The organism is Providencia sp. PROV268, from assembly GCF_028477805.1.
Taxonomy (GTDB): domain Bacteria; phylum Pseudomonadota; class Gammaproteobacteria; order Enterobacterales; family Enterobacteriaceae; genus Providencia; species Providencia stuartii.
Genome location: NZ_JAMPLW010000005.1, coordinates 1 through 57,671 on the forward strand (window position 1 = coordinate 1; position 57,671 = coordinate 57,671).

The window sequence follows — 57,671 nt, forward strand, 5'->3', positions numbered from 1 at the left end:
ATTGGAATGGTTTAACGCCATAGGTAAGCGTGTTGATGAGTGGTTGATGTACTTGACGCAGCGTGGTGTCGCGGAGTGGGATGCGGCGCTATCTTACCCAAAAACGGCCATCGTTCAGTGGAATGGGGTTATCTATGTTTCCAATAAAGAAACGAAAGGGGAGCAACCGGATAAATCGCAAGCTGCATGGTCTACGCTGGGTGTGTTTTTGGGGTTGGGTAATTATTACACTAAAACAGATACGGACACTAAATTTCAACTTAAAGGTAATTATGCACTAAAAGGGGAAAGCTACACTAAAGTTGAATCGGATACTCGATTCCAACCTAAAGGTAATTACCTCCCGTCAGGCTACAGTTATTCAAAATTAGAGTCTGATACTAAGTATCAACCAAAGGGGAATTATGCCCCAGCGGGAGATTATGCAACAAATACGGCGCTAAAAAATGGGTTAAATGGAAAGTTTGATAAAACTGGGGGCGACATAGCGGGTCAAGTATCAATAGGTAATCGACTAACCGTTAATAACTCAACAATTAAAATTGTTGCTACAGATAACTGGCCTGGTATTTCTATTTATAGAAAAAATGGAAAATCAATACGTGCGGAATCATCAAGTAATGAATCTGTAATGTTGGATATTTCATATCGAAATGTAAATAACGAAAGAGAAAATACATTTATCATACCAAAAAAATCTGGAACAGCGATGGTGGTTGGTGATTATGGTATTGGTACAACAGGAAAGATATACTCAGACGCAAACGACATTCCACTTGAGAGTGGGTTTTATGCAGGTGGAGGAGGAAATACAACGGCGGGTAATAATTTTCACAGCTACTCCCCGCTAATCCATGCATGCAGATCTGGCGGCTCAAGTGGCGCTGGAATGACATTACAAATTCAAGGTAACACATCAAAGTTGCTTGCGTACAGACAAAGAAACGAGGGCTCGTGGAGTAGTTGGTTCGAAATTTACTCAACCGGAAACACAACAAAAGACCACAACGGAAATTTAAAAGTTTCAGGTTCATCATCTGAATTAAGTGATTACCCCGTGGGAGCACCTATCCCTTGGCCTCAAGCCACGGCTCCTAGCGGATATTTAATCTGCAATGGTCAGACATTTAATAAAACGACTTACCCCTTGCTTGCTAAAGCTTATCCATCTGGCGTATTACCTGATTTACGCGGTGAGTTTATTCGCGGCCTTGACGCTGGGCGGAATATTGATAACGGGCGAGTAGTTTTATCTGCTCAAACTGATGCAATTCAAAATATTAAAGGAGAAATTTCAATTTCTTCTGAAAAAACACCATCAAGTGGTTCGAGCGGAGCTTTTACATCAATAACAGCAAATGGAACAGTTGTCACATCATCATTTGTAACACGACAAATTCAAAAATTCAGCTTTGACGCTTCAAATAGCGCAAGAACAGCAAATGAAACTCGCCCCCGTAACATTGCATTTTTATATATCGTGAGAGCAGCATAATGAGCAAATATAATTTAGATATTATTACTGGTGTAATTGGCCAAGATGGTTACGTGTCAAACAATGGCTGGGTAAAAACGTATTACATCAATGAAGCAACGCGCGAGTATATCGGCGCGACAATGGAGTATGTCACGATTGGCGGTGGTTTACCTGCCGGCGCTTATTTAGACGCACCGGAATTACCCGAAAAGCCTGACGTTGCAATTATACGAAGTGCTGATGAACAATCGTGGTTGCATGTTGCTGACCATCGAGGGAAAACGGCTTACAACACAGAGACCCGTCAGCCTGTTGAAGTCGATTTTATCGGCGATTTACCTGAAACACTCACACTTTTAGAGCCAAAAACGGAATTCGATGCATGGAACGGTAAAAAATGGGTCACTGACACTGAAGCCCAAAAAGCCGCATTAATCGAGCAGGCTGAACAGGAGAAATCACAACGACTGGATGAAGCAAATAATATGCTGACTTATCTGCAAGACTCCATCGATACAGGACTGGCAACCGATGAAGAAGCCGCAGCGCTGCAAGCGTGGAAAAAATACCGCGTTTTACTAAATCGTGTTGATACTTCTTTAGCACCTAATATTGAGTGGCCGGAAAAACCGTAATTTTTACTTATCCATAGCCGCTTTATGAAAAGCGGCTATTTTAAAATGCATCGGCTATTCTATTTCATAAAAAGCCTTATTATGTCCTTTTAGTCACATTGAGAGAAGCAGCTTTATTCCTAATATAGGCATTCCGATAAATTATTTTTTATTTATGCGGAGTGTAATGACATGGTAGTGAAAGCCACTGATAAGCCCTTTAAACAAGAATAAACTGGACTTTTTATCAAATACACACTAAATATTTTTATATGTCCACCATACTAGTATTACGCGTATCATTTTCCAGTGATTACCAATTAACAGAGTATTGCTAGTTATTCAATTCATAAAATGGCTGATATATTAATTGATAAGCTGGCCTATTTTATAAATATAGCCTTTCTACATCATTAGGCCAGTCATCATATAGATGGTCAGTATAAAGTAAAAAGCATTCTGTGATGACCCTATTAAGTACCTTATGGTGACAATATCCCCTTCCGTTGAACGTACCTCCCAAATATTGCTTTTATAAAGTTTTGTGACTGTCATTGAACAACCGCCCATCACACTCATCGCTTTTTGAGTATCGTTAATAAGATCAAATAGCTCCCCCATTGAGTCGTAAACCTTCATTGTATCGATATGATAATAGTATTCAGGGCTGTTACGTCGAAATCCGCAAGCCACATTAATTTGAAGATCAGTGTAATGGCTATATTTATTGGTTAATTGCTCAAAATCATCCTGATAAGGTCTTTATTGTTATTTGGGCATTGTGTTGCGCTGCTTGGATATAAGGAGCCTCATCGAACTCAAGTAATGTTGCAGCTATCTCTAGGGTTGAGTTCACAATAAAAGCGTATAAAACTGTACCGTAATATTCGCCTTGAGCTGTTTGTACCGTTGCATTTTCTTCTATTTGAAAAGCTTGTTTAAGGGTCAAAAGATGCTTTATCGGGGAAAACAGCGCCTATACTTTCTGTTATTTTTATGAGCTGAGCGCCTGTAAGTTGTATCGATGCCCTTAAAGGATCCTTTAAAAAATACGTATATTGATTATAAAGTTAAGAAGTGATCAGCGATACGTATCACCGTATTTATTCTCCACTGAAAAATAGTGTATTGCGGTAGGAAATAAGTAAATCATCAGATAATTCCTGAAAATATTTCTAATGATATTCAAAAATAATTATCGGCTAATAAAGTTAGGCCTAGTTATTGCTATATCACTTTGAGATTGCTAGAGTCATTTCGCTTAAGCATTTTTATATAAAAGGATATTTTATGGCAAACCGTTCTTACCTTTACAGTATATCTAATCAACCAAGCTCTTATTATGACCGACCAGATATTGCGAATGGACTTTCTGAATGGTCATATGCAATACCAATGACCTATCGTATATTGATGTCTGGAAACCCAAAATTATGTGAGTCACTGCTATATCATGGGTACGATCATGAAGAAGAAGGGGAAAAAACACCTTTTTATGCGTTGATAAGTGATTTTGATATCGGGTTTGCAAGATTAAAGAAATTTTTTACCTCAATTGAACCGTTATTTTTAGAAAATGGTTATGATGCGAGTAAAGAAATCAAAGAAGCCCTTGAATTTTTAGAGCAGCATAAACAGCCATTTTTGCTATTAGAAACGATTGAATTAGATATGATGCTGACGGAAGGAGCGGATAATTTACGTCAAGCAGTTGAAGATGAAATACAAAGATGTTTACTGGTGGGGCGGGGCATTGATGCAATACCAGATGATAAAGAAACGGCAATTGAGGTAATTAAATGGGCAGCATCTGACCCAGAAAATTTATTTTCTGCTATCAATTTTAATAGCGAATGTGACTATGTTGATGCAGGTTATCCGATGGGCTTATCTTATTGGGAATCTAGCCTATATTATAGGATCTTGAATAAAAAAGAGTTCGAAGAAGAGTCATAATACTATTGAAATATCATGCTATTGGGGGATTAATATAGATATTTTCGATACAATCCCCCTATTGTCTGCGATTAACGCCGCGTAGCATAGCGTTTTTTATGCTTAACGAAAGATAATTGATAGTGAGTTAACTTTACGATAAAGAGAGCAAATAGGCTCAGTCAAATAGCGTTATTGCCTTTGTTTCAATTTCCGATAGATGAATGGGCTATATAAAACGATAGCTAGAATGATATAGCCTAATACCCATTTGAGTTGAAACCCATGAAAATATAGGCCAATAAAAGCAATGAGTAATATTGTAATTCTAATACCGAAAAGTTGAAAAAGATTTAACAAGAGTTCAATACAAAAAGCAAAAAACCTAGCGACGGCCTCGAAAAGAGCATCCATATTTTATCCCTATTCTCCACTGTTTTTATTGGCACTCATGGTACAGCATTAAGTTAAATTATCGTAGTGATAAATTGACACAAAATAATTTATCGGAAAAATGCCAATACCCATAACCTATTATCGGCACTTCTCCTGCGCTGACTTTCTCGCCTTGGTCTTGTATCTATTATTCCCCTTTAATCAGGCGTATCGCTAAATCAGGGCTAAAAACCCCTGCTTTAGGGCCGCCATGGCAATTAGCTGTTGGAGAAAAGTCGCCATCTGATTCCCCCGGTGGCTTTATCCAAGCGGTTTTAACGGTTGCTGAAATATCTTTTGGGCCTTCACCTATCTTACGGCCAAGTGGATTGCACCATTGATTTGGCAATGCTGGTGCACCATGACCATTGCGTGAGGTATCAATAATCATATTGGATTTTATCCCTATCAGCGCCATTAAAAATCGATTAATGTCTTCACCATATTTTATAGTGGGCTCGGTCGCATAGTAATTAGAAATATTGAGTGAAAAACCTGAGGCATCTTTTATTCCCGCTGCAATAAGTTGTTCTGCCATTGTTTTTGCGGGTTGCCACTTCATATTGCCAGCATCAAGGTATACATGCGCATTAGGACTTTTTATTTTAAATTGAGTCACAGCATATTTGAGTAAATCTGTTCTATCTTTGCGCTGCAATGGCGTTAGGCAACTCATATCCGCTAAGGCGTCAGGCTCTAAAATAATGGTAAGCTTAGTGTTTGAAATTGTTTTTGTTAATTGATTAATCCATGTTCGATATTTTTGGCTATTAGTAGTGTTGCTGGCGGAGGCTTGGCCTGAGCAATCGCGGTTAGGTAGAGCGTATAACACAAACATAAGCTGAGTTTTTTGCTTATCAGCTTGTGAAATATAACTTGTTATTTGCTGGGCTAATTCAGTCTCATTTTCATGGATTTTAGAAAGCCAAATAGCCGTAGGCACAGACGCTATTTTAGCCCGAATAGCCAGTGCTCTGGGATCGCTCTTGTTTTTTTCTACCCACAATGCGGCAGACGAGGTGGGATCAACGAAATACTCAGTTGCCATTAGGTTTCCGGTATAGCAAGCTGTAATTAAGCTTAAGAAAAGTATTTTATACATAAAATCGACTCCGGATTTAATAAGAAAAAATGGCTATTAATTATTAATATTGGTAAATAGCTTAAATTAATTTCTGCCACAGTTAAAACGATATAAATAGATCGTTATTTAACGTGCCATACTAAACCGGATTGAATAATTCAAATTAACAGCGATATGTTAATAAAAAAGTAAGTTAGAAAACAAATAATAGAATATATTTATATTATAATTTGAATAAGCTGATTTTTTAACATGCCTAGTTAGTAAAGTAAATATACTTACTCGCTGTTATTAAAAATTGTGTTGTTTATCACGGTTTTACATTAATAATCTAAGATGAAATTTAATCAATATATTAATAAGATCTCAATCGATGTTAGATTATAATTTTTAGGAAATAGATAAAAACACACCGAGTCGTTGCTCGGTGTGTGGAAAGGGATTGTGGATTATCAACCGTTAAAAGGTTTGCTCATATTCACGTGCTTTTTCTTCATCATAATTATGTTCCCACTTGGCAATTACCAAGGCTGCGAGGGCATTACCGACAACGTTTAGTGCAGTTCGAGCCATATCGAGAATACGGTCAACCCCAGCAATAAAGGCTAAGCCCTCCAGTGGAATACCGACACTGCCTAAAGTGGCTAAGAGAACGACGAAGGAGACACCAGGTACGCCTGCAATACCTTTAGAGGTGATCATTAAGGTAAATACAAGGATAAGCTCCTGGCCAATAGACAGTTCAATTCCATAGAGCTGAGCAATAAAGATGGCGGCAATACTTTGGTAGAGTGTTGAGCCATCAAGGTTAAATGAGTAGCCAATTGGTATAACGAAACTGGTTACTGATTTAGGTGCACCGTATTTTTCCATTTTATCCATGATACGTGGAAGCACGGTTTCAGAGCTTGCGGTGGAGTAGGCTAAAAGTAGCTCGTCTTTTAAAATTTTCATTAAGGTAAAAATATTAATTTTGCAATAACGAGCGACAATGCCAAGTACCACAATGGCAAAGAACAAAATTGCACAGTGAACCAGAATCACTAATTTTAGTAGTGGTACTAAAGAGGTAAAACCAAAGTTGGCGACAGTCACGGAGATCAGTGCAAAAACCCCGATAGGGGCATACAACATGATCATATTAGTGACGCGGAACATGGTTTCAGAAAAGGTTTGCAAAACGTCTAATAATGGTTGCTTCTTCTCTTTAGGTAATGAGGAGAGGCCCAAACCAAACAGGACGGCAAAGAAAATGACGGGTAGCATTTCCCCACTGGCCATAGAGGCAAAAATATTGCTCGGCACCATGGTTAAAATGGTATTGATAATACCCGAAGGGTGGCTTTCAACTTCTTGGGTGGTTTTTTCATATTGGGAGATATCAACTTGTGTCAACTGTGACATGTCAATACCAACACCAGGTTGGAAGATATTGGCGAAGCTTATCCCGACAACGATTGCAATAGTGGTGATAATTTCAAAATAGAGGATGGTTTTAAACCCGAGCGACCCAAGTTGTTTCGTATTTCCTACCCCCGCGATACCGACAATTAATGTTGAAATAACAATCGGAACAACGATCATTTTAATTAATTGTATAAATATTTTACCCGCGGGTGATAGAACATTAACGATTAACCAATCTTTATATTCTACGCTTTCATGCAAAAAAGCGCCTACGATAACACCTAAAATCAGTGCGACTAAAATTTGCCATCCTAGGCCAAATTTAAATGGTTTTTTTGTCGAAATGTGGTTTGAAGTCATAATGAAATCTCAAATATATTAATAATTTTTATGTTTGTACTTTTTCTATCGCAATTTTTATAGCGAATATTCGTTAAAACTACAACTGTTAGATCGTAAATATTGAGTTGTTTAGTCGATTAATTGAGCATGGCAATCATTATTTATCGTTGATTTGTATTAAATTGTAATAATTCTTTTCATAATTGATTTGCCACGGTGGAGTAAGAATGGGCTTGGTAGTTAAATGCTTAACCATCAATATTAATTAATTGTTTTCGTGGTGTAACTAAAATGTTAAATACTGAGTGAGGATCATTCTAAATAAAACGAATGAATAGATTGTTTCTATTTATCTATTTAATGGATAAGGAAAATAAGTTATAGGCAGAAAAAGGCAATTATAAAAAACTAATTTTTTAAAATGATGTAAAATCTAAGTCAAGGAATTGTGTGATAGAGGCACTTGATCAACAGGGGAGGATGGAGTACCTATTGTATGAGAAAGAAACATAATAGATTATTGATTGAGCTTTGATTAGCCCTGATATGGGTTGACAACTTTTCGGGTGCTGTTTAGAACTTCATTGGGCATTTAGCACCACTGAGATTATGTGTATTTTATTCATTGAGAAATTTTAAGATTAATTGGTGATGGTACTTGGTATGTTTAATCGAATTAACATTTTTATCTTCTCGATAGTATTACTTCCACTAATAGGCATAGCTAATGGGCATGTTAACGACAATTCTAGGACAAATAATGTTTCATCAACTGCAAGTTCAGGGTTATCTCCCGAAGAAGTTGTTGTGAATTTTTATGAAGGCTATCTCAAAAATATAAATGAAGAAAGTCTAGTGGAGAACTATGTAACCCCTGAATTAGCATTAAAATTATACTATTCGTCAATATGTCACTATGATTCGGATGTAGATGAAAAAGAGTTGGAAAAAATTTGTAAAAAAGAACAAGAGTGCAGAAAAAATAGAGGGAATATTGTTTGTAACTGGGATGGAACTTGGATTGAGACAGATGTTAATTATTTTATAAAATCTCAGGATAATTATCCCTCTTGGGAAAAAAGTATAAAGATATTGAAAATTAAGCAAACTGATGCTTACTCAAAAATAAGTTTAATTTTAGGTGACGGCACTGAGCCAAAATTAAATTTACAGATTATCTTAGTTAAACAAGGAAATAACTGGAAAATAAATCGAGTTACGAAAGTTTAAAGAAAAGAAAGGAGAAGTTATACATGGAAAAACAAAAGCAATCTAGAAATAAAAATAAATCATGATATGGAAGAAATAATATATACATTAAAGCCAAGTGAGGGTAGTATGGTACTCTCATCGGTATATGAGACGGGCTATTAATAAAATGAATTATAAATTGTCAATTTTATTTTTATTCAGCAGCATGACATTTGCAATGGATAACAATATCTTAAGTGCTGGCTTCTTATCCTATTTTCCTAATGAAATCATACTGTATTCAACTGAAAGTAATTTAAACAACAAAACGGTCACGGTTTGTATAAATAATGAACGCAATAATAAAGTCAAGTGTTACCATATGAATGGGCGTGACTTTCAAAAGACTGAAAAAGGTAATGATGGATATAACTCGATAAATAGCGATTTATTACTTAAATATAGTTACAAAAAAGAATTGCATGATAACAATAATGGTCTGTTTTTTGCTTTTATTTATGACGAAAACAATAAGATGAATATTCATTTTACAGCCCAAGATGCATCAAATTTCACTGTAAGTTACAGTCATCACACTTTAAATCTTGCGACTTGTTTAAGTACTGAAGGGCTTTATTTTTATGATAAAATAAACTTTAAAGCTCTTAAACTATATTACTCTCTCGGTTATGGCGTTGAAAGTAACTGTCCTGAATACTTATATTCAGAACAATAAAATAAGACGCTGAATATCCAAATTTTACTTCGTCCTAGTAAGGTATCTATACGAGCAAAAAGTAAAAGCAGCAAGCGATATCTCATTAGCGTTATAGATAAAATTAATTTATCTTCTTTTATGCTGCTTGATGTAGCTAAAATTATGTACAAGAGGAAATACAGATTAAAAGTCAATTTAACTTGTTATTTTAGGTGCATGAGATGGTGAGCCCTCTAATAACCTGTGCTTCTATTTTTTAAGTACTATTCGATTGTTAATCATACAAAGTTTGTAGGGATAGTATACTTTATTTAACGGATTATTAGAACAATTTAATAACTAAAAAGAACTTGAAATATAATAATATCATTGGATATGCATACAATTTATTTTGTGTGACTATATATTGAATGCTTAACCTAATTTTAAAATCACATAATTTCAAAATATGACATGTAAAAGATTGAGTTTAATATTATAGGTAAGCTCACCCATCTGATCTCATTCGTGCGAATGTAAGAATACATGAAATCAGGATCAGTATGATGCTTACACCATACTGATAAATCATGATTTGCAACCAAATGATGATTTTTTTCTTTATAAATCGTTAACCTCCGCTTGGCTCCTCGCCTTCAGTGTCTTGCCAATCTATTTGTTTTTTTTGCTGTATTGAAAGAGGAAGAGCTTCTCCAGCTGTTTTAGTCAGCTTTGCTCCTTGCATATTAGCTAAGGTAAATATGCAATTATTAAATTCAGCTAGCCTTAAGTCGGAACTGGATAAGTTACACTCTGTAAAATTTGTATTTTCATAAATAGACGCACGAAGATCCGCACCTGCTAGATTAGCGCGTGTAAAATTGACGCTTATAAAATCATTCCAACACATATTTGACTCAGCTAAGTCAGTGTCTGTGAAGTTACAGCCGACTATTTCTGAACGAGAAAAAAATGTCCTTCTCATGTCTAAGGCGCTTAGGTCTAGGTCTTCTATGCCCATTCGAAAAATACTGAATCCACATGGATCAGGATCATCAAACTTGGGCATAGCCTCAGGAAGTCGTGGAGATTGGTCATCATAAATTAAGCCTAATTCCCGCAAGGTATTTATAGTTTCATCGAATGTTTTCTTCATGTAATTTTTCCTTGAAAACAAAGTTAAACAAATAAGAATTAGAAAGAGCGTAGTCTCAAGAACAATTCGTTCAACTAACATCACTAGAACTATTCAGCGAATTGAAGATAATAAAGTCCCAAATATAGAGACAATTAGTGCATTGGCTTCTGTTTTTAATCAGTGTATCTGAACTTGCTTCTATGTCGCTAGTAGAAAATATAGAGTTAGATAACCAAATAGCAGAAACTAGAAAACGGGTAAAGATGAAACTAAGTTACTAAAAAATATAATAGTCGCCGTCATAGTATACTCAACAATATATCATTGTAATTACCCTATTTAGGTTATTACTATCTAGGGAAGTCTTCTGCTCGTAAAATCATTCAAGCTATTCCTTTTAGATAAGTTTTTCTTTAAATCGCAAAAAATAGATTAATGCCTCTTACCAGAAAGAATTAGCACTGAGTTATTGAAATCTTGCTCCTATTTACCAATATAGTTGATAACAGAAAAGCAGGGGATCCTATTTGCGTAAACAGGCTCTGAATTCCTCAGGATTGACCAGTACTAGATTGATGGCTTTCACACTTTATTAATAAAGAGAATTAATAGCCGGCTTGTTTTCGTTTAAAGGCGGCGAGCAAGGTTCGCTCTGATAAATCTAAATAACGGCTCAATGTATCAGCCGCTTCAAGGTTACGCCCGGCGTCTAATAACTCTAATATCGATTGGTTTTTATCGATATAAGGGGCATATAGAATCTTAGGATCATTAAGATGACCAAAAGCTAGCCGTAACTCAGCGGCGATATTACGGTAAAGCTTAATTAGCCTTTCGCTATCAGACAACTCAACAATGGCAGTGTGAAATTTCATATTGGCTGTTCCCACACCAATCCAATTTTCCATCTTTTCTTGTTCGCGAGCTTCGTTGACGGCTTGCTTCATTTTCTGTACGGCAGGATGCATGGCATAGGCTTGCTTCAATGCATCACATTCAATTAATCGGCGTACTTGGTAAATGTCGATGATAGCCGCCATATCGGGTACTGAAACAAATACGCCCTTATTTGGTGCATAAGTAAGTAACCCTTCTTGTGTCAAAACACGAAATACTTCGCGCAGAGTATTACGAGAAATATCTAACTCTTCACTAAGAGCGGCTTCCGACAAACGTTGGCCTGGCGTAAGTTCCCCAACCGTGATTTTGTAGCGGATCGTTTCGGCGATAGTAACAGCTAAGGTCTGAACAACAGGTTGTTTAGTCATATCAATAGGTTTTAGGTATGAGCCAATGAGGAACAGTGTAAGAGTTTATCTTCACATATTCCCTAGTCGGCTTCAAGGCTCCTTTTGGTGCATGCTCAGCACAAATCTATCGTTTTTTGCACTCATATGGTGCATTTCGCCGTAATTAGCATTCAAAAAATGTTAATTATTTATGTGTTTTGTTAAAAAAGTGATCGGTCTTTGATTTTTAAATCGCAAACCACGATTTTGATTGCTTGTTAATTCGCCATTCACTATTAATTGTTCAACAATATATTAAAGATAGATTAACAATAATGTGTATTGGTAGAACAATGGCATGATTATTGCCTTTATAACTAACACAACATCGATAACGACAAAAACAATCCGAAAGGAGTATGCACATGGCAGCTCAAGAAAGTACCAGCACAGCAGAGTTCATAAAAAATAGGCGTACCTCATTGATTGGGGCAATATTTTTAATGGCGACATCTGCAATAGGGCCAGGTTTTATTACTCAAACAGCAACCTTTACTGTCACCTTAGGAGCCGCGTTTGCTTTTGGGATCTTGGCATCCATTATTATTGACTTTGTGGTGCAACAGAATATTTGGCGAGTGGTTACTCTAACCAAAATGCATTCATCGGATATCGCTAATGCCACCATCCCCGGAAGTGGCTATCTGCTTGCAGTATTGGTGATTTTTGGTGGTTTGATTTTTAATATCGGTAATATCGCAGGGGCTGGATTAGGGTTAAATGCCCTTGTCGGGTTAGATCCCAAATGGGGCGGGCTGCTCAGTGCCCTGTTAGCGATATATATCTTCTCTTCCCGTAAAGCGAGTACCTTCATTGACCGCGTGATCATTTTGTTAGGCCTAGTCATGATCGGTTTAACGCTGTTTGTGGCCTTTGCTTCCAATCCACCCGTTGGTGAAGCATTACGCCAAAGCGTGCTACCAGATACCGTTGATTTTGCGATGATTACTACCATTGTTGGCGGTACGGTAGGGGGCTATATCTGCTATGCTGGTGCCCATCGTTTACTAGATAAAGGGGCTGTTGGAGTTGAAAACATCCATGTTGTTTCAAGCGCTGCAACTAAAGGGATCTTAGTTGTCGGATTAATGCGCTATATTTTATTTCTTGCCATTCTTGGTGTGGTGGCAAGTGGCGTGACAATTGATATATCAGGCCAAGCTGCTAACCCTGCCTCTCAAGCTTTCCAAGCGGCAGCTGGGAATTTTGGCTTACGCATTTTCGGGTTGATTTTATGGGCGGCTGCATTAACGAGTGTTATCGGTGCTGCTTATACCTCCATGAGTTTCATTACCGCGTTTAAAAAATCCATCACAGAAAGGCAACGTAATATTGCCACCATCTTATTTATCGCAATATCGCTGGCGGTCTACTTAATGATGGGAACCGCACCTGCCGCATTATTAGTTTTTGCTGGTGGGTTTAATGGTCTGATCTTACCGATTGGTTTAACCATCTTTGTTTATATCGGGTGGAAACGTGCCGATTTGATGTCCGGCTATCACTATCCACGTTGGTTGTTATGGTCCGGTATCATTGTCTGTGCATTAACATGGTATATGGGGGCTATGTCGGTTGAAGCAATTTTTAACTACTTGAAATAGAGGTCAAATAGAACAATGAAAAAAATCATCGATTTAAACAGTGATCTCGGGGAAAGCTTTGGTCAATGGAAAATGGGCAATGATACAGCCATGCTGAAAATTGTCAGTAGTGCAAATATCGCCTGTGGCTTTCATGCAGGCTCGCCAGAAGGTATTTTGCGAACATTAAAAGCGGCGAAATTGAACCATGTTACGGTAGGGGCACATGTAGGCTATCCAGACTTAGTGGGCTTTGGGCGGCGCAATATGGATATCGCCTCGGATGAACTGAGCGCTGATGTTATTTATCAAATAGGTGCACTTAAAGGGCTTGCATCTGCGGTTGGTTGCCAAGTCAGCTATGTTAAGCCTCATGGGGCACTGTATAACACCATCGCCCATGATAAGCGTCAAGCAATGGCTGTTATTGATGCGATATGCGCTATCGATTCACAGTTAGTTTTGGTTGCACTTGCAGGCTCTCCACTGATTGGATGGGCCAAAGAGCGAGGGCTAACCGTTGTTGCAGAAGCATTTGCGGATAGGGCTTATCACTCTAATGGTGCTTTGGTTTCCCGTCGGGAATCCGGTTCGGTATTACATGATCCTGAGCAAGTTGCACAGCGCATGCTGCAATTAGTGAATGAAGGGGGAGTAATATCAATTGAAGGGGATTTTACGCCGATCGAAGCGGGCTCTATTTGTGTTCATGGTGATAGCCCCGGGGCATTAGCGATGGCGCAAAATGTGCGTGAGTTATTACAACAGCATGGTGTTGAAATCAGAGCTTTTTCGGGAGGGGCCCTATGACAAGTTTATTTAAGGCGTCAGAAAAAGCGATTATGGCAGCAAGAGCCGCAAGAGAAGCTATTCGACAAGGTTTTGATAAACCGACGGCGGGCTTGGCTGCTGGATTGACTCAAGCCAATATGATTGCGTTGCCCCGAGATTGGGCCTTTGATTTTTTATTGTATGCACAACGCAATCCGAAAAGCTGCCCTGTACTGGATGTATGCGAAGCGGGGAGTTGGCAAACCATTTTGGCTGAAGGGGCCGATTTGCGAACGGATATCCCTCGTTATCGCGTTTGGCAACAGGGGAAACTGGTGGATGAGATCACGGATGCCAGCAAGATTTATCATCAACACACTGACTTAGTGACTTTTTTAATCGGTTGCAGCTTTACTTTTGAAACTTCATTGATAGAAGCGGGTATTGATGTACGGCATATCACGGATAAAACCAATGTGCCAATGTATAAAACCAATCGGTTATGCCGTCCAGCAGGGCGATTACATGGAGAGCTCGTGGTTTCAATGCGGCCTATCGCTGCGGATCGTGTAGCGGATGCGGTCAGTATTACAGGGCGTTTTCCATCGGTTCATGGAACCCCTGTTCATATTGGCGCCCCTGAACAATTAGGGATTGTCGATATTATGCAACCTGATTTTGGCGATCCAGTTCGCATTGAAGAGGGAGAAATACCTGTGTTTTGGGCTTGCGGTGTAACGCCACAAGCAGCCGTGATGAAATCAGGCGTCCCATTTGCCTTAAGCCATGCGCCGGGGCATATGTTTATAACGGATATTCCTGATGCAGCCTATCATGTATAAGGGGGTTTAATGCGATTTTTACCTGTCAATTTAAGCACTTTTATGATTGAGCTACAAAGTCTTGAAGAGACAATGGCTCTGACGGATGTGCTGCGTAACATGTCACGTCAGCTTGCGATTGAAGAAATTACACCAGCAGCAAGAACCGTTTTAGTTCGCTTTAATCCTGTTATTACGAATGCCAATATCATCATTGATGAAATTGAAAGGTTAGATATTTCGAAGGCGGATCTTAAATTAGGCCAGTTGGTGACTATCCCTGTTCACTATAACGGTGAAGATCTTGCTGATGTTGCTGAACACCTAGGGGTGTCAATTGATGAAGTAATAAGAAGACACACTAACAATGAATACCAAGTGGCTTTTTGTGGCTTTGCACCAGGGTTTGCTTATATGGTTGCAAAAAATGTCCAATTAAATGTACCACGTCGGCCATCACCACGGATCCGAATTCCGGCTGGCTCTGTTGCTTTAGCTGGCGAGTTCAGTAGCGTCTATCCTCAAGCAAGTCCAGGGGGATGGCAATTAATTGGCGTTACACCAACGGCTGTATGGGATTTACATCGCACAGAGCCTGCACTGTTAAAACCGGGGTATCGTGTCAATTTTGTTGATGCTGCGAAAACGGGGATCACCTATAGCCTACCTCAGCCAACAGTTGCGCATCATAAGGATAGCCAACGTAGTGATATCACTGTCCTTGCCACAGGATTACAAACGTTATTACAGGATATTGGGCGAATAGGGCAGGCTGCATTGGGAATTTCTGAATCCGGAGCTATGGATAAAGGCGCGCTACGAAGCGCAAATCGGTTGGTAGGAAATGCAATCCATGAAGCAGTGCTGGAAATTACCCAAGGGGGTTTTAAAGCACAGGCAAATAAACCGTTATTGGTAGCAGTCACAGGGGCATGTTGTGATATCGAAATTACGACAGCCGAAGGTGTTACCTATTGCGCACAGCAATATCAAGCGATTCATTTAGCCTCGGGGGATATTATTCGCTTAGGAACGGCAACAAAAGGCGTGCGTAGCTATTTTGCGATACGCGGTGGCATCCAAAGTACGCCTGTTCTTGGTAGCTGTTCTTTTGACACATTAGCACAGGTAGGGCCTGCACCATTAACGGTAGGGCAGACATTAGCGGTTAAATCACTTAAACAACCAACGGCTATTTCACTTGATGAACAACCTGCATTTAACTACCCAAGTACGAGTGATGTGGTGGTGCTAGATATCATTTTAGGGCCTCGAACTGATTGGTTTACTCCACAGGCGGTACAACGGTTAACGTCACAATTATGGCAGGTTACGGCAGCATCCAATCGTATCGGGTTACGCTTGGCGGGCGATGCGGCTATTGAGCGTGCAATACATCAAGAGTTACCCAGTGAGGGGACGTGTATTGGGGCAATTCAAATCCCTGCGAATGGACAACCGGTCTTATTTTTGAATGACCATCCGTTAACTGGTGGTTATCCGGTTATTGGTGCGGTATGTGAATATCACTTGGATTTAGCGGGGCAGCTACCCGTTAATGCCCAAATACAATTTAACCCAATCGGGGTATTTAAAGAATATGAAGGGAGTCGGGATACTTATGCCTACAATGAATAATCAAACTAAACATAAAGTATTGATCGCAAACCGTGGCGAAATAGCAGTTCGCATTATTCGTGCGTGTCGGGATATTGGCTTCGATTCAGTCGCGGTTTACGCGGATCCCGATATTAACGCATTGCATGTTCAGATGGCGGATGAAGCATATGGATTATCGGGAAGTACACCCGCCGAAAGCTATCTGGATATGGATAAATTACTTGAGGTAGCGAAAAAATCAGGGGCAACCATGGTACACCCTGGTTATGGTTTTCTATCAGAACGTGCAGAGTTTGCTCGTGCGGTACAAGGGTTGGGCTTGATTTGGGTTGGCCCAGAACCTGAAACCATAGACATATTGGGTGATAAAGTCAAAGCTCGTCAAATTGCGATGCAGGTCGGCGCACCTTTAGTGGCAGGAACCAAAGAGCCTGTCAAAGAGGCCAAAGAAGTCGTTGAATTTGCCCATACCAATGGTTTGCCGATTGCGATTAAAGCGGCCTATGGCGGTGGCGGTCGAGGCTTAAAGGTAGCATGGCACATGGAAGAGGTAGAGGAGCTATATCACTCTGCGGTGCGAGAGGCGACAGCGGCTTTTGGGCGAGGCGAGTGTTTCCTAGAGCAGTTTTTACATAATCCTCGGCATATTGAAGCGCAAGTTATTGCGGATAAATTTGGCAACGTGGTTGTCGTGGGAACGCGTGATTGTTCTTTACAACGACGAAATCAAAAATTAGTGGAGGAGTCACCAGCGCCATTTTTATCAGAACAATTACAACAACAAGTGATTAAAGCGTCTGTCGATATTTGTAGTCACGCCAATTATGTGGGGGCGGGAACCGTCGAATTTTTGTTAAGCCAAGATGGCAAATTGTCATTTCTTGAGGTGAATACGCGTTTACAAGTTGAACACCCTATTACCGAAGAGACCGCGGGGATTGACTTAGTCATTGAGCAATTACGGATAGCACAAGGTTTACCATTAAGTATCCGCGAAACCCCTAAACCACGAGGGCATGCTTTTGAGTTTCGTATTAACGCAGAAGATGCAGGAAATGGTTTTTTACCCACACCGGGGGTTATCCTTAAATTTGATCCTCCATCCGGCCCGGGTATCCGTTTAGACAGTGGTGTTGTGGCAGGGGCGACTATCCCAAGTACGTTTGATTCTTTAATGGCAAAACTGATTGTCATTGGCAATACACGCGAACAGGCTATCCAGCGCGCTCGCCGTGCTTTAGGCGAATTTTCGATTGAAGGCGTGGCATCCGTACTGCCTTTCCATCGCGCGGTGATGGAGCATGCTGACTTTTGTGAAAGGTTTAATGTGCATACTCGCTGGATTGAAACTGAATTTTCTGTTGAGCTTGCACCAGCAAAACGGCAATTACCACAAAATAACCCACAAATAACGCGTACCTTTATTGAAATCGATGGGAAGCGCTGTGAGCTTGGTTTACCGACACAATGGTTAGCTGGGTTAGCGATGCCATCGACAGAGCAGGTTTCAATAACGAATCATCAAGCGGTCGCACAAGATCAGCAAGTGAATGCCCCTATTTCAGGCGTACTGTTTAGTTGGTTAGTTGAAGAAGGCGACACGGTTGCTCAAGGAGAGGTTATTGGTGTCATGGAAGCGATGAAAATGGAAGTACAGGTAATCGCTCACCGTGCCGGTACGCTGAAATATATTGTCAATAAGGGTGATTATATTGATGCAGATAGCGTAATTGCAGAAATAAATGACTAGTTCACTCTGGAGCAAGTGTTTACTTGCTCCCGTTTAAATAACCATTATCGCGAAATACGTTCAGGGAGTGCACGCAATGGTGGGTTAGGGGCGGGCACACTGTGCTTATCGTCTTTTTTGATTTCTTCGCTATCGCGATAGACTTCACCACACATAAAATAGAGGTTAGGGCGCTTTGATTCGAGATAAGATTTACGGGTGATACACTGATCTTGTGTAAAAATGGTCTCAGTCACAGGCAATGCATCACAGGCATCTGTGCCACAAGGACTTACCCATAATGCCCAGCCAATGAGTACCATATGTCCTGCCATTTCGAGCCGCTCCTCCAACGAGTATTGGGTTAATACCATGCCACAGTGTGGTGGCTGAATTGACTGTTGATGATCTAAATAATGCAATGACAATTGTTAACCCGATAAATGTTGATATAAACGAGCATTAATTGGGTTTACGCGGATCTTACCATTGCATTTATCAAATGTATGTAATTGCGTGAAAAATCATTTTAAATTGGCATTAAATAGCAAATCAATAAAATTATTGGAATGGCAACCGTAAAAAGGGTTAAATCGAACGTATTTTATTTTTAACAATTTGGTTCTACAGCGAATTAGCTAACGTGTATAGGTGTATCGGCCGCGACAGCATAGTGAATAAAATGCTTGATCAAACTATCATAATACATATTGCTTCTATTATAGAACAGTGGTGTACATTGACTAGACGTCAGCGAAGGGCGAATAGTGTAAAGGGTGGATTATTCCAAAATTACGCCACACAGTTGTATTTTTTGTGGGTGAACTCAGCGAAAATAATAGGTCTAAGCCAAAATCCGGTTAAGCTAAATTTTAATGTCACTAGGTGGTAATATATCACTTATGCTATTCCCCCTGAAATATATAATAATGTTATTTCAAGGGGGTATCTTGTTTTGCTTACTGTGGTATTGCTATTTTAATCATCATAAAAAGATGGGTTAAGCACCCGATAAACCATTGCCAGTCATATCGATTGGATTCACATATTTATTAAAGTCTTCTTCACTTATTTTTCCTGAAGCAATAGCGGATTCTTTTAAAGTGATATTTTTGGCTATGGCATTTTCTGCAATATGCGCCGCATTTTGATAACCAATAATAGGTGACAAAGCGGTAACTAACATCACACTGTTATCGACATACTCAGTGATTTTAGCGGTATTTAATTGCGTACCTTCAACAGAAAACTCTCTAAATTTATGGCAACCATCAGCTAAAATACGAATTGAATGTAGCAAGTTATTGATAATAACAGGGCGCATCGCATTTAATTCAAAGTTACCTTGGCTGCCTGACATGGCGATTGCAGTATCATTGCCCATCACTTGAATACCTATCATCACAATTGCTTCGCATTGAGTTGGGTTAACCTTACCTGGCATGATTGAAGAGCCTGGTTCATTAGAAGGTAAAATTAACTCACTAAAGCCACAGCGAGGACCCGAAGCTAACCAGCGCATGTCGTTGGCGATCTTAATGAGTGCGACAGCTAATCCACGAATAGATGCGTGTGTGCGAACTAACGCATCCAGAGAGCCTTGCGCAGTAAATTTATTGGGTGCAGTAATAAAGGGTTTTTGAGTCAACTCAGCTATTTTATCGGCAACATCTTTTGAAAAACCGGCTGGTGCATTGAGACCTGTACCAACCGCGGTGCCGCCAACCGCGAGCTTATAAAGATCTAATTTACTACGTTTAATATCTTCGAGAGCATCTCTGAGTTGACCTGCCCAACCATACCACTCTTGACCAACAGTTAAAGGCACGGCATCTTCCAGATGAGTACGGCCAATTTTCACTACATTCATCCAAGTGCTGGCTTTTTTCTCAATAACATCAATTAAACTTTCAATACTTGGGATTAATTGCTCATCAAGTGCAAAAATGGCAGCAATATGCATCGCGGTTGGGAAGGTATCATTAGATGACTGCCCCATATTGACATCATCATTTGGCCCTATGGGCGATTGACTTCCTAACGTTCCACCAAGCAATTGAATTGCACGATTGGAAATAACTTCATTCACATTCATATTCGATTGTGTGCCAGAGCCAGTCTGCCAAACATAAAGAGGATAATGCTCATCCAATTGACCATTAATAGTTTCATCCGCAGCGATAACAATCGCCTCTTTTTTCCACTCAGGAAGTCGGTTAGCAGCACAGTTAACTAACGCACAAGCTTTTTTGATATAACCATAAGCGTGATACACTTCTTTTGGCATTAAATCGTTGCCAATATTAAAATGCTGTAATGAACGCTGAGTTTGTGCTCCCCAATAACGGTCGGCAGGAACATTTATTTTCCCCATACTATCGAATTCTTCACGAAAACCTGTCTCATTAATACCGATTGGTAATGTCTTATTTAGACTGTATTTATTTTCCATTATAAATTCCTAAATGATGAGAGGATGTATATCTAGGGAATATTATTTAGGATATATATTTTTTGTTCAAATCATTTATAAAAAATAAATAAAAAATCAATTAATGATGATTTGATTTCGATTTCACTTGTAAATTAACAGAAATTAACTGTGAAAAAATTCTATGCAACAAAAATAAATATTAAAAAGAAAAATAAATAGAGGAAAAAGGAGAAATAAATTTATTTAATATTAAGTCAAATAGTTTAAATGGCAAAAGTAGACTTACTTATGTTCTCCTCAAAACATTGTCTAGATAACCCATATTGGTTGTATTAATAGTGAGAATCGTATCAGTGAAGTAAAAAATCATTGAGCGTGTAACAATGCCGCGATGAATACGTTATTCATAAGGGGGATAAACGGTGTCTAGTAACATTCCTTTAGTCTCAAGATTATTGGATTATTAATAATACCTATCAGAATAAGTTAGCACATGGGATCTGATTATTTTTTATCAGCTTTTTAATGGACTATCTATCTTTGATGATTAATTTATATGCACTATTACTCGCTGATTTTGGAAGCGCTTCGCAAAAATACAAAATATTTATCTGAAGATTGCAGTTTTAAGAAGTAGCTCATAACAATACTACAAGGTTTTATTTACGATAAAAAATAACTTATCACTAACAAATTTAGGCTTATAACGATTATGAATACCATGGAAAACGTTTTAACATTTTGGTTTGAGGAGTCAACCTCAAAACAGTGGTTTGAAAAAAATGAAAAGTTTGATGCTCTTATTATGCAGCGTTTCGGCGGAACACTAGAGCGTGCAGCAAAAGGAGAGTTAGCTTATTGGCGTATTTCTATTCGTGGGCGCTTAGCTGAGATTATCGTTTTAGATCAGTTCTCTCGCAATGTGTGGCGTGATACACCGAAAGCTTTTGCCCAAGACCAAATGGCACTGGCATTGGCTCAAGAAGCGATAAAACAAGCAGATTATAATCTGCTGCCACTATCTCAACGCAAATTTATTTTAATGCCGTTTATGCACTCTGAATCAAGCTTTATTCATCAGCAAGCGGTTGAGCTATTTCGTGGCTTAGGGGATGACAATACGCTAAATTATGAAATGCAACATAAGGCGATTATTGATCGTTTTGGTCGTTATCCACATCGAAACCAGATATTGGGGCGTCCTTCTACTAAAGAGGAAATTGCCTTTTTACAGCAACCAAATTCCGCTTTTTAGATAGTTTCTAAACGCTGGGGTAGCTAGGTTTGCCGTGAATGGAAACACTGCAAACCCCTGTTGACAAAATGAAGAAGATTTAGTGGTATCACTTATTGATTATTGTGAGAAAAAAGGCGAATGTATTGCTGCATTCTTTCGCTTTATTAAAAGATTTATTACTAAGGTTATTTTAAACAGGTGAAAAGGACCTCTCTAATGCCTTCTAATAACCATAATGCGTTGATATCATGTCTATCACTTTGTTTTGGTATAATTTGTTATTATCTTCAAGCTGTACAGCAGCTATTTTTTCCTTTTTATAGAGAAGGGGCAAATACTTATCTGCTATTGCTAGCGTACTACAAATCAATGAGTTTATATTTACTCGGTTATTGGCTCTTTCTAATACCTGTATTTTACTTTTATCTCAAAAACAGTTTGAATCATTTTCACCGCTACTTATTGTACTTTTTGATCCCAGGCCTTTTTTCTATACTCCTTTGGTTCATAGAACTTCTACCACGCAGCCATCAAATAGAGGGTCTAATAATTGAAATTATAGTAGCGGATATCCTCTTCGCTTATATTATAGGGGGGACATTTATTATCGCGCTAGTTGCGGTAATGTGTGATTTTTTAATACAGAAAATTGCCTTAAAATGGAATACTGTATTGAGAAGGTCGCAGTGATGCTGGTGGCTTTAATTATTACTTTTGTGTTTATACGCTATTAAAAAAAGAGCCTACATTCGCAGGCTCTTAACGTGATTATTAAATTGATACTCGTGGAACTACATGGTGATTTGCCATAAGTTATAAAAGGCAATACGTCCTGCAAGTTCAGCCAGTAAAACAGCACCCGCACATGTCGCTAATGTCGCTTTTGGTGCACGTTGTTTTAATGCCATACCGATAAATCCTGCCAAAGCAATAACTAAGACAACGACTTGGAAACCCCAGAAGCCAGTTTGCTCAGCGCTCAATGCTGGACCGGTTTCGGATAAGAACGCTTGATACCCCGCACGGCTAGCGAAAATAACCAACGCACCGATAAGGAAAGAGGCGATCCCTAATCCACGAGCGCCAATAGCTATTGCTAAAGCACCACCGCCAACTAACATGGTCATCCACATTTGCAGCGTAGTATAGCCCGTATTCCAGTTTGCGATTGAAGCAATGTTATAAACCTGTGGAATTGACCAAACAAACGCCACACCTGAAATAACCGCGGCAATATTCGCTAATTCACGTAGCAATGCTTGTTTATAAAAGAGTGTAAAAAACAAGGTTGCAGCGGCAAAAGTGACGAAGACACCACTTAAAAAGGCTTCGTTACTCATCGGTGAGCGACCAACACCTAGCAACATATTGAAAAAGCGCAGTGGTTGGCCCACATGTAGGCCACCAATACCTAACCCAATAATCATCACAACAAAGGCGAGGATATTGGCATTTTTCAGTTGCTTTTCATCAATTGAACCTATTTTTTTACTTAAATAAGCTAATAAAAATAGCCCAGCAGCAGACTGCCCCAACACGGTGAAAAAGACTAGTGGTAATTCATGCATTTTACACCTCCGCAGGGTTTTTTAGTTCACCACTTTTATCGCCAGAAGGTTTGGCATCTTTATGTGGTTTAATAACGATGTTTGGATTGGTAAGGCTAGGGTCTGGCATAGGCGCAATACCACACTCTGTACCGTGAAGCTCACGTAGGACATTGATATCATCAAAGTCCAATGCACGTTGTGGGCATGACTCAACGCAAACGGGTTTCATACCTTTAGCAACGCGCTCGTAGCAGCCATCACATTTGCTCATCAGTTTTTTCTTCTCGTCATATTGCGGCGCACCGTATGGGCAGCGTAATTCGCAGTAACGACAACCGACACAAACGGTTTGGTCAACAACGACAAGACCATCTTCGGCACGTTTGTGCATCGCCCCTGTTGGGCAACCTTCCACACAAGTTGGATTAGAGCAATGGTTACAAGAGATAGATAAATAGTAGCTATAGACATTTTGCTGCCAAATACCATCTTGTTTTTGCCAACTACCACCACCAAATTCGTATACACGGCGGAATTTAGGGCCTAAATCGAGATCTTTTTCGTCCTTACAACTGACTTGACACGTTTTACAGCCAGTACATTTTGTGGAGTCAAAATAAAAGCCATACTGTTTCATCAATTAACTCCTTAAGCGCGTTTCACTTCAACAAGATTAGTATGTTGTGGTGTTCCTTTCGCTAGTGGTGAAGGAACTTGTGAGGTGAGGGTATTGATACAGCCTCCTGTATCTAATCCTGCTTGATCCAAAGTGCGCCATGCGCCTTGTGGAACGGCAATAACCCCCGGTAATACGCGCTCAGTCACTTTAACTCTAATCTGAATGCGACCACGGTCGTTGAAAATTTCTGCAATATCACCATTGCTTAAACCACGCTCTTGCGCGTCGATTGGGTTAAGCCAGAATTGATGAGGGATCGCTTCACGTAACATTTCAACATTAAAATAGCTTGAATGGACGTGACCTTTGTCGTGGAAACCGGTCATTAACAGAGGGTAAGTCTGTTGATTACGTTGCTGCTCAACACCTTCTTTGTTTGCACAGTACTCAGGGATGGCAGGAATACGTTGGCCCTCAGGAAGCTCCCAGTTTTTAACACGCTCTGCTAACTGCTCAGAATAGATTTCAATCTTACCTGATGGCGTTTTCAGTGGATTCGCAATCGGGTCATCACGGAAATCTTTTAGGGCAATGTGTTTTGACGTATCAGCAAATCGACGGTCAATAATGCCTGCACCATCTGTTTCACTAAATTCAGGTAGATGAGGCATAGTTTCACGGGTTTTATTGTAGCAATACTCAATCCACTCTTCATAAGTGCGACCTTCAGTAAACTGCTCTTTTACACCCATTTTTTCTGCAATTTCGGCCAATACATCATAGTTAGGGCGATTTTCCCACAATGGCTCGATAGCATTTTGTAAACGCACCAGATAATGATATGCGCCACTTGCGTATGAGTTGTTGATCAGATCGTTGGTCTCAACAGGAGTAACATCTGGCAACAGTAAATCAGCGTATTTAGCCGATGGAGTATTATGATTATCCCAAACTAAGATAAATTCACATTTTGACTCGTCAGATAGAATTTCATGTGTTTTATTCAAGTCAGCGTGCTAGTTACCAATAACATTACTGGAGTAACACCACATGAACTTAATATCGTTGTTTAGCTTATCTGCGCCTTTGATACCGCCATTTTCTGCGGTTAACTCTTTGCCGCGCACGATCGCTTCTGTCCACATAAAGGATGGCAGCGTTGCTTTGACAGGGTTTGGTAAACTAAATCCGGCAACAGGATAAGCAATGCTATTACCCCATAGGCCAGTGTTAGTACCTGAACGACCGATGTTGCCTGACATAATAGGCAGCATCATAATGGAACGGCAAGCCTGTTCGCCATTCTCAGTACGCTGTAGACCCCAACCTTGTGAAATCCAAGCATGATTTGCGTTACCAATTTCACGAGCCAGTTGAATGATCCGCGAAACAGAAATACCTGTTAGCTTACTTGCCCATTCAGGTGTTTTCGCAATGCCATCAGGACCATTTCCTAAAATATAATCTTTGTAGGAGCCATTACGTGGCGCTGAAGCAGGGAGTGTGCTCTCATCCCAACCGACACAATAGTTTTTCAAAAACGCTTCATCAGTTAGGCCTTCTTGGATCATCACATAACCCAATGCAGCAACCAGCGCGGCATCCGTACCAGGATAGATTGGGATCCATTCTGCGCCTAGCGTCGTCACGCTGTCAGTGCGACGAGGGTCAATAATGATGACTTTAGCTTTACTTTTCTCAAGTGCGTTCAATGTTTCATAAAATTGACCGCCACCAGACATACGCGTTTCGGCAAGGTTATGACCAAACATCACGACTAAGTCAGAGTTTTGGATCTCAGATAGGAGCGATTCTTCAACGCTACCGTATACATACGGTGTGATTTCCATTAATTGAGCATAGGAATAGGTGCCGTAGTCACCGAGAAAACCACCGGTTAGGCTTAATAAACGTTTACAGGCCGCACGACCATGTAAATTCGCCCCTGTCGAACCCGTACCATACTGATAATAAATGGCATCACTACCATATTTATCAATAGTGTATTTTAGTTTTTCTGCGATGATAGTAGTCGCTTCATCCCAACTGATTTTCTTGAACTTACCTTCGCCACGTTTACCAACACGTACCATTGGGTATTTCAAACGATCTGGGTTATAGGTTTTCCAACGTACAGAGCGACCACGTAAACATGGACGAATTTGGTGTTCGCCCAAAGTTGAGTCGTCGTACATGGTTTCGTTAGAAATACGGCTGATAACACCATCTTTAACATGGACTTTGAGTGGACAACGGCTACCACAGTTAACTAAGCAAGCGCTGTAACTGATTTTCTCGTTGACTTCATCAGGCATGATCTCTGGTGTTTTTGCTTGAGCGGTAAAAGGAAGAGTGATTGAGCCTGCAACAGCAGCAGCGGTAGCAACCGTTGCAGAGGTTTGAATAAACTCCCTCCGACTCAGCTCTCCAAAATGAGTATTTTTATTTGTTTTATGCATTGACATTGCCTATATGTAAAGTTCGACATCACTTTCTTGTTTTATATGTTAAAAAAAGTCACTCATCAGCAACATGACCTACATCAACAATATCCCTGATAAATTAGAGGAAATTAATTATTATCACATTAATTTTTAAAGGATTTTTTCTATTATCTAGAGGGGATAGTCGCATTTAAATTATCTATCGTTATGTGACTATTTATATAGAGAGGTGAGAGAAATAGAGGAAAAGAGGGGTTTCCCCCTCTTAAAAACTACTACCTAAGTTGTAATACCATAAATTAACTTAATTAATCACTGTTGGGTATTAGATCCAGTGACTGTTTGACCGATAGCTCGCATATCTGTGCCTGTTGGTGACTGGTGAACGCGCAGTTCAAACTGTGGCAGAATGGAGAAAATATGGTCAAAGATATCAGATTGGATCCCTTCATACTCAACCCAAACAGTGGTATTGGTAAAGGCATAAATTTCAATAGGTAACCCATTTGAGTCAGATTCAAGCTGCCTTACCATAATTGTCATATTTTTATGGATTTTAGGATGTGCCTTCAAATAAGCTTCAACATAGGCACGGAAAGTACCAATATTGGTTAGCCTACGCTGGTTAAGTGGTGTCACTCTATCTTCGGGAATAGACGAGTTAAAGACTTTAATTTCAGAAATTTTATCACCAATGTAGGGCTCTAAAAGATTCGCCTTAACTAAAGAGTCAATCTGCTCTTGGTCAAGAAAATGGATACTCGTGGTATCTAGGCGAATACTACGTTTAATACGACGCCCCCCTGATTCAGTCATCCCTTTCCAGTTTTTGAATGAGTCTGAAATCAAGGCATAAGTTGGAATAGTTGTAACAGTGTTATCCCAGTTACGCACTTTAACGGTTGTTAAACCAATGTCGGTGACAGCACCATCGGCGCCATATTTAGGCATTTCAAGCCAATCGCCAATGTTAACCATATTGTTTGCAGAGAGTTGGATCCCTGCGACTAACCCCATGATTGGGTCTTTAAAGACCAACATCATGACCGCCGTCATTGCACCTAATCCACTGAGTAGGATCAGAGGGGATTTTCCGATTAGCAGTGCAATGATCATAATTGCAATGAGTACGGATGCGATAAGTTTTACGCTTTGGAAGATCCCACGTAACGGCAGGTGAGCTGTTTTTGCGGCGCGCTGTAATACGCTAAGCAAAATATCGAGAATAGAGAAAAACGTAAGTAACCCAAACAGTAAGCACCAAGCCTGTGAAGCAACACTTAATATCTGTTGTGCGGTAGAGCCTGAATGAAGCCATAGAACGGCTTGGATGTTGACGACAACACCTTGGATAACAAACGCAATGCGATTAAATAGATTAAACTGGGTTAATTGACGTTGCCAGCCACTGCCTTTTTTCTGACCACTTTTCTCTATCCGAGGAAGGATAATTTTGTGCAGAATAAAATGCAAAATTAAGGCGACAACAAGAATTAAGCCTAATACGATTAACAGTGAAGCAATTTCGGCATAATCTTGGTTGAACTGGCGTACCCAGTCTAGCAGTTGCTGCTGCATGTGTTCTCCTTCTTTATTGGCATCCATTGTGCTGAAAGATGCTTTAGTTCAATTTTCCACTTTATAGACAACTTATAGATAGTAACATAAATTTAACCAAAACTCACCCATAATAGCGAAACAATCTAAGATAGCCAAAAATATAAGCCGAAAATATGCGTTTAAAGCGAAATGTGAGCCTTAAATAAACCTATAGAGGCTTAATTAGCAGGTAATAAAAACGGCTGACTGTATTGACAAGATATGGCTCGTCAATAGGCGGCATATCTCATTTAGTTATTTATGATGACTAAGTAGAGGGAGAGGAATCGGTGATATGGGGGCAACTGTGATTAACGCTATAGTTGGATAAAAAAACAGCCTTAATGAGTTAAGGCTGTATTGCAAAAAAATATGCACAGAACGCTAAAGATGAGGTAATAAAATATGCGCTGTCTTACATAAAACGTTTAGCAAGTAATTCAATAACTTCTTGAACATCACTAATAAATTCTTTAAGGGTATGCATGGGAACTCCAAATGTTAAAGTGTGATCTAGATCACTTGATGGCATTTTAACTATTGGAAAAGGAAAGTCAAGCTTGGATTAAATATTATTTTAATTTTTAAAAAATATTTGATGGCGAGTTTGTTAGGTAGGTAACAGGGGGGAACTCGCCATCAATCATGGGCTATTTATTGGTGTTTTTTAAGGCCCCAGCCAGTAGGAACAGGGTGAAAGAGCTAAAGAGCAATTCAATACCAATAAACAGGGTTAATAGGGTGATGGAAGTTTGAGCATTTCCGCTTAGTAGCATATAGGCGATGATAAAATCTAAAATACCAATCAAAATATTCATCATTCCGGCTGCTGAACTAAACAGCTTAGTACCTGCGTAGATCCGAATGACCCCGCCGAAAATAAATAAAATAGCGACAAAAATGGCGAGAAATAACAAGCTTTGTAGTGGGTCTGAGAGGAACGCATAACCTAAAATAAGGTAGGCGATACCGACGATTAAACTGAATAAAATAGACATATTCGCGTAGAGTCGGTTGAAGAAAATATTCAAAATAACGGCTACGCCACTGACTAATAACACCACGCCAATGAAAGAACTGAATACGATCCCAGATACAAGCGGATTAGTAATACAGACAATCCCCCCAATGAGCAATAATAAGGCAACGAGATAAATAATCGTTCTATGACCTTTTAATTGTGACTCTGCAAGGTTTTTAAGTTGATCTGGATTGATATTAAGCATGATAAGGCTCTCCCTTATGTCAAATAAAGAGTAGTTGACGGGGTTGATTTGTATTAATTTTAAAAATATAGGGCATTAGCATTTAGTTCAATAGCTATTTCACAAAAATAACAAAAATGACTATTGTTAATACTAGAGAATCAATCTAAAAGTGATGAATTTTGATCTCACATTAATATTCATCAATAAAAAACACTCAATTAATGAGCGTCTAAAATAGATTTTATTGCAACAATGACGTTTTTATTGTGTGGCATGGCTGTCGATCTCTATTTCATCACATAACTTGGTGTGTGCAATTTGAAAAGGAAAAGTAACGCTATGATGACTTATATCAATGGGCGGTTTATCCCAGAGGAGCAGGCCTCGATATCAATTTTTGACCGTGGGTTTTTATTTGCCGATGCTGTATATGAGGTAACAGCTGTCATTAACGGGAAGTTAATTGATTTTAAAAACCATATAGCAAGGTTAAAACGGTCATGTCGTGAATTGGAATTAGCACTACCTTATACAGAGGATGTATTATTTGATATTCATCGGCAACTTATTGAAAAAAATAACCTCACTGAAGGCCTCATCTATTTACAATTAACACGTGGAAATGCAGGGCAGCGTAATTTCTTATTTCCTGATAAAACGATCCCCCCAACATTGGTTCTTTTTGCTCAGCAGGCATCTATTATTGAGAACCCTCGTGTAAAAACAGGGATTAGAGTTGTGACATTTGAGGATATTCGTTGGCAGCGTTGTGATATTAAAACAGTTGCATTACTTGCAGCATGTTTAGCAAAAGAATATGCCCGCTCTCAGGGAGTTGAAGATGCCCTTTTTGTCAAAGATGGTTTTATAACAGAGGGCAGTTCCAGCAATTTTTTTATTATCACCGCTGAAAATAAAATTAAAACACGTAGCTTAAGCCATGAAATATTGCCCGGCATTACAAGGCAAGCCATTTTAACCCTTGCGCAAGAACAAAACTTAGCGGTTGAAGAAAGTGCATTTACCATTGAAGAGGCAATAACTGCTAAGGAAGCGTTTATTACTTCATCAACAACGCTTGTTTGGCCGGTGATTGAAATTGATGGGCAGAAAATTGCTGGGGGCAAGCCAGGGCAGTTAGCACTCCGGCTTCGCGATATTTATATCCAGAAAATGTTAGCACTATAAAAACAATAATCAGTAGGATGGTTTGACGTTTCCTTGCAAAAATTCGGAGAGTGAAGAAACGGTGGCCATTCCTTGTAATGCTTGCATACTTTGTTGATGCAACTCTAAGCTTGCTGCTGCACAAAGTTCATCAATGACGGTAACTTGATAACCAAGATCATGGGCTTGGCGAGCGCTGCTTTGAATTGCGAGTAGTGAACTCACTCCGCCAAAAATAACCTGTTTAATATGATTTTCTTGTAACCAATGTGCAAGTTGATTTCCAGTAAATGCACTAACGCCTTTTTTAATCATAATGAGGTCTCGGAGCTGTACATCAAGATCTTTAACCCAATGACAACCAGAACTACTTAATTTTAATGCGTTAAGCTGTTTTGCACGGTGAAACATCGGAGAGCCTGCTGGAATATCTTGATAATCATCAGCAAACCCAACCTTGACCCAAATAACAGGGATGTTGTGGCTACGTGCAAAAGCAGCCGCTTGATTAGCGTTCTCAACAACATGACGTTCTTGCGCTTGTAGGTAACTGGTATTTGATAATCCATTCTTACCTATAATATCTTCAATGAGGTCGATAATAATTAATGCTTGAGACATGAGCCTTCCCTTTAACAAAATAAGTAAAAAGACTTATAGAATTAAATTATAGCCCAAAAAACGGTCTAAGCTCTATGATCTTAATGGCAAAATTATCATTAAGGTAAATCAATAATAAATCCAACACCTTTCTTATCTAACCCATCTGTCACTCGGATAGTCGCATCAATTTTTGTCGCAAGATTATGGACAATGGAAAGCCCAAGGCCACTTCCTGTTTCCATTGTTCCGGGTACACGATAAAAACGTGAAAAGATCAGTTGGCGACTTTCTTCAGGGATCCCTCGACCATTATCTTGCACGGTTATAGTGGCACCGAACGGACTTAAATCTCTAATGGTGATCTTAATTTTGCCTTTTTTGTCACTATATTTAATCGCGTTTTCCAGCAAGTTGGTAAAAATAGTGGTCAATGCAAGTTTATCGGTGGTAATAAAAACATTATCAGGACTTTGTAATTCAATATCGATATCTTGGCTAATCGCATGGGGAACATGTGATGAAGTGATATGGGAAATTAAAGTAGGTATATTAATTTGCTCTTTATTGACAGAAAAGTCTTCAGCTTCTAAGCGTGCTAAATCAATAAGTTGGTGAGACAATGAAGCTGCCCGATTTAAAGCGGCTTGCATATCTTTGACAATCTCCTCCCTCTCTTTGACATTGTCTATTTGCATCAATAAATGCAATTGTGCAATCACAGCAGCGATAGGGGTTCGGAGTTCATGGGCGGCATCTGCCATAAAACGTTTTTCGCGCTGGTTGGCGGCATCGACCCGCAACATGAGATTATTGATAGCAGTAATAATAGGGCGGATTTCTTTATATTGCTCTTTGACTTCAATTGGCGTCAAATTCCCCGGCTTACGGCTGGAGATTATAGTTGCAGCTTGTCTGAGTGGTCGCAAACTGAAATAAGCGGTGACAATAATAGCGATTAGCATGATACCTAATATAAATAATAAAGGTATTGCGGTGCCTTCTGCAGGGCTGCCAATTATTGATTTACGGTCAAAATAGGATTCACCAAGGATCACCTCAATGGTGTGCGCGTCATTCCATGACACAGTAAAGTGCCAATTTGGTTGCTGTGCTTGTAATTCATTGAACGTAATATTGTCAGTTATATTAATTTTATCGCTATTACGGTATAGCACTTCACCATGTTGATTACGGATAACAACAAAAGGCTTATAGGAGACTTCCAAGCCATTTTCCATCGCATCGGTATACATTTTTTGTAATGAGGTGGCGATACGATCAAAATATTCAGGATTATTGGTAACGGCGCCTAAAGTATCAGCAAAGCCTTTGGTAACAATTTGTTGTTGCCGGTTAAAATCATCATCAATGCTAGGTAAATAAAAAAATTGTAGCCAGCCAACGAGCAGCCCCCACAGTAAAACCACTGAGCTTATCTGTAAGAAAAAGGTGTAAATAAAAAAGGATTTAACTTTCACTTGGCTGAGCTTCTTTTTTAAGTAAATAACCAATGCCGCGGATAGTGATAATGCGATCTTTACCTATCTTGCGTCGTAAGTTGTGAATATGTACCTCAAGCGAATTACTTTCTATTTTATCATCGAAACCAAATAGGCGCTGTTCAAGATCGGCCTTGCGAACTACATTATCGGCATTTTTCACTAATTCATATAAAAGTTGATACTCTTTGCCTGATAGTAGCAAAAGCTGATCATTTAAGAGCACTTGGTGATTGATTGGATTTAATTGCAGATTATCCAATTGCCAAATTTCCGATGAAAAACCTGCCATACGGCGGCTGACCGCTTTTACACGAGAAATTAACTCTGGCATGGCAAATGGCTTGGTTAAAAAGTCATCGGCACCAGAATCTAGACTGGTTACTAAATTATCCATCTGATTACGTGCGGTCAAAATAATAATCGGTATTGATTGGCCTGAGCGGCGCCATGCGATTAATTCCTCATTACCATCACCATCAGGCAATCCTAAGTCTAGGAGCATGAGATCAAAATTACGGGAATTGAGTTGTTGTTTAGCATCCGAAAGTAACCGTACCCAAAGTGGATTAAAACCTGCAAGTTCTAAGCCACGGCAGAGTGCTTTGCCTAATTGGAGATCATCTTCGACTAATAGAATATTCATTTTATCACCTCTCTGGCGAGCAGTATAAGCAGGCAACATTTTTCCGACAATATAATCAAGGTCAATTCAACGTGAGATTTAATAAAGCCTTAAGGTTTGTTTAACCCATTTTTAAGGTATGAATGAGTAATAAGATTATTATTTTAACGTCTTTGCAGTTATAGGAATAACTAAAATGAAATTACAACTTATTGAGAGCACAGCTTTCGTTACGGTTATTTTTATCTCAATGATTTTAATAGGGAAAAATTTTAATTTGCCGAAGGAAAGGTTATTTCCAGCGGTTTCAATAAACGAAATTCATGCTTGTACAAAAATAAAAAGTTGCATTGCAAATGAGAAAATCACTAAAGAAGTAAAGAATGGTACTAATCCGATGAAGGAAATCAAAACGTTTATTAGGCAGAAAATTTATTAATAAATAAGATAGGAAACTTCTAATGAAACAATTGTGTTCAGCGGTAACCTTGGTTGCGGCATTATTACCCTATAGTGCTGTCATGGCAGGGGAAACTATGCTGATATTAGGAGCTGCTGGCTCAGTAATGCCCGCTTATGAGGGATCCAATAAATACCTATTTTCACCGACAGTTGATATTAACTATGGCTATATATCCGATGATTATGGTGTATTTAGTATTGGATTAGAAGGGGCGGAATGGGCAATTGGTTTAACAGATAACTTCACGTTTTCTAGCCGAATTGGCTATGATGCCGGACGAGATGAAAAAATAGGGATTTTGGGCAATAAAAATGAAGATCTCAAAGGGATGGGCGATTTAGATGGTTCAATGACCGTAGGAGCCACAGTCAACTACTCAATCAATAACTACCAGCTTTATGTTTCAGCAGACATGGCAACCAAAGATCGCCACTATGGGGGGCGAAATATTGGTAGAACAGTGAACGTTGAAATCGGTGGTATTGGTAATTACCAAATAAATAGCAAGTGGGATATTGAATATACGTTAGCGACGGTCTGGGGAAATAAAGCTTATAATCAAGCTTATTTTGGCGTATCAAAACAGCAGGCAAGTCGCTCACGCTTTAATGAATATGACGCGGGAAGTGGCTTTAAAGATATTCACGGTGGTGCCATATTAAATTATAACCTAAATGAAGACACCGCGCTTTATACTGGCGTTGGTGCTTATTACCTAGTTGGAGATGCTGCGAAAAGCACGCTTACTGAGCAGCGTTTAGGATGGGTTGGTTTAGCTGGAATAAAATACACTTTTTAAAACGTATTATTTTAGATAGTGGCAAAGGAATGCTGAGCTAATTTAGCCAGACATTCCTTTAATTGACCACATGCCTAATCCATTGAATTTTGTTCAGGGATCCAGCCATCGTCCAGCCAAATTTCCTCTAATATCTCTTCAATACGAGCCTTATCTTGCGCAAGTTTGGTGCCTGAAATATTAATTCGCTGGCTAGAGCTAAAAGCAACCCGCGTTATCATGTCTGGATATTGTGGGCTAAGTTTACGAGTAATTTCAGTTTCAAGTGCTTGCAAGATAATATCACTAGGTTTTTGTGGTGCATTTTTATCAAATAAAATCTCAATGCGTAACATAATCGCCTCTACCTAACACTGTATTCATATACAGTATTTTTAGATTGAGAGAGGGATAAAGTCAATATCAGAATGATAATATTTTTTAAAAGACCAAAGGATTGTTATCCTTAAGAGGTAATTATCTATTTTTATCTATGAAAAACAAATGATTATATTAGCTTCTTACCCCAAGAGAAAGTGAAAATCAGTTGCCGAGTAATAGATAATAGGTATGCTAACAGGGTTTGTTTGTAAAATAATGGATTTTAGTTTAATGCTGACCGTCACGAGATTAACAGAGAAAGATTCGATAGAAATAGAAAAGGTCAATGGCCTCTACGATTTGTCATTCCCGGCTTATGAAAAAAGAAGTTATCAAGGGCGACAAAGTATACTTAAACATAAAGATTATTATTTGTACTCTTTTTCTGATGAAGGTGTTTTTATTGGTTTTGTAGGAAGTTGGAAAATTGGTGATTATTTTTATATTGAACACCTTGCTATATCGCCTAATTTACGGGGAAAGGGATACGGTCAAAAAGTGCTAAGCAGCTTCTGTGAACAAGTGAGTCGGGTTATTCTGGAAATCGACCCTGTTATCGATGAAATTAGTGAGAAAAGGCTGCGTTTTTACCACCATTGCGGCTTTAAGCAAAATGAATATCAACATGCCCATCCAAGCTATCATCCTGAATATGCACCACATCAATTGGAAATTTTAAGTTATCCAACGAAGATAAATCCGCAAACCTATCAGCAATTTAATGAAAAATTGACAAATGTAGTGATGCACGCTTCTTTGTTATAAGGTTTTAAATTAAACATTATGTTTGCTCAGTGGTAGAAGGTGTTCATCGGCAAAAATAGATCAATTCAGGATCGCCTTCGTCAAGGTTCTCTATTATTCCACTCGGAATAAACTGAGCATTCGCGAGTAATCTTTGCATGGAAACGTTTGATTGATTGGTTGAGGTGAATAGCTTTGGAGTCACACAAGTTAATTTAAACTGTTCTATTAACTGTGAGCCTATGCCTTGTCGCCGAAATTCGCTATCAACCATCAACATTTCAATAAATCCACATCCAAAAAAGCGGTAATGTAAAACGCCATAGGCAATAATTTGGCTCTGGCGTTCGATGAGATAGCAATTCTTCTCATTAACCCATTGCTGAATATTTTGGGCTCGTTCAGCGGTCGCTACGCTATCAATGTGTTTCAGTGCTTCGATATCTTGTGGTGTGGCGAGTCGAAAATAATCCAATCATTGTTCCTTTTTAATAATTATCATGCCGCTGTCTTTGTGCTATTAGCGTGTAACTGATTCAGACGGCGTGAAAATAAGCCTCATTAACGTTAGAAAAAACTTGCCGAGATATTGATACATAACCCTAAGATTGCCATGTTAAAAATAAAAGAAATAACGGACTGTAGCAATACCGCACGACGCATAGGAGTTGAGGCAACTTCAACATCCGCTGTTTGTGACGCGACGGCAATAGTAAAAGAGAAATACATAAAATCGGAATAACTCGGCTCAAGCAATTTATCAGGAAACCGCAACCATGGCTGTTGTTTATCTGAATTACTGTAATACAAATGTGCATAGTGCATGGTAAAGCCGGTAGGAAGCAGTAACCACGAAGAAATCAGTGTTGAAGCCGTTAGTGCATAAGAAACAAATTTATCATCTTGCGAAAAATCGCCATGGCCCCCTAACGCAAAAAATAACACCAATAAACTGACACAACAGCCCGCGACGAGAAAAAATATAACCATACGCGCACTTTCATCCTCAACTCTGGTTATTTTGCGTATATCTTTGACTTTATGATTAATAATTCGAGCAAAGAGAAAAAGTAAATAGATCCAAGCAAAGGCGTTCCAACTTAGGATCAAACACATCATAGTGCCTTGATATGGCAACAGAGCGAAAAAGGTAGTCAATGCAACAAGCAAAGAGATAATAAAGCGAGGCCGTGAACGAAATGCATGACGGAGAATATGTGTAATATGAGCAGGGTAACGTAACATCGACTAAACCTTCAACAGACTAGAAAAATAATATTCACTATATCAAATAGTTGTATATTTGTTCTAAGTAAATTGCACTATGATGGAAACCTTTGCACGATAGGTGCGTTGTCGCGGCGCAGTTTTTGCGATATTTCGTTATTAAGTGAGGTATGATTAAGATACTATCGAACATAATAAATCAGTGTAATTACTATACCTGAGGCTCTAATTTTGCTATTTTTTGCCAGCGAAAAGGGGATTTGTTCTTTTTTATTGAGAAACACCAGAGATAACTTTTACTGAGCCTGAGATAATATATGAAAACATCTCTGTTATCACAGAAAATGCCATTCGTTGCCATAATAGGCTGGCTGTTGCTTTATTATGTGACAGGTGAGATTTCAGAAATTCTCACGCCACCTAACGCTGAAATTTCCGTTGTCTGGTTTCCTGCCGGAGTAGCAACGACGGCATTTCTATGTATGCATAAACGCCAATGGCCAATATTGTTATTTGGCTTCATTGTGTTAAATCTTTTTTTAGATGGCTTTGATAGTGAAGCTATTCTAATTTCAGTTCTTTACTCTATTTTAGGGGTACTTTCCTGCATTGTTATTGCTTGGATTGTACGCAAATATGCCCATCAAGATGATGATTTGCATATTATCTTACTATGGCTATTTACCATCATCATTGTCAGTTTGTTAGATGCGGTATTGTTTTCGGTCAGCATGTATTGGTTGGATCATACTTCGATTAAAAATATCTTTTGGGATGGATTTATTGCTGATATTACAGGGAATATATTTGCTACAACAGTGATGATGGGGTTAATAAATACCCGATTTAAAACGATAACTAATTTGCGGATGCATTTAATTTGGGGCGTCGTCGTTCTTGGCTTACTGATTATGAGTACTATCTTGATATTTAATGATAGTGCAATACAACTGTATAACGCCTATTTCCACCATCAACGTAATCTTATTCGGCTATCTTTGCTGTGTATTCCTGTTTTATTTGCCGTTATTTTATCCTTGCTCTGGGGGAACCGTGGGGGGTCATTAGCATTATTAGTGCTTGCCACTATCACTATCTATTATACCAGTAATCGACAAGGGCCTTTTTATCTTCACGGCTTGTTTCGTCATGAGTCTCTTTGGCTTATTCAAGGTTATTTGACAGTAATATCGCTATTAATGGTATTTTTGCGCGTTGTGACGCGTAGCACTCAACGGATCGATGAAAATCAAGGCATCTATACTCGACAGCATCTTGTTTATCAATTGAATTTAAGCGATGGAACGATTGAATGGGGAAACTCAAATAACGGTATTCCTGATACAGATATTACTGCATGTTCCAATATTAAGCAGCTTATCGAGGCCATTCATCCTGAGGATCAGGAAAAACTTAATCAGCATTGGTATTCACAGCAGCATCATGCTGTTCTTCCCACAATACTATTTCGTTTTGCGGATAGCGATGGCCACTGGTGGACGATAGAAGATCGTGGCAGTGTATTTTTTGGTAGCAGCGATCCCATGATGGTTGTTGGTAATTGGTTTATTTCAAGTGAAGTTTCTTGAAATTGAGGTCATAACAAGGGATAGGTGATGCTACAAATTGCATTATTACTCTTTGGTGCGGAGTTCATCAGAGGAAAAGCTCATTACCTTTGGGGTATAGGGAGCCTTTGGTGTTTGATGGGTATTTTTATTTTTATTGATGGCCTTGATGGGAATGCTTTCTTCCCGATACATCTCTTTGGTTTGTTATTATTTCTAGAAAGTTTGGTGACATTAAGTGTCGCTTCGAGTGGGGTTGGTACCCAAAAAGCAATACTCTTTTTTAAAGGTTGTCTATTTCTGTTTTGCGCACTGGTTATATTAATCAATCAAAAATTTAGTAATGTACTGCTATCAGCAATGTTTGGCTTTGCTTACTTTTTTACTGGTTTATTTGTGGTCGTGTCTGCATGGGTTGTTCGTTTCCCCGGATGGCAATTGGTCATGATATGGGGAGGAATTGAAATATTTTTTGCATTCTTTCTGTTTACGCATCATCAAGCCACTATCTCCTTTTTTCTCGGATTTTTAATGATAGGAAGTGGTTTAGGTTGTTTGCGAATTGCGTTGCGCGCACGTTATATTCGGCGGGGAACAGCAATATTTGAGCTTATGCGTCCGAGGCCTATGTCATTTAAAAAGACAGGCGCTACCGCAACGAATACGACGGCTTCAACGGCAGATACTTTGAAGCAAAAAATAGATCCTAACTCAGTTTTAACGGTCCATATATGGACACCGGAAGGCTCTGCTAATCAGCGTCCTGTGCCACGCCCAATTATTAATCGCTATATTGCCGCAGTTGATGCCGATGGTGTTATTTCAACAGGGCATGCCGCATTAGAACTTTATCCCTATATCTATATTAGTTTATATCCAGCGGAAGATATTGACCGTTCTCCTTCAGAGTTTTTTAGAATATTGAAGGCAACGGCTGCTAATAATGTGCCGGGGCGTTTCTTACCTGATTATCAAACAGAAGCTTCAGAATGGTGTGATTCAGATAGGAGGATCACTTTCGAGGTTTATAACTCAGCATCATTGATAGCTTTTTGGGAAAAATATCGGCAGCACCCAGTTTATAATCTGACATATCAAAATTGCTCTAGCAGCGTTGCGTATGCGTTAGAGGCTGCATTGGATGGAGTTTTATCTATCCAGAAAAGAAGCAGTTTTTTGGGAGTATTAAGTGTACTTTGTATGCCTGAATTATGGATAGCCGCTCAGATACGGCGTCGCGCACGGATGATGGCCTGGACTCCAGGATTGATGATGGATTATGCACGAGCATTACGCGCTATCGTCCATCCAGCGCCTATACCGTGGTACAAGCGCATACCATGGCGGCGCACGTCATAGCATTATGATGAATCAATAATCTATTTTGTTTAACAAGGGAGCGATGAGCTTCCAAAATGAGTCAACGAGGTCTTTATGCTGAAAGTATACGCAATCTTAATGGTGTCTATATTAGCTGAAACAGCAGCGACAACCATGATGAAAGCGTCTGATGGATTTACCCGCTTGGTGCCGAGTATTATAGTTATCGTAGGTTATGCCGTCTCTTTTTATGGCTTATCGCAGGTCGTAAAAAGTATGAATATTGGCATCGCATATGCGATATGGGCAGGAGTTGGGATATTCCTTGTTTCGGTATTATCGTTCTTTGTTTACAAACAGAAACTCGATCTTCCAGCATTAATTGGACTAGGGTTCATTGCATTGGGCATTATTATTATCCAACTGTTTTCAAAATCGGTTATTCATTAAGCCAGTCTGGTCAAGAGCAGTATGCGGAGGCACTGTATCTTTACGTTAAGAGACTACGATTAAACGACTGATAATAATAAAAAATAAATTTTTCTATAAAATTTGAGCTGGCAGGGTTGAAAAGTGATGAGTCGTCCCTATGTATATTTATGGGTGATAGGTACATCCACTTAATCTCATTAATACTGAAGGAGGAATTATGGCTAACATTAAACCTTTTTCATTATTTCCAACAATTTCTGATAGCTTACTATCTAATCGGTTTGATCAGATAGACCGTTTATTCAGCCAACTCACCGGAAGCAGGCCTATTGCATCACCGGTTCAGACCTATGATCTGAAACAGATTGATGATAGCCATTATGAGCTTACGGTTAGTGTTCCTGGATACCAAGAAAGCGATTTAACTGTTTCATTAAAAGGTGGTCGACTATTGGTAGAAGGGAAACGAGAAGAAAAATCTCAGGAAGATAACGATAAGTGGCTTCACCGTGGAATATCCTACGGTCAGTTTACGTTGCAGTTTGACCTAGGTAAAAATGTAAGGATAGAAAAAGCGGATCTATCAAGAGGGCTTTTAACGGTGGCCATTGAGTATGAATTGCCGGAAGAAGAGAAACCGCAACTGATAGCAATAGAAAATAAAGATAAAAATTAAGTAATTGATATAGAGTTAGGTTATTAGGCTACACATAAGGTGTAGCCTCAATTTGCAACCCTACCAGCTGGTAGGGTTTTTTGCATTTTATTGTTGCAACTATTTACTCATATTCACTCATTGATAATTAAAAAGTATTGATGATGAAAAGAATATTTTTAGTTGCGTCTCTATTTCTATTGGCGGGAAAAGATACAGCCAGACTTTGAAGACTTTAAAAGCAAACTTTTACCCCGCTTAAAATTTAGATACAAAAAAACCAACCATAACAGGTTGGTTTTCTTAGGGAATTCTGGTCGGCATGAGAGGATTTGAACCTCCGACCCCCGACACCCCATGACGGTGCGCTACCAAGCTGCGCTACATGCCGAACTGCGATTAATACTACTCATTTTCCCCATGAAAGCAAGACATTGATTGCACGACTGATTGATTTTTAAACGTTAATTTTCATTAAAACGCTTAAGCTCTGTGAAAATCTTCAATAACTGTGCAAGATCAGGTTTTTGGTCTTTAACTTCTCGACCTTGCAGGTCATAGATACTAAATTGACCGTTATGATCCATATATAGGGTCGCACTATTGGTCGTGATCACTACATCATTGTCATCGCCGGTAATAACCCACGGGTATTTACGTTCTGGGCTAAATAAATCTTCCCCTTGGCTATAATCCTCCGGCGAGTTAGACACATGCAGTAACCGTTGCATAATCGTCGTCAATACGTCTTGGTGGCTTGTCAGCTTATCAATTTGTTGACTCGGTGTATTAGGCCAATAGATAAGCAGTGGAACCTGCATTTTTTCCCGCTCAAAACGTTTATTACTAAACCAGTTTGTCGTGTCAGATTGTTCAGCATTATTATAATTCGCTGTAATAATAACAATCGTATTTTTCAAGCGACCATCACGTATCAGTGACTCTATTACTTGATTGATTTGTTGATCCGTCTGGTTACTTCCCGGTTTACCTTTAATATTTAAGAAGGAGAACCAAGGCGATTCATTTTTTAAACCTTTTAACCAGGAATCCCACTGAGAAATTGTTTGTGCATCACTATCAGCCGCTTTTGCAGGTAATGAATAATCGGCCAAGATAGCTTGACGGAAAAGAGGGGAATTAAAGCCATCGGTAGAGAATAGGCCGAATTGATACCCTTGTTTCTGCAATGCTTGGATAAGCACAGAGGCATACCGCTCATTAAGAATATTATCAAAATAGCTGGATGAGATACCATAAAATAGGCCAAAGAGAGCAGTATCGTTACGTAAACCCGTCGTATAGTGGTTGGTGAATTCGGTACTCATCTCTTTAAATGATTTCAGCGATGACATGCTATTTTGCTGTGTTTTATTGCCTAAATCATCAACAACAACTAACAGCAAGTTATAACCCATACCTTGGTCATAGTAGCTGAGCGGTTTTAATGGATACTGGATTTTTAGTGCAGTAGGGCTACCTTGTTGGAAAACACGATTTTGATGTTCTGATAAGTCCAGCAGACCGTATTTATCAAGCAGTTTCCTTGCCGTCATAGGTTGTGACAGCGGGTAATTATAGCGCTGCATGGTAATGGGGCGATAGAAATTAGCATCAGACCATGCATACATTAGGTGCGACATAATAAAGGTCGCAATAAATATCCCCGCAAGTGGCTTACCAAAAGTTTGCCTGTTCAAACTGCGTAACTTTTGCCAACTCCACGTTGCAAATAGCATTTGAACGAGAAAGATGATTGGGATAGTGATAAACATGAGTTGCCACTCGCGAGCCATTTCACCTTTGTCAGGGTTGATGACAAGATCCCAAACTTGTGGCGTTAGGTGTAGGCCAAATTGGCTAAATACCCGAATATCAAAGAGTAATAATGTGGTGCCAACGGTGGCAAGGGCAACACAAATCAGCCTCAGCAGCCGCTGAGACATCACAATAAAGGTCAGAGGAAAGACAATGAGCAAGTAGCAAGCAAAAACGACAAAGCTAAAATGGCCAATCCAACTGACGAAGGCAAAAATACGCCCAGCTAGCGTATCAGGCCAATCGAAAATAAACAGATAGCTACTGCTTAGCCCGAGGCTAAGCAGTATATTGAAAAGTGCAAACCAGTGCCCCCAACTTATCATTTGGGAGACTTTGTCACGGTAGCGCTGCTGGGTCACCATACTGTTTATTTCATTAGTCTATTTAGTGAGATTGATCTTCTTTAACAGAAGACAACAAAGCGTTGGCGAAAGAGTCTGCAATCATTTTACGTTGAGTTGGCGCAACAGACGTATTAAGCAGATTGGTCACCATATTGCCTAACACCATAAGTGAAAGATCTACAGGAGTATGGTTTTTTTCTAACACGCTGACAAGTTCAGCAAGCAAAGTTTCAACTTTTTCATCACTATAGCGAGATGACTGTGGCATAAATTTCGACATCCTAAATTAGTTAAAGCTCACCTATGATAGCGTATAGCGGGATGTTTTTCTTCATTCTTCGCAAGAAATTTATATTCAAGTGAGAATAATGCTTATTAAGATAATTTGAATGAGTATTAGTTCAATTTTGCTAAGTAAAAATAGGTAGAGGTGACGGTTTCAGTTGCAGATAAATAGCATCGGTGTTTGAATACGCGCGACAATATTTCTGCTTGAACAAGGAGCCTACAATGAGTCTGGAAATTACCCAGATAGCTTTACATCAGTTGATCAAACGCGATGAACAAACACTCGAAGTGATGTTACGTGATTCTCTGTTGTCAACCGATAACGTTGTGCAAGACATGATGGCAGAATTACACCGAGTATACAGTGCGAAGAGTAAAGCGTTTGGCGAGTTCAACGAAGAGAGTGAGCTGGCGGACGCATTGAAATTATTGCGTAAAGGTGAAGAGGAGTTTCTCGGTTTTAGCCGTGCAATGACCGTGCGCTTAAAAGATGAATTGGCAAAATATCCCTTTGCTGAAGGGGGCGTGGTGCTCTTTTGTCAATATCGCTACCTCGCGGTTGAATATTTATTAATCGCGGTATTAAGCAGCTGTGACAGTATGTTCGTGACAGATAACCTCGATTTATCGACGACACATTATCTGGATATCCCTCATGCAGATATTGTAGCGCGTATTGATTTAACTGAGTGGGAAACGAACCCAGAGTCAACCCGTTACTTGACCTTTTTAAAAGGGAGAGTAGGGCGCAAAGTCTCTGACTTTTTTATGGACTTTTTAGCGGCGTCAGAAGGTCTAAATGCAAAAGCTCAAAATAAAGGCTTAGTACAAGCGCTAGATGATTTTTGTGATAATGCTCAGATGGATAAAAATACGCGTCAAGCGTATCGTCAGCAAGTCCATAATTATTGTACTGAGCAGTTGCAATCAGGGGAAGAAATTGAATTACAAGCGCTATCGAATGAGTTGCCGGTAGTTGAGGAACAAAGCTTCAGTGATTTTGCTCGCCAAAATGATTATCAATTAGAAGATAGCTTTCCCGCAGATAGAGGTACGTTAAAGCAACTGACCAAGTTTTCTGGTAGTGGTGGTGGAATAACGATCAGTTTTGATGCATTACTGATGGGAGAGCGTATTTTTTGGGATCCAGTCACAGATACATTAACGATTCGAGGCACTCCGCCAAATTTGCGGGATCAACTGCAACGTCGTAGTGGCAAATAAGGTAACCACTAAAAATAAATAACGCCGCAATTGCGGCGTTATTTACTCGGCGTCCCGATAAATTCTAAAGCTCGGCTTGTGGCTTTAATTAAACGCGCAGGAAGTCAATGTGCGTCACTTTTGGCTTGAATGGGTGACGTTGAATTGCCTGAACTTTGACTTTAGTTTCTTTACCATCGATAACCAGGCTCAGAACTTCATAAAATTCTGCTTTGCCTTCTTGGTTAATCACTTCATCATGGTTAAGAGTAACAGAGATAGCTTCTTGGTTGCCACCGTAAACGATAGCTGGAAGCTGGTTTGCTCTGCGCAGGCGGCGGCTCGCACCCTTACCCTGCTCTTTACGTGCAATTGCATTAATAGTTAACATTACTATTTCTCTATACAAGAAAAAAATAAAATCCTGCTACAGGCGACCCAGCAGCAGGTTCGAGATTTGGCTTGTTGATGTGTAATTCGCTGACGCGAAACATCCAAGCGGGCGGCATTTTAACGGAAAACCGTCTTTACAGCAATCATAATCTAATCAATATCAGGAGTAGAGTTGGTCGGCAACTCGAAAACGCCCTTGATAATCAAATATTTTTTGGCGGATCTCCCAATAACTTTCCTTCTTACGAGCCACTATAAATTGAGGATAACGTAATAAAGCCTGCTGAGAGATAATGTCATTAGCCGAAGACCAATGAAAAGGAACGCCTGGCGCACGGAAATGTTCCCGCAAGAAATGGTATTCAAAAGCACGGCGTTGCGCCTGCGTATGCAAACGAAAGCGCTCCGAAACGGAGGTGCCATCTTCATCATAGTACGTGATTTTTAGCCATTCACCTTTGTTATCAGCACCATTGGTTAGTGCCATGCCGCCGCAACGTAAGATCAACGCATCTTTTAATTTCAAAGCCGCTTTTAGCATATCGTCAGGATCAGATAATACCCCATCGCATTTTTGGCAGCGGCGAGCGGCAATATCGTTTTCTGCACCACAATGAGGACATTGTTTAAAACGAAAACGGTACTCACATTGCTGCTTTTGACCTAATTCATTCTCTTCCCAGCCTTGGCAGCGGCGACCATAATGCTCGATAATTTGCCCATCTTCGGTGCATTTTCCCCAAAAAGTATTAGCAAACTGACAAAGAGGGCAGAATACCTGAACGGGAACACTGTTGGTGTTAGGCTTAGTTGAACCTACCTCAGGGCGAAAGAGGTCGTGAGGATTCCCTGCATAGTCTAAGATCAGGCACTCGGTTTTTCCCGGTGAAAGGCGCAAGCCTCGGCCTACAATTTGCTGGTATAAGCTGACAGATTCTGTTGGGCGTAGAATGGCAATAACATCGACATGCGGGGCATCAAACCCTGTTGTCAGAACAGAAACGTTGACTAAAAAATGCAGCTTTTTCTGCTTAAACTGTTGAATAATAGCCTCTCGCTCTATCGCGGGCGTCTCGGCGGTAACTAAGGCGGCGGTCTGTTCAGGTAAATAGCCGAAAATTTCTTTTGCGTGTTCAACGGTAGCGGCAAAGATCATACAACCTTGCCGCGGTAAGGCGTATTCAACAATTTGAGCGACAATTTTAGGTGTAATACGTTTTTGTTTCTTAATAGAAAGGTTTAATTCTTGTTCATTAAAAATGCCGGCGGAACTGAGAGAAACTTGGCTAAAGTCATACTGTAATACTGGCATATCAAGGCGTTCGGGGGTGACTAAGAAATGATTTTTAATCATGTAATGCAAAGGTAACTCATAAATACATTCATGAAAAAAGCAGTTCTCATCGCCTCTTATCATGCCGTGATAATGATATTGATAGATCCATCCTGAACCGAGTCGATAGGGAGTGGCGGTTAAACCTAGGATCTTCAATGCAGGGTTGTACTGACTAAGGTTATTGATAATTTGTTGATATTGGCTTTTCTCATTCGCGCTAATACGATGACATTCATCAATGATAATTAAGGAGAAATTATCATTAAAACTGTCTAAGTTTCGCGCAACGGATTGTACGCTGCCAAAGACGACTTTGCTTTGGGATTGTTTGCGATTTAAGCCAGCAGCGAAAATATCAGCCTCAAGGCCATAAGCGATATATTTTGCATGGTTTTGTTCTACTAATTCTTTGACGTGAGCAAGAACCAATACTCTTCCTCGAGCTAAGCGAGCAAGTTCGGCAATGACCAAGCTTTTTCCTGCTCCCGTTGGTAGCACAATCACGGCAGGTTGCGTGTGTTGGCGAAAATAACGAACGGTCGCATCGACAGCTTCTTGTTGATAGGGACGAAGGACAAAAGGCATATTATTCAGTATTAATTAAAAATAGTAAGTCGCTTAATGTAAAATTTAGGTTAACACAATGGGTTGAGCTAAAAACACGCGTTAATTTTGAGACGCTATCACTTGTAGTTAGTTATTGATATAATAAAAGATGTGAGCACAATCACAATAACCTTTCAATTTTATTTCTAACAACTTAGTTGTCTTTAGGCACTAAGTTACTATTCCATCAAATTAAGAGTGTTTATGCGACTGGATAAGTTTTTGTCCCAGCAATTAGGGATTAGCCGGAGCCTAGTGGCGCGAGAGCTGCGTGCCGGAAAAGTCACTGTAGATGATGAAATTGTCAAATCAGGTGCGGTACAAGTCAGCCCTGAACAAGTTGTCGCTTATGAAGGCAGTGTTTTAGTTCATGTTACAGGCCCGCGTTATTTTATGTTGCATAAGCCTCAAGGCTATGTTTGCTCAACAGACGATCCTGCTCATCCCACCATTCTCTATTTTATTGATGAGCCGCTGGCAGACAAATTGCACTCAGCAGGGCGCCTTGATATTGATACCACAGGGTTAGTATTGCTAACCGATGATGGTCAGTGGTCACATCGCATAACCTCTCCCAAGCACCACTGTGAAAAAACGTATCGAGTTGAGTTAGAAAACGACATTGCTGACGATGTTGCAAAACGCTTTGCCGAAGGCGTCATGCTAAATGGCGAAAAATATCCAACCAAGCCAGCTCAGTTGGAGGTCATCTCTCCAAAAGAAGTGCTATTGACCATCAGCGAAGGGCGCTATCACCAAGTAAAAAGAATGTTTGCAGCAGTAGGAAATCATGTTTGTGGGCTACACCGCGAGCGTATTGGTGATATTTGGCTCGATGATGATCTTGCTCCCGGCGAGTATCGTGAGTTAACCGAAGACGAAATCAACAGCGTTATCGTTCCGCGCTAACGATAAATTATTAATAAAAATAAATAAAATCGTTTCTGGTGTGCGACATATCTTTAAGGTGTGTCGTATCAGGCGAGAGCGAGATAGGAGTTTAAAGAGTGCAACAGCAAAAATCATCCTACATAGGGTTGATATTAATATTAGGCTTATTATCAATGCTTATGCCTTTAGCCATTGATATGTATTTACCTAGCTTTTTAGTGATGGGTGAGTACTTCAATGTCGATGAAGGGCGTATCCAGATGACGCTTAATAGCTATATTTTTGGCTTTGCAATTGGGCAGCTATTTTATGGTCCAATGGCCGATAGTCTGGGTCGTAAGCCTGTGATTTTAGGCGGCGTCATCGTATTTGCCATCGCCTCAGCAGCATGTGCGCTTTCCGAGTCAATCGAATCACTCATCTTGTTTCGCTTCCTACATGGTTTTGCTGCGGCGGCGGCTAGTGTTGTGATCAACGCATTAATGAGGGATATGTTTACGCGTGATGAGTTTTCACGCAGCATGTCATTTGTTGTTTTAGTGATGACAATAGCCCCACTATTGGCACCGATTTTAGGTGGCAAGGTGATGTTATGGTTCTCATGGCATGCCATTTTTTGGAGTATTTCGATAGCGGCCGTGATTGCGGTTATTTTAGTGAGTTTATTTATACGTGAAACGTTACCTGTTGAGAAACGGCAACCCTTTCATTTAGGTAATACATTAAGGCAGTTTGCAACCCTTTTTCGTGCCAAACAAGTGCTGTTTTATATTTTAGCGAGTTCATTTTCATTTGCGGGAATGTTTTCATTTTTGAATGCGAGCCCGTTTGTTTATATTGAACTGAATGGCGTGGCGCCAGAAAATTTTGGTTACTTTTTTGGTATTAATATTATTTTCTTATTCATTATGACCACATTTAATGGTCGTTATGTTAGGCGCTTTGGGGCAGAGCGCATGCTCTACCTAGGGATCATTGTCCAATTCACCATGGGAATTTGGTTACTGGCGACTACGGCAATGGATGTTGGCTTCTGGGCTTTGGTGCTTGGTGTGGCGATTTATGTCAGTGGGATTGCCATGATAACTTCAAATGCAATGGCGGTAATTTTAGATAATTATCCACATATTGCAGGTACGGTTTCCTCATTAGCGGGAACAATCCGTTTTTCCATTGGGGCTTTGATAGGAACTTTACTATCGATGATCCCCGCTAAGTCAGCATGGCCGATGGTTGGCTCTATGGTTGCGTGCGTGGCTTGCTCAATGCTATTTGTTTTATTGGCGAAACGCGCCAAAAAATAAATTAATCCAATAAGACTGGCTGTTTCATGGATGAAACAGTGGTTTCCTTCGTACTTATTTCATTTCGTGACCATCTCTTTTTATATAGTGTTAAGCAAAAATTAATTACTCGGTAAAACCGAATTTTTTACCAGTAAAATTGGAAAGTATGAATAAAAATGATCTAAATCAATAATCATTTGATAGCGATTTGTTAAATTTGTGTATTAAACTCAGGTAATTGCAGTTAAGTCATAAGTTGGTGGAGTTAGTGAGTTTTCTTCAAAATTACTCAGCTTATTATTAATGCCCGTTTAATAATGTAAAAAAAATGACTAATAGTTAGTCTCGGTGTTGAGTTTTAAGATCAAAAAAAATTTAAAATTTAACATTCATAGTAAAAAAATGTGCATGCAAGGATTTATGTCACAAAAATTTAACGACACGAGTAATATTTAATGTTATATTTAGGTATGTGTATTTAACAAACCCGTTACTTTTGGGCTTTGTCGCGAATTCGGTTTGAACGAAGTTTGATATCGTTTACTGACCTCTAAACATTTATTTAGAGGAGGGAGAGTCAAAGCTTAAGGCTCGTAGGTATCTCGCCATAAAGGCAGCCTCAGCGAAGCGTTGATTAAGTAAATAGCCTTCGTTCAACGAACACTATGATGGTTTAGGTAGCAATAGGAATTTGTTGTGGAAAAATCAGGTCTTTCGGTTGTGCACAGGCTGCCGCAAAGTTACCGCTGGTTATCTGGGAAAATAGGCACGGACGTTGAAGTCGTACCTACAGATGACTTCGATAGCGATAAACTTGTGGGGCTGAAATTACTCAGCCATGACTGTGCTACAGATTGCATTGCAATGAAGCAGTTGTCAGAATCATTGTCTGAATTGCAAATTGAAAGTGCGATTTTAGAATGGCAAAAAGAAATTTGCCTCTTTATTCATGCTAGTGATGAACTTGCCGCCATGTGCCGCTTAAAGGCGGCTGGTGTTGCTATCGCGGAGCTTGAGTCAGGTTTTTATTCATCCTAACATCGCTATTGAACGCAATAAAAAAGCTTCCAGTTTTTAACTTGGAAGCTTTTTTATTGGCAAGGAATTTAAAAAGGTATTATCGGTTATGAACCATTAATGATGCGGCGACCAGCGTAGTACCGTTTGCTCCAATACTCATTGGTCATTTCTGATACGATAACACCACTGCTGGTAGAGGCGTGAACAAACTTATTGTCACCAATATAGATACCAACATGCTTCATGCGGCGACCGGTTTTAAAGAGAACCAAGTCACCTGCTTTTAAATTGTTACGGTTAACACTCTTACCGGAAGACTCTTGCTCTGAGGTAGTACGTGGTAAGGCAACACCAAATTGTTCAATAAAGGTACGTTGCACAAAGCTTGAACAATCAATACCACTTTTTGTTGTACCGCCAAGACGATATCTCACACCTTTCCAATTTGCATATTGATTCATGATCTTCGATTTGGTATCGACGCTTTGAACGAGTTGTTCGAACTCATCTTGAGAAGCCATTGCTAACGAATCGGAAGAACCATTTAACATACGTGGTTCAGAATGAGTGGTACGTTGAGCATTTCTTGAAGAATCAGGGGCAGTACAAGCTGACAGTGTCGCGGCAATTGCTATTGCTGGTATGATGCGCAAAATGTTGCGCTTAAATTTTTCAGATGTTGCCATTATTGTTAATATCCCTTGCCATTTCTTATTGTGTTTTTTTCCACACAACAAACGTAAACTTATCCCTGTGAAAAGCGCATTTTACAAAATGCGACACTGGCTTTTCACAGAAAGCGTTTAATACAGAACAACTAAAACTTGTATATGAGCAAAACGACGATTTGCTGCGTTGGCGACACATTTGTTATGTCAACATAACAACAAACTGTTAAACACTCACCGTTAGAGTTTGGCAGTTGCATACTTATTTCGCCAAACATAGAGAGCATACATAAACGAAAGCAAAATGGCGAGTTAATAAGGTAATAATTTACAAAACATTATATTAAGCATGGATGTGTATCATCTTTTGTACATTTAGAGTTAAAAAAGTGTGTGTGTTATCGTTAGGTACTCAAATAATCGAGTAAAAATAACGATCTAGATCACGCTTTGAGTGAAACAACATTTGCTTAATAGCATAACAGCGTCTACAGGCTTTTTTGAATTGTAAAGAAGTTTAAATTTTTCTAAATTGAATAATCTAATACGATGGTGAAGCATACGATATTGCGCCGCAAGATCAAAGCAACGCAATATCGTTTTGCCACTAGTTTATTTGCATATTAGCCAGTTTGACGTGATATTCTCTTAGCATTCGCTGTTCAAAATCGGTAAATCGACGAGTGAGTGTGGCTCGAGCGATTGTAGATGAAAAGTAGTCGACGGGAATTAAAGTCGCACAACCTAGATTATCAATGATAAAAAATTGGCCGTGGGGTTTATAGCCTAATTGATAAACAATATTGTAAGGCTTTAATGCCATTGTCACTATTGCATCTTTAAAAACAGTCTTTTTAAAAATATCATAGGCAATTCTCATATTTTTTTGATGTTTTAAAAAAGCATTTTTATTTTTTAAATAATAATCCAGCGTATTGGATACATTTCCCGCTTTATCTTTTATTAACTGAAATACGTAGCCTGTACCTAACGTGGTTTTTTGAATGCCATAATAATGGGCAATAGCATCTGATGATGATTTATTTCGGTAAATTCGTTTGTAATACTTAATTTCACGTATTGTTTCTCGATCATCTCTATTTGAATGATGAACTTTGACACATAAATCATCACGCTCGGGATGCTGATAACATGCACGTTGCCGACCACTTGCAATCAAGAGGGATGGCGTCAATTCGATGGTTTTTGAAAGTAATGTTTTCATAGTGAATTAGGTTATAAGTCTATTAGTGATCATAACGACTATTGTTAAGGCTTCTATTTCTAAAAATATCCGTACTAATTTTAATAGATTAAACCTAATGGGAGTTGCAATATGTGTGATCGTCTCAAATTTGTGATCAACTTAACTAATTATGTGTTATTTCTTAGAGTTTGAGAAAAATAAAAAACTACGACTGTAAGTTAAATATTGTTTCATTCATTCAAATTAAGATTCGGTTATTCAGTAATAAAAAGTAAAAAATTATTACAGATATAAATAATTCATCGCAGATGACGATAACCTAATTTTAAGCGGATGACTTTTATGAAACTTACAGCAAATAAAATTTCTTTGACAGCGCTATTAGCAATAACCATTTTTAGCTTTTTTCCTTTTGGTAGTGTTCAAGCAAAAGAAAAAAACTATGTTGGCGGTGGAACGATTACCTTTATCGGTGCAATTGTTATGCCTCCATGTCAAATTGGTGCAATTGATGGGCATATTGAAACCACATGTTGGTCTAGCAATAAAGGTAAACCAGAAATAACAAAAACGTCTTTAAAAAAATTGAGAGTAGGCATCCATGAATTGCCTAATAGTCAAGGCACTCAAAGCTTTAAATGGATAAATAAAGAACAGACGTTGGGTGTGTATACACTGACATATAACTGAATAAAAAAACTTAAGCGGTTTATTAGGTAGGAAGTTAGTTTAATTTGTTTAAGAAAAAGAAAGCCCTATGGGCTAATGCCCATAGGTGATATATCCAATTAATCGCAGCGGCCCATATAGCGGCGTTCAGGAATATGAATACGAATTTTTTCACCACTCGTGAGGTATTCAGGGACTTGAACCGTTAGGCCTGTTGCCATTGTTGCAGGTTTTGTTCGCGCACTGGCTGAAGCACCTTTAATTGCAGGTGTTGTTTCTACAATAACCATATCAACGGTTTGTGGAAGTTCGAGCGCCAATACTTGCCCATCCATCGTGAGCACCTGCATGCCAGGCAATCCCTCTTCAGGGATAAATAACAGCTCCTCTTCAATGTCTGCACGTTTAAAGAGATAAGGCGTATAGTCTTCATTATCCATGAAAACATATTCATCACCGTCGATATAAGAGAAGCTAACAGCGCGACGAGTTAAAGAGATGGTTTCTAAAATATCATCACCTTTAAAGCGTTCTTCGACTTTTTGGCCAGTCTTAATATCAGTAAAGCGCATTTTATATAAAGTACTGGCGCCACGAGCGCTTGGTGCCTGAATATCGATATCTTTAACCAAGAGCAGCTTGCCGTTGTAACTCACCGCAAACCCGCGTTTGATCTCATTGGCTTTTGCCATAAATAACCTTCTTTATTATCGTCAGAAAAGAGTGCGACAAAATTACTCGCAGATAGGCGATTAGGCAAGATAGGAAATGTACTTTTCAATAAAAAAAATCTCCCCAACGGTGATGTTGGGGAGGGTATCATCAGTAAACAGGCAGTAAACCAGATAAGGAGAGTATGTGTGCTACGGCATTAATGACACCAAACAAGATAACAAATAGGATGATACCAATGCCGCCAGGCGCCCTATAACTGTTATTCGGGAAACGCTTACGACTTGCCCTTGCCATCAGCGCGGGCACAATCACTGCCCAAATAGTGGCAGCGAGGCCTGCAAAGCCAATGGCATAAATAAAGCCATTAGGAAAAGCTAGGGCAAATACAGCCGGTGGCAGGAAAGTGATTAAGGCAGATTTTAAACGGCCTTGTTTGCTATCGTTGAATTTAAAGAAGTCAGCAATAAAGTCAAACAGCCCCAAAGATACACCTAAGAATGAACTTGCCAGTGCCATATACGAGAACAAATTCAAAAACTTCGAAATAAAATCGCTGTTGGTAGACAAATTCATTTGCTTAAGCAGTGCACCAATATTATTGCCGTCCTCACGAATTTGGATAAAGGCAGAGCGTGGAATATTCCCTTGGACCGCATACTGCCACAAGATATAAATGGCAACGGTGATAATCGCACCATAGACAAGGCTACGAACCACAGAACGGCTATCTTTATTATAGTATTTTACAAGCCCAGGAACGTTACCGTGATAGCCGAACGATGTCAGCAAATAGGGCAGTGCAGCGAGGGCATAAGGTAAATAATGTGTATTGCCTTGATCGACTTGGTTAAACAGAATCGAAGGTGAGGCTGTGGTGACCATACCGCCAACTGACATAATAAAGGTGATAACCATACCACCAATTAAAATGGTACTTAAACGGTCGACGGCACGCGTAGATAACCAAACAACAAAGGCAACCAGAAGTGCGAAGAACAATCCAGAAACGGCTTGTGGAACGTCCATTTTTATATAGGAAGATAAATTTTCCGAGATAATCGAGCTACCCGCGGAAATATAAGCATACGTTAAAATATAAAGGACAAAAGTAATGGATAGCCCATTAATTGAGTTCCACATAGGCCCAAGTAAATCTTTAACCATGGTATGAAAACTTGCGCCAGCAGGGTAATTCATATTGGCTTCTAAAATCATTAATCCTGAAAGCAGCATACAAAAAAAGGTATACAGCAAAAGTAGGATAGAGCCTGTAAACCAGACACCGGAGGTCACCATGGGGATTGAAAACATACCAGCGCCAACGGCTGTACCCGCGATGATCATCGCCCCACCTAAGATGGAGGGCTGCTTATTTGTTTTTACTGCATCAACAGACATGGAAACTCCCGATTAATGTTTCTTTGTACTAGCTTAATGATACAGTTGAGGCATGTTGATGTAAACAATAATTAAAGCACAAATAGGTAAAATTAAGAGTAGTAATAATAGGTTGGGTGATTATTGTACAAATAGCCTTGAGCTATTTGTACCTGAGTAAAGCGATTAAGCGGGGTGATGATAAAATTGTTGGTTTAGCCAGAGGTCAATGGCATTACGGCTAGCCTCAAAATGGGGTTCTGGGAGTTCATTCGGGGATACCCACATCAAGCTTTCGCACTTATCTTTTTCCATGATTTGCGGCTCGATATCGCCATTATATTCAACATGCATACAGATAGAGACAGTATGTTTACCTTCTTGGTGATAGGTGTTTATATTGTTACTAATACCAAAAACCGTTGGGGCGGTAATATCAATACCAATTTCTTCTTTTATTTCACGAATAGCACAGGTTTCGAATGATTCCCCAGCATCGACATGCCCCCCAAATATTGACCAGTAAGGTGCGTGCTTGCTGCTGCGTTTGCCCATTAAAATTTGGCCTTGTGAATTCGTGATAATTACGCCAACACCAACGACAACGCCATCAACAGTAGACATCAACTTCTCCTTTCTTTTTTTATTCTATTCGGTGCGATTCTGCCAGTTTATAGCAGAAAAACAATCAGGAAAAACTACAAATATCACTGAAGCCATTGTGTTTTAATGGTATAACTATGGCTGCATACACATGACGATAATGATAAGGGAGATTCGAGGTTATGACTCGCCGGGTTGCTACAATTACATTAAATCCTGCCTATGATCTTGTTGGGCTATGTCCATCAATCGAAGTCGGTGAAGTCAACTTAGTGAAGACGGCTAGCCTCAATGCAGGAGGCAAAGGCGTTAATGTCGCGAAAGTTCTACGAGATCTTGGTATTGATATCACAGTTAGCGGCTTCATGGGGAAAGATAACCAAGAAGAATTCCAACACTTCTTTAGTGATAATGGTATGGCAAACCGCTTTTATATGGTGTCAGGACGCACAAGGATCAACGTAAAGCTGACAGAAGATAATGGTGAATCGACAGATTTCAACTTTTCTGGCTTTGAAGTCAGTAAAGAAGATTGGAACCGTTTCTCAACGGAGTCACTCAATTGGTTAGGCCATTTTGATATGGTGGTGGTGAGTGGTAGCCTACCAAATGGGATTGATCCCGAAGAATTCACTCGTTGGATGAGCCGCTTGCGTCAATTATGTCCATGTATCATTTTCGACAGTAGCCGTGAAGCATTAAAAGCAGGGTTAAAAGCCTCGCCTTGGTTAGTAAAACCCAATCGCCATGAATTAGAAATGTGGGTGGGTCGCAAGTTACCTGAATTGAAAGATGTCATTGCGGCAGCACATGAATTACGCGATAAAGGCATTTCTCATGTGGTTATCTCGCTTGGTGAAGAAGGGGCATTATGGGTGAATGCTTCAGGCTCTTGGTTAGCTAAACCGCCTCGTTGTGAAGTGATCAGCACGGTGGGGGCTGGTGATTCAATGGTTGCAGGCCTCGCTTATGGCTTACTGAATGGTGAATCTAGCGCACACACATTGCGTATGGCCACGGCTATTTCAGCGTTATCCGTATCACAGCCTGATGTTGGCTTAAAAAATCGTAATAAGCTTGCCGATATGATGGCAAAAATTGAGATGGAATCACTGTAAAACGATAAAGGCGGCGGAGGTTAACTCGCCGCCTTTATGCTTTATAGATAGTGACTGGTTATTTTTGCTGTGACTTTAGCCAAGCAATTTCTTGGGGCCAAATATCTGGATTAATGGTTTCAAGGATCAGAGGGATACCATCGAAACGAGGGTCTTTCATTATGTAACTAAAAGGTGTGTAGCCTATATTACCTTCCCCTAAGCTATGGTGACGGTCGACTCGGCTGGCAAACTCACTTTTGGCATCATTTAAGTGCATACCTTTGAGGTACTCAAAACCAACAATGTCAGAAAACTGTTTGAAAGTCTCTTCACAAGCCTCCTCTGTTCGCAAATCATAGCCTGCTGCAAAGGCGTGGCAAGTATCAATACAAACACCTACTCGGCTTTTATCATCCACATCTTCAATGATTTTTGCTAAATGTTCAAAACGATAGCCTAAGTTTGAACCTTGCCCCGCCGTATTTTCGATGACGGCAATGACGCCTTGAGTTTCATTTAGGGCGATATTGATAGATTCGGCAATACGAGCTAAGCAATCATCTATATCGATTTTTTTCAGGTGGCTGCCAGGGTGAAAATTGAGTAGGTCAATACCAAGCTGCTCACAGCGTTGCATTTCGTCAATAAATGCGATGCGTGATTTTTCTAACGCTTCTTGCTCTGGATGACCTAAATTAATTAAGTAACTGTCATGCGGTAAAATTTGGTGCTTACCATAACCGTACTTTGCACAGTTAGCCTTAAATTTTTCAATCACCTCCTCGCTAAGAGGTGGGGCTTTCCACTGGCGCTGATTTTTGGTAAACAGCGCGAATGCCGTAGCGTTAATTTCATGAGCGCGAATAACAGCTTGATCAACGCCTCCAGAAGCGCTGACGTGTGCTCCAACATATTTCATTCTTGACTCCTTCTTTTATGAAGAAGTATGCCATTAATAGGGGAATAAATGAAATCAACAAAAAGGCCGCATTAAATGCGGCCAAATTAAAAAATGAACAAAGAGTTTATAGGATAGTTTGGATAATGGCATTGATGGCGAAACCACCAATGATTAGCCATACAAATAAGATAAGCGCCATCAATAATGGTTTGATCCCCGCCTGACGTATTGCACTAACATGAGTTGTTAAACCGAGGGCAACCATGGCCATCGCCAACAATACGGTATCTAACGTGATAATGTGTTTTACTATTTCTGTCGGTATCAAATTGAACGAGTTGAACGCAGCGACCAGAATAAAGATAACGGCAAACCAAGGGATCGTGATTTTGCTTTTTTGGGCTGTTTGTCCTTTAGCGACCGCAGAGCGGCGGCTCAAATAAGCAGATAAAATAATTAAGAAGGGTGCAAGCATCATCACTCGGATCATTTTGGTGATCACGGAAGCATTCTCTGCGTCAGGGCCGATAGTGTGACCGATAGCGACGACTTGAGCGACTTCATGCACTGTTGAGCCAATATAAATACCAAAGGTGT

Annotated in this window: 53 protein-coding genes, 1 tRNA gene and 1 pseudogene (1 of these 55 running past the window's edge); 25 read left to right on the forward strand and 30 right to left on the reverse strand. The window is 39.6% G+C overall.

What is annotated here, in order from left to right:
• Positions 1 to 1,495: tail fiber protein (locus PR699_RS03625; protein WP_272572837.1), on the forward strand; the 1,495-nt coding region annotated here is incomplete at its 5' end.
• Positions 1,495 to 2,112, forward strand: coding sequence for a tail fiber assembly protein (locus PR699_RS03630; protein WP_014656224.1), 618 nt, complete (start codon positions 1,495 to 1,497; stop codon positions 2,110 to 2,112). The genes PR699_RS03625 and PR699_RS03630, both read left to right, overlap by 1 nt.
• 724 nt (positions 2,113 to 2,836) lie before the next feature.
• Here PR699_RS03630 and PR699_RS03635 read toward each other — a convergent pair.
• On the reverse strand, positions 2,837 to 3,040 hold the full coding sequence (locus tag PR699_RS03635) for a hypothetical protein (RefSeq protein WP_014656222.1): 204 nt from the start codon (positions 3,038 to 3,040) through the stop codon (positions 2,837 to 2,839).
• A 341-nt stretch (positions 3,041 to 3,381) separates the two neighbouring features.
• Between PR699_RS03635 and PR699_RS03640 the strand changes: the two genes are divergently transcribed.
• A complete protein-coding gene (locus PR699_RS03640; RefSeq protein ID WP_272577824.1) occupies positions 3,382 to 4,047 on the forward strand; it encodes a hypothetical protein in 666 nt (221 codons plus the stop codon).
• A gap of 562 nt (positions 4,048 to 4,609) precedes the next feature.
• On the opposite strand, the gene PR699_RS03645 is transcribed toward PR699_RS03640, so the two are convergent.
• Both PR699_RS03645 and gltP read right to left on the reverse strand, forming a co-directional pair.
• On the reverse strand, positions 4,610 to 5,563 hold the full coding sequence (locus tag PR699_RS03645) for a glycoside hydrolase family 6 protein (RefSeq protein WP_014656220.1): 954 nt from the start codon (positions 5,561 to 5,563) through the stop codon (positions 4,610 to 4,612).
• 441 nt (positions 5,564 to 6,004) lie between these two features.
• Complete coding sequence (gene gltP, locus PR699_RS03650) at positions 6,005 to 7,312, reverse strand: glutamate/aspartate:proton symporter GltP (RefSeq protein ID WP_004920976.1); 1,308 nt, start codon at positions 7,310 to 7,312, stop codon at positions 6,005 to 6,007.
• Positions 7,313 to 7,957: 645 nt separating this feature from the next.
• Between gltP and PR699_RS03655 the strand changes: the two genes are divergently transcribed.
• Complete coding sequence (locus PR699_RS03655; RefSeq protein WP_227698391.1) at positions 7,958 to 8,524, forward strand: DUF3828 domain-containing protein; 567 nt, start codon at positions 7,958 to 7,960, stop codon at positions 8,522 to 8,524.
• A 148-nt stretch (positions 8,525 to 8,672) separates the two neighbouring features.
• Complete coding sequence (locus PR699_RS03660) at positions 8,673 to 9,221, forward strand: hypothetical protein (RefSeq protein WP_014656218.1); 549 nt, start codon at positions 8,673 to 8,675, stop codon at positions 9,219 to 9,221.
• Between the two features lie 592 nt (positions 9,222 to 9,813).
• Here the strand turns inward: PR699_RS03660 and PR699_RS03665 are convergent.
• A complete protein-coding gene (locus PR699_RS03665; RefSeq protein ID WP_014656217.1) occupies positions 9,814 to 10,338 on the reverse strand; it encodes a pentapeptide repeat-containing protein in 525 nt (174 codons plus the stop codon).
• A gap of 587 nt (positions 10,339 to 10,925) precedes the next feature.
• Entirely contained in the window at positions 10,926 to 11,588 is a 663-nt protein-coding gene (locus PR699_RS03670; RefSeq protein ID WP_004920968.1) for a GntR family transcriptional regulator, read from the reverse strand.
• A gap of 386 nt (positions 11,589 to 11,974) precedes the next feature.
• Between PR699_RS03670 and PR699_RS03675 the strand changes: the two genes are divergently transcribed.
• From PR699_RS03675 to PR699_RS03695, 5 genes are read left to right on the forward strand one after another with little or no spacing between them, the layout of a single operon-like run.
• The gene (locus tag PR699_RS03675; protein ID WP_014656216.1) at positions 11,975 to 13,213 is read left to right on the forward strand and encodes an NRAMP family divalent metal transporter; all 1,239 of its coding nucleotides are present in this window, start codon (positions 11,975 to 11,977) and stop codon (positions 13,211 to 13,213) included.
• 15 nt (positions 13,214 to 13,228) lie between these two features.
• Positions 13,229 to 14,002, forward strand: a complete 774-nt coding sequence (locus tag PR699_RS03680) for a LamB/YcsF family protein (RefSeq protein WP_014656215.1) — start codon at positions 13,229 to 13,231, stop codon at positions 14,000 to 14,002.
• Entirely contained in the window at positions 13,999 to 14,805 is an 807-nt protein-coding gene (locus tag PR699_RS03685) for a putative hydro-lyase (protein ID WP_004920961.1), read from the forward strand. The genes PR699_RS03680 and PR699_RS03685 overlap by 4 nt, the downstream gene beginning before the upstream one ends.
• 9 nt (positions 14,806 to 14,814) lie before the next feature.
• The gene (locus PR699_RS03690) at positions 14,815 to 16,422 is read left to right on the forward strand and encodes a 5-oxoprolinase/urea amidolyase family protein (RefSeq protein WP_014656214.1); all 1,608 of its coding nucleotides are present in this window, start codon (positions 14,815 to 14,817) and stop codon (positions 16,420 to 16,422) included.
• Positions 16,415 to 18,154, forward strand: coding sequence for a biotin carboxylase N-terminal domain-containing protein (locus PR699_RS03695; RefSeq protein WP_014656213.1), 1,740 nt, complete (start codon positions 16,415 to 16,417; stop codon positions 18,152 to 18,154). The genes PR699_RS03690 and PR699_RS03695 overlap by 8 nt, the downstream gene beginning before the upstream one ends.
• A gap of 44 nt (positions 18,155 to 18,198) precedes the next feature.
• Here PR699_RS03695 and PR699_RS03700 read toward each other — a convergent pair whose 3' ends face one another.
• The gene (locus PR699_RS03700; RefSeq protein WP_014656212.1) at positions 18,199 to 18,468 is read right to left on the reverse strand and encodes a hypothetical protein; all 270 of its coding nucleotides are present in this window, start codon (positions 18,466 to 18,468) and stop codon (positions 18,199 to 18,201) included.
• Between the two features lie 665 nt (positions 18,469 to 19,133).
• Positions 19,134 to 20,585: a class II fumarate hydratase gene (fumC, locus tag PR699_RS03705; RefSeq protein ID WP_004920952.1), complete on the reverse strand. Its 1,452-nt coding sequence runs from the start codon at positions 20,583 to 20,585 to the stop codon at positions 19,134 to 19,136.
• Positions 20,586 to 21,279: 694 nt separating this feature from the next.
• Between fumC and PR699_RS03710 the strand changes: the two genes are divergently transcribed.
• On the forward strand, positions 21,280 to 21,822 hold the full coding sequence (locus tag PR699_RS03710) for a DUF924 family protein (RefSeq protein ID WP_014656211.1): 543 nt from the start codon (positions 21,280 to 21,282) through the stop codon (positions 21,820 to 21,822).
• A 773-nt stretch (positions 21,823 to 22,595) separates the two neighbouring features.
• Here PR699_RS03710 and PR699_RS03715 read toward each other — a convergent pair.
• The 5 genes and pseudogenes from PR699_RS03715 to PR699_RS03735 all read right to left on the reverse strand — a co-directional run bounded on the left by PR699_RS03715 (position 22,596) and on the right by PR699_RS03735 (position 29,242).
• A complete protein-coding gene (locus PR699_RS03715) occupies positions 22,596 to 23,372 on the reverse strand; it encodes a DmsC/YnfH family molybdoenzyme membrane anchor subunit (protein WP_004920946.1) in 777 nt (258 codons plus the stop codon).
• Between the two features lies 1 nt (position 23,373).
• Positions 23,374 to 23,991, reverse strand: a complete 618-nt coding sequence (locus PR699_RS03720) for a DMSO/selenate family reductase complex B subunit (RefSeq protein ID WP_014656207.1) — start codon at positions 23,989 to 23,991, stop codon at positions 23,374 to 23,376.
• Positions 23,992 to 24,002: 11 nt separating this feature from the next.
• Positions 24,003 to 26,432 (reverse strand): annotated as a pseudogene (locus PR699_RS03725) (DMSO/selenate family reductase complex A subunit).
• Positions 26,433 to 26,729: 297 nt separating this feature from the next.
• A complete protein-coding gene (locus tag PR699_RS03730; RefSeq protein WP_014656205.1) occupies positions 26,730 to 27,995 on the reverse strand; it encodes a mechanosensitive ion channel family protein in 1,266 nt (421 codons plus the stop codon).
• 671 nt (positions 27,996 to 28,666) lie between these two features.
• A complete protein-coding gene (locus PR699_RS03735; RefSeq protein ID WP_014656204.1) occupies positions 28,667 to 29,242 on the reverse strand; it encodes a DUF308 domain-containing protein in 576 nt (191 codons plus the stop codon).
• 321 nt (positions 29,243 to 29,563) lie between these two features.
• Between PR699_RS03735 and PR699_RS03740 the strand changes: the two genes are divergently transcribed.
• On the forward strand, positions 29,564 to 30,412 hold the full coding sequence (locus tag PR699_RS03740; RefSeq protein ID WP_272572838.1) for a D-amino-acid transaminase: 849 nt from the start codon (positions 29,564 to 29,566) through the stop codon (positions 30,410 to 30,412).
• A 9-nt stretch (positions 30,413 to 30,421) separates the two neighbouring features.
• Here PR699_RS03740 and PR699_RS03745 read toward each other — a convergent pair whose 3' ends face one another.
• The 3 genes from PR699_RS03745 to PR699_RS03755 all read right to left on the reverse strand — a co-directional run bounded on the left by PR699_RS03745 (position 30,422) and on the right by PR699_RS03755 (position 33,139).
• Entirely contained in the window at positions 30,422 to 31,012 is a 591-nt protein-coding gene (locus PR699_RS03745) for a cysteine hydrolase family protein (protein WP_004920932.1), read from the reverse strand.
• Positions 31,013 to 31,110: 98 nt separating this feature from the next.
• The gene (locus PR699_RS03750) at positions 31,111 to 32,472 is read right to left on the reverse strand and encodes a HAMP domain-containing sensor histidine kinase (protein WP_004920930.1); all 1,362 of its coding nucleotides are present in this window, start codon (positions 32,470 to 32,472) and stop codon (positions 31,111 to 31,113) included.
• On the reverse strand, positions 32,462 to 33,139 hold the full coding sequence (locus PR699_RS03755) for a response regulator (protein ID WP_014656200.1): 678 nt from the start codon (positions 33,137 to 33,139) through the stop codon (positions 32,462 to 32,464). The genes PR699_RS03750 and PR699_RS03755 overlap by 11 nt, the downstream gene beginning before the upstream one ends.
• A 175-nt stretch (positions 33,140 to 33,314) precedes the next feature.
• On the opposite strand from PR699_RS03755, the gene PR699_RS03760 reads away from it, so the two are divergent.
• Complete coding sequence (locus tag PR699_RS03760) at positions 33,315 to 33,557, forward strand: hypothetical protein (RefSeq protein ID WP_004920926.1); 243 nt, start codon at positions 33,315 to 33,317, stop codon at positions 33,555 to 33,557.
• A gap of 22 nt (positions 33,558 to 33,579) precedes the next feature.
• The gene (locus PR699_RS03765) at positions 33,580 to 34,380 is read left to right on the forward strand and encodes a MipA/OmpV family protein (RefSeq protein WP_014656199.1); all 801 of its coding nucleotides are present in this window, start codon (positions 33,580 to 33,582) and stop codon (positions 34,378 to 34,380) included.
• A 74-nt stretch (positions 34,381 to 34,454) separates the two neighbouring features.
• Here the strand turns inward: PR699_RS03765 and PR699_RS03770 are convergent, their stop codons facing one another.
• Entirely contained in the window at positions 34,455 to 34,715 is a 261-nt protein-coding gene (locus tag PR699_RS03770; RefSeq protein WP_004920922.1) for a DinI-like family protein, read from the reverse strand.
• Positions 34,716 to 34,929: 214 nt separating this feature from the next.
• On the opposite strand from PR699_RS03770, the gene PR699_RS03775 reads away from it, so the two are divergent.
• Positions 34,930 to 35,505, forward strand: coding sequence for a GNAT family N-acetyltransferase (locus tag PR699_RS03775; protein ID WP_004920920.1), 576 nt, complete (start codon positions 34,930 to 34,932; stop codon positions 35,503 to 35,505).
• A 43-nt stretch (positions 35,506 to 35,548) separates the two neighbouring features.
• Here the strand turns inward: PR699_RS03775 and PR699_RS03780 are convergent, their stop codons facing one another.
• Positions 35,549 to 35,959 (reverse strand): GNAT family N-acetyltransferase, encoded by a 411-nt coding sequence (locus PR699_RS03780; protein ID WP_014656197.1) that lies wholly within the window; start codon positions 35,957 to 35,959, stop codon positions 35,549 to 35,551.
• A gap of 92 nt (positions 35,960 to 36,051) precedes the next feature.
• The gene (locus tag PR699_RS03785) at positions 36,052 to 36,729 is read right to left on the reverse strand and encodes a DUF1345 domain-containing protein (protein ID WP_014656196.1); all 678 of its coding nucleotides are present in this window, start codon (positions 36,727 to 36,729) and stop codon (positions 36,052 to 36,054) included.
• Between the two features lie 299 nt (positions 36,730 to 37,028).
• On the opposite strand from PR699_RS03785, the gene PR699_RS03790 reads away from it, so the two are divergent.
• The 4 genes from PR699_RS03790 to PR699_RS03805 all read left to right on the forward strand — a co-directional run bounded on the left by PR699_RS03790 (position 37,029) and on the right by PR699_RS03805 (position 40,707).
• A complete protein-coding gene (locus PR699_RS03790; RefSeq protein ID WP_014656195.1) occupies positions 37,029 to 38,300 on the forward strand; it encodes an MASE1 domain-containing protein in 1,272 nt (423 codons plus the stop codon).
• 27 nt (positions 38,301 to 38,327) lie between these two features.
• The gene (locus PR699_RS03795) at positions 38,328 to 39,638 is read left to right on the forward strand and encodes an HdeD family acid-resistance protein (protein WP_004920912.1); all 1,311 of its coding nucleotides are present in this window, start codon (positions 38,328 to 38,330) and stop codon (positions 39,636 to 39,638) included.
• Between the two features lie 75 nt (positions 39,639 to 39,713).
• Positions 39,714 to 40,049 carry a multidrug efflux SMR transporter gene (locus tag PR699_RS03800; protein ID WP_004920910.1) on the forward strand — a complete coding sequence of 112 codons (336 nt, stop codon included), beginning with the start codon at positions 39,714 to 39,716 and terminating at the stop codon, positions 40,047 to 40,049.
• Between the two features lie 199 nt (positions 40,050 to 40,248).
• A complete protein-coding gene (locus tag PR699_RS03805) occupies positions 40,249 to 40,707 on the forward strand; it encodes an Hsp20 family protein (RefSeq protein WP_014656194.1) in 459 nt (152 codons plus the stop codon).
• Positions 40,708 to 41,000: 293 nt separating this feature from the next.
• On the opposite strand, the gene PR699_RS03810 is transcribed toward PR699_RS03805, so the two are convergent.
• From PR699_RS03810 to PR699_RS03820, 3 genes are all read right to left on the reverse strand, one after another.
• Positions 41,001 to 41,077 (reverse strand) — tRNA-Pro (locus tag PR699_RS03810).
• A gap of 73 nt (positions 41,078 to 41,150) precedes the next feature.
• A complete protein-coding gene (yejM, locus tag PR699_RS03815) occupies positions 41,151 to 42,869 on the reverse strand; it encodes an LPS biosynthesis-modulating metalloenzyme YejM (protein ID WP_004920906.1) in 1,719 nt (572 codons plus the stop codon).
• 22 nt (positions 42,870 to 42,891) lie between these two features.
• Positions 42,892 to 43,119, reverse strand: coding sequence for a YejL family protein (locus tag PR699_RS03820; RefSeq protein ID WP_014656193.1), 228 nt, complete (start codon positions 43,117 to 43,119; stop codon positions 42,892 to 42,894).
• A 242-nt stretch (positions 43,120 to 43,361) separates the two neighbouring features.
• Between PR699_RS03820 and yejK the strand changes: the two genes are divergently transcribed.
• Positions 43,362 to 44,363, forward strand: coding sequence for a nucleoid-associated protein YejK (gene yejK, locus PR699_RS03825; protein ID WP_004920902.1), 1,002 nt, complete (start codon positions 43,362 to 43,364; stop codon positions 44,361 to 44,363).
• 88 nt (positions 44,364 to 44,451) lie between these two features.
• Here yejK and rplY read toward each other — a convergent pair whose 3' ends face one another.
• Both rplY and PR699_RS03835 read right to left on the reverse strand, forming a co-directional pair.
• On the reverse strand, positions 44,452 to 44,733 hold the full coding sequence (gene rplY / locus PR699_RS03830) for a 50S ribosomal protein L25 (protein WP_004920900.1): 282 nt from the start codon (positions 44,731 to 44,733) through the stop codon (positions 44,452 to 44,454).
• A 162-nt stretch (positions 44,734 to 44,895) separates the two neighbouring features.
• The gene (locus tag PR699_RS03835) at positions 44,896 to 46,656 is read right to left on the reverse strand and encodes a DEAD/DEAH box helicase (RefSeq protein WP_004920898.1); all 1,761 of its coding nucleotides are present in this window, start codon (positions 46,654 to 46,656) and stop codon (positions 44,896 to 44,898) included.
• A 225-nt stretch (positions 46,657 to 46,881) separates the two neighbouring features.
• On the opposite strand from PR699_RS03835, the gene rsuA reads away from it, so the two are divergent.
• The 3 genes from rsuA to PR699_RS03850 all read left to right on the forward strand — a co-directional run bounded on the left by rsuA (position 46,882) and on the right by PR699_RS03850 (position 49,892).
• Positions 46,882 to 47,586 carry a 16S rRNA pseudouridine(516) synthase RsuA gene (rsuA, locus tag PR699_RS03840; RefSeq protein ID WP_004920895.1) on the forward strand — a complete coding sequence of 235 codons (705 nt, stop codon included), beginning with the start codon at positions 46,882 to 46,884 and terminating at the stop codon, positions 47,584 to 47,586.
• A gap of 98 nt (positions 47,587 to 47,684) precedes the next feature.
• Positions 47,685 to 48,872 (forward strand): Bcr/CflA family multidrug efflux MFS transporter, encoded by a 1,188-nt coding sequence (locus tag PR699_RS03845; protein ID WP_014656192.1) that lies wholly within the window; start codon positions 47,685 to 47,687, stop codon positions 48,870 to 48,872.
• 678 nt (positions 48,873 to 49,550) lie between these two features.
• Positions 49,551 to 49,892: a hypothetical protein gene (locus tag PR699_RS03850; RefSeq protein ID WP_004920891.1), complete on the forward strand. Its 342-nt coding sequence runs from the start codon at positions 49,551 to 49,553 to the stop codon at positions 49,890 to 49,892.
• Between the two features lie 86 nt (positions 49,893 to 49,978).
• On the opposite strand, the gene mepS is transcribed toward PR699_RS03850, so the two are convergent.
• On the reverse strand, positions 49,979 to 50,560 hold the full coding sequence (gene mepS / locus PR699_RS03855) for a bifunctional murein DD-endopeptidase/murein LD-carboxypeptidase (protein ID WP_004920890.1): 582 nt from the start codon (positions 50,558 to 50,560) through the stop codon (positions 49,979 to 49,981).
• Positions 50,561 to 51,149: 589 nt separating this feature from the next.
• Complete coding sequence (locus tag PR699_RS03860) at positions 51,150 to 51,767, reverse strand: YrbL family protein (protein WP_004920888.1); 618 nt, start codon at positions 51,765 to 51,767, stop codon at positions 51,150 to 51,152.
• A 324-nt stretch (positions 51,768 to 52,091) separates the two neighbouring features.
• Here PR699_RS03860 and PR699_RS03865 point away from each other — a divergent pair, with 324 nt between their 5' ends.
• On the forward strand, positions 52,092 to 52,439 hold the full coding sequence (locus PR699_RS03865) for a hypothetical protein (RefSeq protein ID WP_036940824.1): 348 nt from the start codon (positions 52,092 to 52,094) through the stop codon (positions 52,437 to 52,439).
• A gap of 98 nt (positions 52,440 to 52,537) precedes the next feature.
• Here the strand turns inward: PR699_RS03865 and yeiP are convergent, their stop codons facing one another.
• The 3 genes from yeiP to PR699_RS03880 form a co-directional block, all read right to left on the reverse strand.
• Positions 52,538 to 53,110 (reverse strand): elongation factor P-like protein YeiP, encoded by a 573-nt coding sequence (yeiP, locus tag PR699_RS03870; protein WP_004920883.1) that lies wholly within the window; start codon positions 53,108 to 53,110, stop codon positions 52,538 to 52,540.
• A 130-nt stretch (positions 53,111 to 53,240) separates the two neighbouring features.
• On the reverse strand, positions 53,241 to 54,491 hold the full coding sequence (mtr, locus tag PR699_RS03875) for a tryptophan permease (protein WP_004920881.1): 1,251 nt from the start codon (positions 54,489 to 54,491) through the stop codon (positions 53,241 to 53,243).
• A gap of 165 nt (positions 54,492 to 54,656) precedes the next feature.
• Positions 54,657 to 55,094: an NUDIX hydrolase gene (locus PR699_RS03880; RefSeq protein WP_004920878.1), complete on the reverse strand. Its 438-nt coding sequence runs from the start codon at positions 55,092 to 55,094 to the stop codon at positions 54,657 to 54,659.
• A 161-nt stretch (positions 55,095 to 55,255) separates the two neighbouring features.
• Between PR699_RS03880 and fruK the strand changes: the two genes are divergently transcribed.
• Positions 55,256 to 56,191, forward strand: coding sequence for a 1-phosphofructokinase (fruK, locus tag PR699_RS03885; RefSeq protein WP_004920877.1), 936 nt, complete (start codon positions 55,256 to 55,258; stop codon positions 56,189 to 56,191).
• A gap of 58 nt (positions 56,192 to 56,249) precedes the next feature.
• Here fruK and nfo read toward each other — a convergent pair whose 3' ends face one another.
• Together nfo and PR699_RS03895 are read right to left on the reverse strand one after the other, a co-directional pair.
• Entirely contained in the window at positions 56,250 to 57,092 is an 843-nt protein-coding gene (gene nfo, locus PR699_RS03890; protein WP_004920874.1) for a deoxyribonuclease IV, read from the reverse strand.
• Positions 57,093 to 57,198: 106 nt separating this feature from the next.
• Positions 57,199 to 57,671, reverse strand: the end of a protein-coding gene (locus PR699_RS03895) for a YeiH family protein (protein ID WP_014656190.1). It continues 607 nt past the right edge of the window; the window shows 473 of its 1,080 coding nt (coding positions 608-1,080); its start codon lies beyond the right edge, outside the window; the stop codon is at positions 57,199 to 57,201.

Bases quoted from the DNA above. Each gene is read 5' to 3' on its own strand.
- PR699_RS03835 (WP_004920898.1), bottom strand. From the start codon at position 46,656: ATGCCTTTTGTCCTTCGTCCCTATCAACAAGAAGCTGTCGATGCGACC.
- yejK (WP_004920902.1), top strand. From the start codon at position 43,362: ATGAGTCTGGAAATTACCCAGATAGCTTTACATCAGTTGATCAAACGC.
- PR699_RS03730 (WP_014656205.1), bottom strand. From the start codon at position 27,995: ATGCAGCAGCAACTGCTAGACTGGGTACGCCAGTTCAACCAAGATTAT.
- PR699_RS03820 (WP_014656193.1), bottom strand. From the start codon at position 43,119: ATGCCACAGTCATCTCGCTATAGTGATGAAAAAGTTGAAACTTTGCTT.
- PR699_RS03765 (WP_014656199.1), top strand. From the start codon at position 33,580: ATGAAACAATTGTGTTCAGCGGTAACCTTGGTTGCGGCATTATTACCC.
- PR699_RS03720 (WP_014656207.1), bottom strand. From the start codon at position 23,991: ATGAAACAGTATGGCTTTTATTTTGACTCCACAAAATGTACTGGCTGT.
- PR699_RS03860 (WP_004920888.1), bottom strand. From the start codon at position 51,767: ATGAAAACATTACTTTCAAAAACCATCGAATTGACGCCATCCCTCTTG.
- PR699_RS03675 (WP_014656216.1), top strand. From the start codon at position 11,975: ATGGCAGCTCAAGAAAGTACCAGCACAGCAGAGTTCATAAAAAATAGG.
- rsuA (WP_004920895.1), top strand. From the start codon at position 46,882: ATGCGACTGGATAAGTTTTTGTCCCAGCAATTAGGGATTAGCCGGAGC.
- PR699_RS03785 (WP_014656196.1), bottom strand. From the start codon at position 36,729: ATGTTACGTTACCCTGCTCATATTACACATATTCTCCGTCATGCATTT.
- PR699_RS03745 (WP_004920932.1), bottom strand. From the start codon at position 31,012: ATGTCTCAAGCATTAATTATTATCGACCTCATTGAAGATATTATAGGT.
- rplY (WP_004920900.1), bottom strand. From the start codon at position 44,733: ATGTTAACTATTAATGCAATTGCACGTAAAGAGCAGGGTAAGGGTGCG.
- PR699_RS03775 (WP_004920920.1), top strand. From the start codon at position 34,930: ATGCTAACAGGGTTTGTTTGTAAAATAATGGATTTTAGTTTAATGCTG.
- yejM (WP_004920906.1), bottom strand. From the start codon at position 42,869: ATGGTGACCCAGCAGCGCTACCGTGACAAAGTCTCCCAAATGATAAGT.
- mtr (WP_004920881.1), bottom strand. From the start codon at position 54,491: ATGTCTGTTGATGCAGTAAAAACAAATAAGCAGCCCTCCATCTTAGGT.
- mepS (WP_004920890.1), bottom strand. From the start codon at position 50,560: ATGGCAACATCTGAAAAATTTAAGCGCAACATTTTGCGCATCATACCA.
- PR699_RS03680 (WP_014656215.1), top strand. From the start codon at position 13,229: ATGAAAAAAATCATCGATTTAAACAGTGATCTCGGGGAAAGCTTTGGT.
- PR699_RS03690 (WP_014656214.1), top strand. From the start codon at position 14,815: ATGCGATTTTTACCTGTCAATTTAAGCACTTTTATGATTGAGCTACAA.
- PR699_RS03865 (WP_036940824.1), top strand. From the start codon at position 52,092: ATGAAACTTACAGCAAATAAAATTTCTTTGACAGCGCTATTAGCAATA.
- PR699_RS03685 (WP_004920961.1), top strand. From the start codon at position 13,999: ATGACAAGTTTATTTAAGGCGTCAGAAAAAGCGATTATGGCAGCAAGA.
- PR699_RS03640 (WP_272577824.1), top strand. From the start codon at position 3,382: ATGGCAAACCGTTCTTACCTTTACAGTATATCTAATCAACCAAGCTCT.
- PR699_RS03645 (WP_014656220.1), bottom strand. From the start codon at position 5,563: ATGTATAAAATACTTTTCTTAAGCTTAATTACAGCTTGCTATACCGGA.
- PR699_RS03630 (WP_014656224.1), top strand. From the start codon at position 1,495: ATGAGCAAATATAATTTAGATATTATTACTGGTGTAATTGGCCAAGAT.
- PR699_RS03880 (WP_004920878.1), bottom strand. From the start codon at position 55,094: ATGTCTACTGTTGATGGCGTTGTCGTTGGTGTTGGCGTAATTATCACG.
- yeiP (WP_004920883.1), bottom strand. From the start codon at position 53,110: ATGGCAAAAGCCAATGAGATCAAACGCGGGTTTGCGGTGAGTTACAAC.
- PR699_RS03800 (WP_004920910.1), top strand. From the start codon at position 39,714: ATGCTGAAAGTATACGCAATCTTAATGGTGTCTATATTAGCTGAAACA.
- PR699_RS03740 (WP_272572838.1), top strand. From the start codon at position 29,564: ATGATGACTTATATCAATGGGCGGTTTATCCCAGAGGAGCAGGCCTCG.
- PR699_RS03790 (WP_014656195.1), top strand. From the start codon at position 37,029: ATGAAAACATCTCTGTTATCACAGAAAATGCCATTCGTTGCCATAATA.
- gltP (WP_004920976.1), bottom strand. From the start codon at position 7,312: ATGACTTCAAACCACATTTCGACAAAAAAACCATTTAAATTTGGCCTA.
- PR699_RS03665 (WP_014656217.1), bottom strand. From the start codon at position 10,338: ATGAAGAAAACATTCGATGAAACTATAAATACCTTGCGGGAATTAGGC.
- PR699_RS03700 (WP_014656212.1), bottom strand. From the start codon at position 18,468: ATGGCAGGACATATGGTACTCATTGGCTGGGCATTATGGGTAAGTCCT.
- nfo (WP_004920874.1), bottom strand. From the start codon at position 57,092: ATGAAATATGTTGGAGCACACGTCAGCGCTTCTGGAGGCGTTGATCAA.
- PR699_RS03655 (WP_227698391.1), top strand. From the start codon at position 7,958: ATGTTTAATCGAATTAACATTTTTATCTTCTCGATAGTATTACTTCCA.
- PR699_RS03795 (WP_004920912.1), top strand. From the start codon at position 38,328: ATGCTACAAATTGCATTATTACTCTTTGGTGCGGAGTTCATCAGAGGA.
- PR699_RS03715 (WP_004920946.1), bottom strand. From the start codon at position 23,372: ATGCATGAATTACCACTAGTCTTTTTCACCGTGTTGGGGCAGTCTGCT.
- PR699_RS03805 (WP_014656194.1), top strand. From the start codon at position 40,249: ATGGCTAACATTAAACCTTTTTCATTATTTCCAACAATTTCTGATAGC.
- PR699_RS03710 (WP_014656211.1), top strand. From the start codon at position 21,280: ATGAATACCATGGAAAACGTTTTAACATTTTGGTTTGAGGAGTCAACC.
- PR699_RS03695 (WP_014656213.1), top strand. From the start codon at position 16,415: ATGAATAATCAAACTAAACATAAAGTATTGATCGCAAACCGTGGCGAA.
- PR699_RS03735 (WP_014656204.1), bottom strand. From the start codon at position 29,242: ATGCTTAATATCAATCCAGATCAACTTAAAAACCTTGCAGAGTCACAA.
- PR699_RS03660 (WP_014656218.1), top strand. From the start codon at position 8,673: ATGAATTATAAATTGTCAATTTTATTTTTATTCAGCAGCATGACATTT.
- PR699_RS03670 (WP_004920968.1), bottom strand. From the start codon at position 11,588: ATGACTAAACAACCTGTTGTTCAGACCTTAGCTGTTACTATCGCCGAA.
- PR699_RS03755 (WP_014656200.1), bottom strand. From the start codon at position 33,139: ATGAATATTCTATTAGTCGAAGATGATCTCCAATTAGGCAAAGCACTC.
- PR699_RS03760 (WP_004920926.1), top strand. From the start codon at position 33,315: ATGAAATTACAACTTATTGAGAGCACAGCTTTCGTTACGGTTATTTTT.
- PR699_RS03770 (WP_004920922.1), bottom strand. From the start codon at position 34,715: ATGTTACGCATTGAGATTTTATTTGATAAAAATGCACCACAAAAACCT.
- fumC (WP_004920952.1), bottom strand. From the start codon at position 20,585: ATGGAAAATAAATACAGTCTAAATAAGACATTACCAATCGGTATTAAT.
- fruK (WP_004920877.1), top strand. From the start codon at position 55,256: ATGACTCGCCGGGTTGCTACAATTACATTAAATCCTGCCTATGATCTT.